This is a genomic window from Apibacter adventoris, assembly GCF_002964975.1.
GTDB classification, from domain to species: Bacteria; Bacteroidota; Bacteroidia; order Flavobacteriales; family Weeksellaceae; genus Apibacter; species Apibacter adventoris.
In genome coordinates this window covers 1-57,671 of the sequence record NZ_PSZM01000024.1, presented here as the reverse complement: position 1 = coordinate 57,671, position 57,671 = coordinate 1, and the positions used below count along the sequence as shown (strand labels likewise).

General features: G+C 29.7%; 48 protein-coding genes, 2 tRNA genes and 3 rRNA genes (1 of these 53 running past the window's edge). 23 read left to right on the top strand and 30 right to left on the bottom strand.

Annotated elements, in window-relative coordinates; translation table 11 throughout:
- Together proB and C4S77_RS03330 are read left to right on the top strand one after the other, a co-directional pair.
- Positions 1 to 991: the 3' portion of a glutamate 5-kinase gene (proB, locus tag C4S77_RS03335; RefSeq protein ID WP_105246046.1), read on the top strand. It extends 89 nt beyond the left edge of the window; 991 of the gene's 1,080 nt are visible here — the last part of the coding sequence; its start codon lies beyond the left edge, outside the window; it ends in the stop codon at positions 989 to 991.
- The gene (locus C4S77_RS03330; RefSeq protein WP_105246044.1) at positions 992 to 2,242 is read left to right on the top strand and encodes a glutamate-5-semialdehyde dehydrogenase; all 1,251 of its coding nucleotides are present in this window, start codon (positions 992 to 994) and stop codon (positions 2,240 to 2,242) included.
- 257 nt (positions 2,243 to 2,499) lie between these two features.
- Here C4S77_RS03330 and C4S77_RS03325 read toward each other — a convergent pair whose 3' ends face one another.
- Positions 2,500 to 3,150, bottom strand: coding sequence for an NAD(P)-dependent oxidoreductase (locus tag C4S77_RS03325; protein ID WP_105246042.1), 651 nt, complete (start codon positions 3,148 to 3,150; stop codon positions 2,500 to 2,502).
- 71 nt (positions 3,151 to 3,221) lie between these two features.
- Positions 3,222 to 3,629 (bottom strand): Rrf2 family transcriptional regulator, encoded by a 408-nt coding sequence (locus tag C4S77_RS03320; RefSeq protein WP_105246040.1) that lies wholly within the window; start codon positions 3,627 to 3,629, stop codon positions 3,222 to 3,224.
- A gap of 419 nt (positions 3,630 to 4,048) precedes the next feature.
- Here C4S77_RS03320 and C4S77_RS03315 point away from each other — a divergent pair, with 419 nt between their 5' ends.
- On the top strand, positions 4,049 to 4,864 hold the full coding sequence (locus C4S77_RS03315) for a DUF4349 domain-containing protein (protein ID WP_105246038.1): 816 nt from the start codon (positions 4,049 to 4,051) through the stop codon (positions 4,862 to 4,864).
- A gap of 46 nt (positions 4,865 to 4,910) precedes the next feature.
- Here the strand turns inward: C4S77_RS03315 and C4S77_RS03310 are convergent, their stop codons facing one another.
- Positions 4,911 to 5,834, bottom strand: coding sequence for a ribonuclease Z (locus C4S77_RS03310; protein ID WP_105246036.1), 924 nt, complete (start codon positions 5,832 to 5,834; stop codon positions 4,911 to 4,913).
- Positions 5,835 to 6,134: 300 nt separating this feature from the next.
- Between C4S77_RS03310 and dctA the strand changes: the two genes are divergently transcribed.
- The 3 genes from dctA (at position 6,135) to C4S77_RS03295 (ending at position 9,133) form a co-directional block, all read left to right on the top strand.
- Complete coding sequence (dctA, locus tag C4S77_RS03305) at positions 6,135 to 7,433, top strand: C4-dicarboxylate transporter DctA (protein ID WP_105246034.1); 1,299 nt, start codon at positions 6,135 to 6,137, stop codon at positions 7,431 to 7,433.
- A gap of 102 nt (positions 7,434 to 7,535) precedes the next feature.
- Positions 7,536 to 7,946: a protease complex subunit PrcB family protein gene (locus C4S77_RS03300; RefSeq protein ID WP_181042799.1), complete on the top strand. Its 411-nt coding sequence runs from the start codon at positions 7,536 to 7,538 to the stop codon at positions 7,944 to 7,946.
- Between the two features lie 8 nt (positions 7,947 to 7,954).
- Positions 7,955 to 9,133: a cysteine desulfurase family protein gene (locus tag C4S77_RS03295; protein ID WP_105246030.1), complete on the top strand. Its 1,179-nt coding sequence runs from the start codon at positions 7,955 to 7,957 to the stop codon at positions 9,131 to 9,133.
- Here C4S77_RS03295 and C4S77_RS03290 read toward each other — a convergent pair.
- From C4S77_RS03290 to gldJ, 3 genes are read right to left on the bottom strand one after another with little or no spacing between them, the layout of a single operon-like run.
- Positions 9,114 to 11,951, bottom strand: a complete 2,838-nt coding sequence (locus tag C4S77_RS03290) for a gluzincin family metallopeptidase (protein WP_105246028.1) — start codon at positions 11,949 to 11,951, stop codon at positions 9,114 to 9,116. The two genes, C4S77_RS03295 and C4S77_RS03290, sit on opposite strands and share 20 nt — an antisense overlap.
- Positions 11,952 to 11,972: 21 nt before the next feature.
- Positions 11,973 to 12,479 carry a Smr/MutS family protein gene (locus C4S77_RS03285; RefSeq protein WP_105246026.1) on the bottom strand — a complete coding sequence of 169 codons (507 nt, stop codon included), beginning with the start codon at positions 12,477 to 12,479 and terminating at the stop codon, positions 11,973 to 11,975.
- A 57-nt stretch (positions 12,480 to 12,536) separates the two neighbouring features.
- Positions 12,537 to 14,192 carry a gliding motility lipoprotein GldJ gene (gene gldJ / locus C4S77_RS03280; RefSeq protein WP_105192342.1) on the bottom strand — a complete coding sequence of 552 codons (1,656 nt, stop codon included), beginning with the start codon at positions 14,190 to 14,192 and terminating at the stop codon, positions 12,537 to 12,539.
- A 447-nt stretch (positions 14,193 to 14,639) separates the two neighbouring features.
- On the opposite strand from gldJ, the gene porV reads away from it, so the two are divergent.
- From porV to C4S77_RS03265, 3 genes are all read left to right on the top strand, one after another.
- Positions 14,640 to 15,800, top strand: coding sequence for a type IX secretion system outer membrane channel protein PorV (gene porV, locus C4S77_RS03275; RefSeq protein ID WP_105246024.1), 1,161 nt, complete (start codon positions 14,640 to 14,642; stop codon positions 15,798 to 15,800).
- 90 nt (positions 15,801 to 15,890) lie between these two features.
- Positions 15,891 to 16,895, top strand: coding sequence for a DHH family phosphoesterase (locus C4S77_RS03270; RefSeq protein WP_105246022.1), 1,005 nt, complete (start codon positions 15,891 to 15,893; stop codon positions 16,893 to 16,895).
- Positions 16,882 to 17,427 carry an FKBP-type peptidyl-prolyl cis-trans isomerase gene (locus tag C4S77_RS03265; protein ID WP_105246020.1) on the top strand — a complete coding sequence of 182 codons (546 nt, stop codon included), beginning with the start codon at positions 16,882 to 16,884 and terminating at the stop codon, positions 17,425 to 17,427. The genes C4S77_RS03270 and C4S77_RS03265 overlap by 14 nt, the downstream gene beginning before the upstream one ends.
- Here C4S77_RS03265 and C4S77_RS03260 read toward each other — a convergent pair whose 3' ends face one another.
- Entirely contained in the window at positions 17,428 to 18,351 is a 924-nt protein-coding gene (locus C4S77_RS03260; protein WP_260209376.1) for a bifunctional riboflavin kinase/FAD synthetase, read from the bottom strand.
- Between the two features lie 146 nt (positions 18,352 to 18,497).
- Here C4S77_RS03260 and atpD point away from each other — a divergent pair, with 146 nt between their 5' ends.
- On the top strand, positions 18,498 to 20,012 hold the full coding sequence (gene atpD, locus C4S77_RS03255) for a F0F1 ATP synthase subunit beta (protein ID WP_105246018.1): 1,515 nt from the start codon (positions 18,498 to 18,500) through the stop codon (positions 20,010 to 20,012).
- Between the two features lie 21 nt (positions 20,013 to 20,033).
- On the top strand, positions 20,034 to 20,303 hold the full coding sequence (locus tag C4S77_RS03250) for a FoF1 ATP synthase subunit delta/epsilon (protein WP_105192153.1): 270 nt from the start codon (positions 20,034 to 20,036) through the stop codon (positions 20,301 to 20,303).
- Between the two features lie 245 nt (positions 20,304 to 20,548).
- Here C4S77_RS03250 and trmB read toward each other — a convergent pair whose 3' ends face one another.
- On the bottom strand, positions 20,549 to 21,229 hold the full coding sequence (gene trmB / locus C4S77_RS03245; RefSeq protein WP_105192151.1) for a tRNA (guanosine(46)-N7)-methyltransferase TrmB: 681 nt from the start codon (positions 21,227 to 21,229) through the stop codon (positions 20,549 to 20,551).
- A gap of 141 nt (positions 21,230 to 21,370) precedes the next feature.
- Between trmB and C4S77_RS03240 the strand changes: the two genes are divergently transcribed.
- Positions 21,371 to 22,024 (top strand): TIGR02117 family protein, encoded by a 654-nt coding sequence (locus tag C4S77_RS03240; RefSeq protein WP_245915770.1) that lies wholly within the window; start codon positions 21,371 to 21,373, stop codon positions 22,022 to 22,024.
- Between the two features lie 461 nt (positions 22,025 to 22,485).
- Entirely contained in the window at positions 22,486 to 23,664 is a 1,179-nt protein-coding gene (locus tag C4S77_RS03235; protein ID WP_105192147.1) for an MFS transporter, read from the top strand.
- A 348-nt stretch (positions 23,665 to 24,012) separates the two neighbouring features.
- Here C4S77_RS03235 and guaB read toward each other — a convergent pair whose 3' ends face one another.
- The 7 genes from guaB to atpB all read right to left on the bottom strand — a co-directional run bounded on the left by guaB (position 24,013) and on the right by atpB (position 30,784).
- Positions 24,013 to 25,473 (bottom strand): IMP dehydrogenase, encoded by a 1,461-nt coding sequence (guaB, locus tag C4S77_RS03230; RefSeq protein WP_105246016.1) that lies wholly within the window; start codon positions 25,471 to 25,473, stop codon positions 24,013 to 24,015.
- A gap of 325 nt (positions 25,474 to 25,798) precedes the next feature.
- The gene (atpG, locus tag C4S77_RS03225) at positions 25,799 to 26,677 is read right to left on the bottom strand and encodes an ATP synthase F1 subunit gamma (RefSeq protein WP_105246014.1); all 879 of its coding nucleotides are present in this window, start codon (positions 26,675 to 26,677) and stop codon (positions 25,799 to 25,801) included.
- 39 nt (positions 26,678 to 26,716) lie between these two features.
- Positions 26,717 to 28,297 carry a F0F1 ATP synthase subunit alpha gene (gene atpA / locus C4S77_RS03220; protein WP_105246012.1) on the bottom strand — a complete coding sequence of 527 codons (1,581 nt, stop codon included), beginning with the start codon at positions 28,295 to 28,297 and terminating at the stop codon, positions 26,717 to 26,719.
- 41 nt (positions 28,298 to 28,338) lie between these two features.
- On the bottom strand, positions 28,339 to 28,884 hold the full coding sequence (gene atpH / locus C4S77_RS03215) for an ATP synthase F1 subunit delta (protein WP_105246010.1): 546 nt from the start codon (positions 28,882 to 28,884) through the stop codon (positions 28,339 to 28,341).
- Position 28,885: 1 nt separating this feature from the next.
- Positions 28,886 to 29,380: a F0F1 ATP synthase subunit B gene (locus tag C4S77_RS03210; protein WP_105192137.1), complete on the bottom strand. Its 495-nt coding sequence runs from the start codon at positions 29,378 to 29,380 to the stop codon at positions 28,886 to 28,888.
- Positions 29,381 to 29,492: 112 nt separating this feature from the next.
- Positions 29,493 to 29,687, bottom strand: a complete 195-nt coding sequence (gene atpE / locus C4S77_RS03205) for an ATP synthase F0 subunit C (RefSeq protein WP_105192135.1) — start codon at positions 29,685 to 29,687, stop codon at positions 29,493 to 29,495.
- 17 nt (positions 29,688 to 29,704) lie between these two features.
- Complete coding sequence (gene atpB, locus C4S77_RS03200) at positions 29,705 to 30,784, bottom strand: F0F1 ATP synthase subunit A (RefSeq protein ID WP_105246008.1); 1,080 nt, start codon at positions 30,782 to 30,784, stop codon at positions 29,705 to 29,707.
- A 708-nt stretch (positions 30,785 to 31,492) separates the two neighbouring features.
- Here atpB and C4S77_RS03190 point away from each other — a divergent pair.
- The 4 genes from C4S77_RS03190 (at position 31,493) to accC (ending at position 34,199) form a co-directional block, all read left to right on the top strand.
- A complete protein-coding gene (locus tag C4S77_RS03190; RefSeq protein ID WP_105192129.1) occupies positions 31,493 to 31,975 on the top strand; it encodes a YceD family protein in 483 nt (160 codons plus the stop codon).
- A gap of 40 nt (positions 31,976 to 32,015) precedes the next feature.
- A complete protein-coding gene (gene rpmF, locus C4S77_RS03185; RefSeq protein WP_105192127.1) occupies positions 32,016 to 32,216 on the top strand; it encodes a 50S ribosomal protein L32 in 201 nt (66 codons plus the stop codon).
- 107 nt (positions 32,217 to 32,323) lie between these two features.
- Positions 32,324 to 32,806: an acetyl-CoA carboxylase biotin carboxyl carrier protein gene (accB, locus tag C4S77_RS03180; protein WP_105192125.1), complete on the top strand. Its 483-nt coding sequence runs from the start codon at positions 32,324 to 32,326 to the stop codon at positions 32,804 to 32,806.
- A 28-nt stretch (positions 32,807 to 32,834) separates the two neighbouring features.
- Complete coding sequence (gene accC / locus C4S77_RS03175; protein ID WP_105192123.1) at positions 32,835 to 34,199, top strand: acetyl-CoA carboxylase biotin carboxylase subunit; 1,365 nt, start codon at positions 32,835 to 32,837, stop codon at positions 34,197 to 34,199.
- A gap of 74 nt (positions 34,200 to 34,273) precedes the next feature.
- On the opposite strand, the gene C4S77_RS03170 is transcribed toward accC, so the two are convergent.
- Genes C4S77_RS03170 through C4S77_RS03160 form a run of 3 tightly spaced genes read right to left on the bottom strand, consistent with a single transcriptional unit; the run spans position 34,274 to position 36,818 of the window.
- A complete protein-coding gene (locus C4S77_RS03170) occupies positions 34,274 to 34,834 on the bottom strand; it encodes an IS1096 element passenger TnpR family protein (protein ID WP_105246006.1) in 561 nt (186 codons plus the stop codon).
- A gap of 7 nt (positions 34,835 to 34,841) precedes the next feature.
- Positions 34,842 to 36,260, bottom strand: coding sequence for a CCA tRNA nucleotidyltransferase (locus C4S77_RS03165; RefSeq protein WP_105246004.1), 1,419 nt, complete (start codon positions 36,258 to 36,260; stop codon positions 34,842 to 34,844).
- Positions 36,261 to 36,269: 9 nt separating this feature from the next.
- The gene (locus C4S77_RS03160; protein WP_395856000.1) at positions 36,270 to 36,818 is read right to left on the bottom strand and encodes an L-threonylcarbamoyladenylate synthase; all 549 of its coding nucleotides are present in this window, start codon (positions 36,816 to 36,818) and stop codon (positions 36,270 to 36,272) included.
- Between the two features lie 221 nt (positions 36,819 to 37,039).
- Between C4S77_RS03160 and secD the strand changes: the two genes are divergently transcribed.
- From secD to C4S77_RS03145, 3 genes are all read left to right on the top strand, one after another.
- Complete coding sequence (gene secD / locus C4S77_RS03155; protein ID WP_105246000.1) at positions 37,040 to 39,907, top strand: protein translocase subunit SecD; 2,868 nt, start codon at positions 37,040 to 37,042, stop codon at positions 39,905 to 39,907.
- Positions 39,908 to 40,030: 123 nt separating this feature from the next.
- Positions 40,031 to 40,324 carry a Sec-independent protein translocase subunit TatA/TatB gene (locus C4S77_RS03150; protein WP_317614908.1) on the top strand — a complete coding sequence of 98 codons (294 nt, stop codon included), beginning with the start codon at positions 40,031 to 40,033 and terminating at the stop codon, positions 40,322 to 40,324.
- Positions 40,325 to 40,329: 5 nt separating this feature from the next.
- The gene (locus C4S77_RS03145) at positions 40,330 to 40,890 is read left to right on the top strand and encodes a phosphatase PAP2 family protein (protein ID WP_105192115.1); all 561 of its coding nucleotides are present in this window, start codon (positions 40,330 to 40,332) and stop codon (positions 40,888 to 40,890) included.
- Positions 40,891 to 40,948: 58 nt separating this feature from the next.
- On the opposite strand, the gene C4S77_RS03140 is transcribed toward C4S77_RS03145, so the two are convergent.
- The 3 genes from C4S77_RS03140 to C4S77_RS03130 all read right to left on the bottom strand — a co-directional run bounded on the left by C4S77_RS03140 (position 40,949) and on the right by C4S77_RS03130 (position 44,555).
- Positions 40,949 to 42,205, bottom strand: coding sequence for a nucleoside permease (locus C4S77_RS03140; protein WP_105245996.1), 1,257 nt, complete (start codon positions 42,203 to 42,205; stop codon positions 40,949 to 40,951).
- A 116-nt stretch (positions 42,206 to 42,321) separates the two neighbouring features.
- Positions 42,322 to 43,635 (bottom strand): ABC transporter permease, encoded by a 1,314-nt coding sequence (locus C4S77_RS03135; protein ID WP_105245994.1) that lies wholly within the window; start codon positions 43,633 to 43,635, stop codon positions 42,322 to 42,324.
- Positions 43,632 to 44,555, bottom strand: a complete 924-nt coding sequence (locus tag C4S77_RS03130) for an ABC transporter ATP-binding protein (RefSeq protein WP_105192112.1) — start codon at positions 44,553 to 44,555, stop codon at positions 43,632 to 43,634. The genes C4S77_RS03135 and C4S77_RS03130 overlap by 4 nt, the downstream gene beginning before the upstream one ends.
- Positions 44,556 to 44,773: 218 nt before the next feature.
- Between C4S77_RS03130 and C4S77_RS03125 the strand changes: the two genes are divergently transcribed.
- Together C4S77_RS03125 and C4S77_RS03120 are read left to right on the top strand one after the other, a co-directional pair.
- On the top strand, positions 44,774 to 46,807 hold the full coding sequence (locus C4S77_RS03125; RefSeq protein ID WP_105245993.1) for a hypothetical protein: 2,034 nt from the start codon (positions 44,774 to 44,776) through the stop codon (positions 46,805 to 46,807).
- A gap of 61 nt (positions 46,808 to 46,868) precedes the next feature.
- Positions 46,869 to 47,378: an SPOR domain-containing protein gene (locus C4S77_RS03120; protein ID WP_105245991.1), complete on the top strand. Its 510-nt coding sequence runs from the start codon at positions 46,869 to 46,871 to the stop codon at positions 47,376 to 47,378.
- 74 nt (positions 47,379 to 47,452) lie between these two features.
- On the opposite strand, the gene hflX is transcribed toward C4S77_RS03120, so the two are convergent.
- Genes hflX through C4S77_RS03100 form a run of 4 tightly spaced genes read right to left on the bottom strand, consistent with a single transcriptional unit; the run spans position 47,453 to position 51,430 of the window.
- A complete protein-coding gene (hflX, locus tag C4S77_RS03115) occupies positions 47,453 to 48,676 on the bottom strand; it encodes a GTPase HflX (RefSeq protein WP_105245989.1) in 1,224 nt (407 codons plus the stop codon).
- A gap of 51 nt (positions 48,677 to 48,727) precedes the next feature.
- Positions 48,728 to 49,300: a DNA-3-methyladenine glycosylase I gene (locus C4S77_RS03110; RefSeq protein WP_105192108.1), complete on the bottom strand. Its 573-nt coding sequence runs from the start codon at positions 49,298 to 49,300 to the stop codon at positions 48,728 to 48,730.
- A 48-nt stretch (positions 49,301 to 49,348) separates the two neighbouring features.
- The gene (locus C4S77_RS03105) at positions 49,349 to 50,977 is read right to left on the bottom strand and encodes an OstA-like protein (protein WP_105245987.1); all 1,629 of its coding nucleotides are present in this window, start codon (positions 50,975 to 50,977) and stop codon (positions 49,349 to 49,351) included.
- Between the two features lie 3 nt (positions 50,978 to 50,980).
- Complete coding sequence (locus tag C4S77_RS03100) at positions 50,981 to 51,430, bottom strand: Fur family transcriptional regulator (protein ID WP_105192106.1); 450 nt, start codon at positions 51,428 to 51,430, stop codon at positions 50,981 to 50,983.
- A 200-nt stretch (positions 51,431 to 51,630) separates the two neighbouring features.
- Here C4S77_RS03100 and msrA point away from each other — a divergent pair, with 200 nt between their 5' ends.
- Positions 51,631 to 52,278, top strand: coding sequence for a peptide-methionine (S)-S-oxide reductase MsrA (gene msrA, locus C4S77_RS03095; RefSeq protein WP_105245985.1), 648 nt, complete (start codon positions 51,631 to 51,633; stop codon positions 52,276 to 52,278).
- Between the two features lie 236 nt (positions 52,279 to 52,514).
- On the opposite strand, the gene rrf is transcribed toward msrA, so the two are convergent.
- The 5 genes from rrf to C4S77_RS03070 form a co-directional block, all read right to left on the bottom strand.
- Positions 52,515 to 52,624, bottom strand: a 5S ribosomal RNA gene (gene rrf, locus C4S77_RS03090).
- A 100-nt stretch (positions 52,625 to 52,724) separates the two neighbouring features.
- Positions 52,725 to 55,551 (bottom strand): 23S ribosomal RNA (locus C4S77_RS03085).
- Between the two features lie 146 nt (positions 55,552 to 55,697).
- Positions 55,698 to 55,771: transfer RNA gene (locus tag C4S77_RS03080), tRNA-Ala, on the bottom strand.
- Positions 55,772 to 55,787: 16 nt separating this feature from the next.
- A tRNA-Ile gene (locus C4S77_RS03075) sits at positions 55,788 to 55,861 on the bottom strand.
- Between the two features lie 171 nt (positions 55,862 to 56,032).
- Positions 56,033 to 57,554: ribosomal RNA gene (locus C4S77_RS03070) — 16S ribosomal RNA — on the bottom strand.
- Together the 16S, 23S and 5S rRNA genes with 2 tRNA genes alongside form the textbook arrangement of a ribosomal RNA operon.
- Positions 57,555 to 57,671: the final 117 nt, after the last annotated feature.

Below are 57,671 nucleotides of genomic sequence, written 5' to 3'. Positions count from 1 at the left end.
AGATCAAATTTCCGAATTATATAAAAATAATATAGAAATCATATTAGTATCTTCTGGTGCGGTAGCTTCCGGAAAAACAGAAATTTCACCTTCCATTAAATTGGACAGCATTTCTGCACGACAAATCTACTCTGCAATAGGTCAGGTAAAATTAATGAATCGTTACAGCGATCTTTTTCACCAGCAAGGAATAACCTGTGGACAAATTCTAACCACCAAGGAAGATTTCGCTACCCGTCGCCATTACTTAAATCAAAGAAATTGTATGACTATTATGTTAGAGAGCGGAATTATTCCTATAGTGAATGAAAACGATACAATTTCTGTTAATGAACTTATGTTTACTGATAATGACGAACTTTCGGGGCTGGTTGCTAGCATGATGGATTGTAAAAAACTGATATTATTAAGTAATATAGATGGTATTTTTACCGGAGATCCTGAAAAACCGGAATCTCAATTAATCCGTGAAATAAAAACAGACAAACAATCTATTGAAAAATATATACAAACTTCCAAATCTTCTATGGGACGAGGAGGAATGAAAACCAAATATAACATTGCTCGTAAGGTAGCGGAAGAAGGAATAGAAGTAATTATTGCTAATGGGCGAACCGAAAATATACTTTTAAAAATAGTTAAGGAACAAGAGGTAAATGCAACCCGCTTTGTGCCCTCTACTAAAACTATTTCAAGCATAAAAAAGTGGATTGCCCATTCTGAGGATTTTACTAAAGGAATTATTTATATAAATAAAGGTGCCTGTGAAGCTTTACTAGGAGATATTGCCGTAAGCTTATTACCCATTGGGATAGTAAAGGTAACGGGAAATTTTGAAGCCGACGATATCGTACAAATTAAGGATGAAAATGGAAAACAAATCGGTATAGGACGTACTTCGTATAGCAGTACAATGGTTAAAGAGTTAATAGGCAAAAGCCATAAAAGACCTATTATACATTATGATTATTTATTTTTAGAATGTAATTAAATGAAAAGTTATATACAATTATTTCAACAAGCAAAAAATGCTGGAACGGAGCTAAACTTGCTTTCTGAAAAAAAAATCAATGAATTACTTGAGTTAATCGCTCAAAAAACTGAAAAAAATATAACAAAAATTCTCTCTGAAAATCAAAAAGATTTGGAGAAAATGGACCCTACCCTTCCTAAATATGATCGTTTACTTTTAAATGAACAAAGAATAACAGATATCATTTCAGACCTACATAAGGTTAAGTCTCTGCCCTGTCCGGTCGGTAAAATTTTAGCCAAAAGAAAACTGGAAAATGGATTGCAACTTTCTAAAATCTCGGTCCCTTTCGGTGTCATCGGTATTATATTTGAATCCCGCCCTAATGTATGCTTCGATGTTTTTTCCTTATGCCTAAAGTCCGGTAATGCTTGTATACTGAAAGGAGGATCAGAAGCAGCTTACTCCAATGCTATAATCTCCGAAATCATACGTAGTACATTAAAAGAAAAAAACATAAACCCTGATATATGTACTTTATTGCCTAACGACCGATCTGCTACAGAGCAGTTATTAACTGCACGAGAGTATGTTGATTTAATAATTCCTAGAGGAGGTAAGGAACTTATTCATTTTGTACGTGAAAATTCACTTATACCTGTTATTGAAACCGGGGCAGGAGTTTGCCATACCTATTTCCACCAAGAAGGGAATAAAAAAATAGGAAAAAATATTATTACCAATGCTAAAACTAGAAAAGTTAGTGTTTGTAATTCTTTGGATTGTTTAATTATTGACAAATATCGCTTACCTGATCTTGCCTATTTGTGTAAAGATTTGATGAAACAAAATGTACTGATTTATGCTGATGATCTTGCTTATGAAAATTTATTGAATCAATATCCTAATGAATTATTAAAAAAAGTAAATTCTAAAAGTTATGGTACAGAGTTTTTAGATTATAAAATGTCCATTAAAACAGTTGAATCTATAAATGAAGCTATTACTCACATTAATCTATACGGTTCACGCCATAGTGAAGCTATTATTAGTGAAAATAAGGAGGCCTTTAAATTATTTGAAAGGCGGGTAGATGCAGCTTGTGTTTATATTAATGCCTCTACAGCTTTTACAGATGGATCCCAATTAGGTTGGGGAGCTGAAATTGGCATAAGTACACAAAAAATGCATGCACGCGGACCTATGGCATTGGAGGAATTATGTACATATAAATGGATAATACAAGGTAATGGACAAATACGTAGGTAAAATATTTGTTTTAAAAAAACCTTCTATTAATTATACTTTTCAATTTTTAATTATTTACTTTATTTAAATTCCGTAAGGAATATACTCATAATTAAATCACAATCTTTTTTAATTATTTATATTGAATTTCATTTTTAAAAGTTTGAAAAAATTAAATCATCTTGAAACATAACTTAATTAAAAAAAACAGTATATAATTTTTTCTTGAAAAATCAAAAATTAATAATAAAAAAGGAGCAAAACAGCTCCTTTTTTATTTAATAGCCTATAGTAAATCTTTGTTGATGATGTTGAGGATTCTCTAATTCATCTACCATAGCTTTTGCATAGTCTTGTACAGAAATTTTACTATTTCCCTGCTCATCTGTAATTAAGTGGTCTAAACCTAAACGATAATGAGTAGTCCTTTTTCCTGGTTCTATAACCCCTGCGGGAGAAAAAAACACCCAGTCTAGTTCTTTCTCCGGCAGAAATTGCTCTTTTAAAACCAAAGCCAATGCTTTTACTCCGGGTAGAATTTCCTCAGGTATTGCACCACTATCTATCACTGTTTTATTTGGAGATGCCCATAGGCTTCCGGCTCCTCCTACAGCTTGTAATCTTTTAATTCCAGCCAATTTTACCGCTGCAATAATAGACTGATAGCCTTTAATGGTTTCTTCATATATTTCAGGATTTGTCCACCCTGGATTATATGCACTTATTACTGCATCATTACCTTTCAAAACCTTTGATAATTTTTCTTTATTAAAAATATCTACACTTATTTTGTTTAAATGTTTGTTTTCTATCTTTATCTTATCAGCAGATCGTGCAATAGCTGTAACTTCAAAACCTCTATTTAACAACTCTTTTACTATTTCTGAGCCAATAAATCCTGTGGCTCCGATTAATGCTACTTTCTTCATAATTATATATTTTTTTTAATTTAATTCAAAAAACTGTAACTAAAATCAAAACAGTTTTAGTCAAAAAAAAATTAGAATTTTTTGCTAAAATCAAATAAAGTTATGGTTTCTAATTTTTTTAATACAACTTTTTCAATAGTATTAGTTAATTCACTTATATTTTGATTTATTTTGTTACCTATGTTACATTTGGGATTGGGGTCTTTTAAAAGTTTTCCTAATAATTGTGAATTATACACACTGGAGTAGATTTCAGATAAAAGTATTTTTTGTGGTGATTTACTTAACTTGCTGCCTCCGTTTTTTCCTTCTTTGGTTTGTATAAATCCATGTTTATTTAAATTAGATAATTCTTTACGTACTAACACAGGATTTACATTTATACTCCCTGAAATAAATTCTGAAGAAAGCCAATCCTCTGAATTTTTAACCATAAGAGTAAGTATATGCATAGAAATTATAAAACGTTTATCATTCATTACTGTAATTATTGAAATTACAGTTCAAATATACTCATTATTTTTTATCTAACAAATTATTTATTTCATTTCAAATGGTAAAATATTTTATTAACATATATTTATAATTTATTTAATCCTAATTTCTACTATATAGAGTTAATTAAAAATCAACTCTGATTGTTTAATACATTAAAGTCTTAAAAGAGACATTAAAATCTCATGATTTATTTAATATATGTAATTAGAATTAGGAATATTAACTTGTAAAAACTTTTTTACTACTTAATACTCCTCATAATTTTATTTTACAATTAATTAAAAAACATCTGATAATCAGCATATAAATTTTGTAAAACCCTATTACAATTATTTTATAAGAGTTTAGTAATTATTTACAATAGTCAGCCTTATACTTTTGAGAAACAAAAATTTTAATCATGAAAACAAAAAACTTTCTATTTCTATCTTTACTTTTTTATTTTTTATTAATAAGTTGTGATAAAAAACAGCTTTCTGATCAAACAACAGAGACTAAAAATATAATTTTTGATAGTACATCTTCTGTTAATGGAATTAAAAATCCTAACAAAAAATTTATTCATAAGGCTGATATTAATATTGAAGTAAAAGATGCTTTGAAATCTACTTTGACTATAGAAAAAAATGTAATAAAATTAGGTGGATATGTAGGCAAAAGTGAATTAAACTCTCAAATAATTTCTGAAAAGATAACTCCCATATCTAAAGATAGTGCACGGGAAACTAAGGTATATAATATAACTAATTTTATGGAAGTACGTATTCCTAAAAACAATCTCAATGAATTCCTCCAATCTTTAAATCAAGAAATTGGTTTCGTAATTTCCCGAAATTTAGAAATTACAGATGTAACCATAGAAGCAAGAATTAATAATATAAAAACTAATACTAAAAAAATAGATAAAAATCTGAATAATTCTCAGGAAGAAAATTTAATTAATAAATACAAATTAAATGATCTAGTACAATATGCTACTGTGACTTTAGATTTAGTTGAAAAAGAAAACATTAAACAAACTATAATACCTAATACTAAAAATTTTACAACTTATGAAAATTCAAACTTTGGGTATCAAATTAAAACAGCTTTATATACCGGGGGAAATATTCTTCAAAAAATTATAATTGTTATATTATATATATGGCCTTTATGGGTAATCTTAATTCTTGGATATATTATTTTAAGAAAATATAAAAAAAGTAAAATCAAATAATCTCCTATTCATAATAAATAAAAACTCAGTTTTATTAACTGAGTTTTTATTTAATCAATTTTTCAAAATCCATAACTTTTAATTCTTCAGGAAGCAAGGAATTTTGAAATATTTTTTTTGCTTCATTTTTAAAAACAGAAACATCTGTATATCTATTAGAAAAATGTCCTAAAATTAAATATTTTACATTTGCTTTCTTAGCTATATCAGCAGCTTGTAAAGCTGTAGTATGCTGAGTTTTATATGCCAACGCTTTTAATTCCTCCAGAAAGGTAGACTCATGATATAATACATCTACATTTTTTATTTGAGAAACTATATCCGGTTTATATAAAGTATCTGAACAATATGCATAGCTATATGAATGAGGGGAAGATAAAGTTAGTTTACTATTACTAATTATAACACCTTCTTCTGTTTTAAAATCTTTTCCTAACTTTAAATTATAATAATCACAAATTTTTATTTCTTGAATCTTTCCAATTTCTTCCATGTTTAATTTGCGTAATTTTGGTTTTTCTTTGAATAAAAAACCATTAGTGTAAATGCGATGATTTAGGGGAATTGTATATACCCATATTTTATCATCTTCATATATCAATTCAGGATTTTTAGAGGTTAACTCAATAAAATTTATTTTAAAATTATTAAAACTTTCTGTTAATTTAAATTGAATTTCTACAAATTCTTTAATTCCTTTAGGACCATAAATATTCATGGGAGTAGTTCTTCCTAATAATTGAAAAGAGGAAAGTAAACCAATTAATCCAAAAACATGATCTCCATGTAAATGAGATATAAAAATATTATTAATTCTTGAAAATTTAGCTTTAGCCTTTCTTAATTGAACCTGTGTACCTTCACCACAATCTATTAAAAAATATCTATTATAAGTTTCTAATAGCTGAGCAGAAGGATTAAATCTCACTGTGGGAACTGCTGAGTTATAACCCAAGATTGTAAGTTTCATTTTTTATGCCAAGTTATTATCAAATGCAAATATCGAATAAATCTTCAAGACTGTTTTAATTAAATTTAATAAAGTAAGTATATTTTTTTTATTATTTTTTTTTTGAAAAAATAAATATTTAACAAGTTTCTTAATAAATAATATGTTATGAAAATAGATATATACTTACAAATACAACATATAACATGTTAATTATAAGTAAGTTATATATAATAATAATATTATTATATAGTAATAGCACATTATTTTTTTGTTTTGGATTAAATATTTATATATTACTCACCTAAAAAAATAAAAACCATGAAAATTTTAAAGAATTTATACGTACAAGTAATTATTGCTATTATTATTGGTATTTTAATCGGATATTTTTTCCCAAGTAATGATATAGTTAATGCTCAGGGAGTAAGTGAACATTTCCCCGGATTAGGTGAAAAACTAAAACCTTTAGGTGATGGTTTTATTAAACTGATTAAGATGATTGTAGGCCCTCTAATTTTTTGTACGATTGTATTGGGAATTGCAGGTATGGAAGACACTAAAAAAGTTGGGAAAGTAGGTGCTACTGCAATTATTTACTTTGAAATTATGACCACTATAGCATTAATTATCGGATTAATATTTGTAAATGTTTTAAAACCCGGAAATAATATGCATGTGGATCCTCATTCTTTAGATGCCTCGCATGTTGGAACCTATATAGAAAAAAGTAAAGAAGATCATGGAATTGTAAATTTTATTATTGATATGATTCCTGAAAACGTAATTGCTTCCATAGCTTCTAATAATTTACTACAAGTTTTAGTATTTGCTGTTTTATTTGGATTTGCTATGACAAAGATAGGAACTAAAGCTTCTCAACCCGTATTAAATGTTTTACAATCTTTTTTGGATGGGTTATTTGCTATTATTAAAATGATCATGTATTTAGCCCCTTTAGGTGCTTTAGGAGCAATGGGTTATACCATTGGAGTTTATGGCCTTAAAGTTTTAGCTAATTTAGGAATGCTTATTTTGTGTTTTTATTTAACCTGTGCTGTTTTTGTTTTCTTAGTTATAGGCTCTGTTCTTTATTATAATAAAATAAATGTATTTAAATTTTTATTATACATCAAAGAAGAGATTTTACTTGTATTAGGTACCTCTTCTTCAGAATCCGCTCTGCCTGGAATTATGAAAAAAATGGAAAAAATAGGTTGTTCTAAATCAGTAGTCGGTTTAGTCATTCCTACCGGATATTCTTTTAATCTTGATGGAACTTCTATTTATTTAACCATGGCTGCAGTATTTATTTCTCAAGCCTTAGATATGCATTTGAACTTGCAGCAAGAAATTGTTCTTTTATTAGTTTTATTGCTTACCTCTAAAGGAGCTGCAGGGGTTACGGGCAGTGGATTTATTACACTTGCCGCAACTCTTCCTGTTGTCGGTCATGTTCCTGTTGAATCTGTAGCTTTAATTTTCGGCATAGATAAATTTATGAGTGAAGCTAGAGCAATAACCAATATTATAGGAAATGCTACAGCCACAATTGTAGTAGCTCGTAGAGAAAAAGAATTCGATTCGGAAAAGGCTAAAAAAATTCTAATTTCTCAATAACTTTTTATAATTTCCATTCCCATCTATATTTATTATTTTTGTGTAATGAACTTATTTAAAGCAATTCATTCTATTTTATTATTCATATGTATTCTTTTCATTATGAATTGTCATACTGTAAAGCAAAATACATCTAATAATTCTTGTATAAATTTTCGTATAATTGAGTCAGGAGCATATGGAGGAATTTCTTATCCTTTCCATATGCTCGTTAAAAATAAAAAAGATTTTGATTCTCTTTTCACTGAGTTTCATAAAAATGTTTTTCCTATTGTTCATAGAAAATATTCACCTAAAAAAGATTATATTTTTATAACTTTTGGAGAAAAATCTAGTGGAGGTTTAGAATATTCCGTTCAAAAAGTAGAAAGAAAAAATCAATCAATTATTGTTAAATTGCAAACTATCCAAGAAAATGGAACTTTATTTTCTACTGATGCCATAGCTACTCCTTATATTATTGCTGAAATAGAGAAAACAAATTCAAACAATGTATATTTAAAAATAGAATAAAGATTACAATGAAGAAGATATATTTAGATAGTGCAGCCTCTACCATTATAGATAAACGTGTGATTGAAGTTATGATGGAATCTATGAATGAAGATTATGGAAACCCCTCTTCTACTCATAGTTTTGGGCAGGAAGGAAAGGCTAAAATTGAAGCTGCAAGAAAATGCATAGCTCAATGGCTTAATGTACCTCCTCATGAAATCATTTTTACTTCTTGTGGTACAGAATCCAATAATTTGATCCTTAGATCTTGCGTTGAAAATTTAGGAATAAGGCGGATAATATCTTCTCCTTTAGAACATAAAAGTGTTTTGGAGACCATTCGTGATTTAAGGGAAAAACACAATGAACTCGAAATTATTTTCCTTCCTCTTAAAGATAAAAAAGGAAATTTAGATTTTGAAACTCTTGAAGAATATTTAATGGAAAATAAGCCTACATTAGTTTCATTAATGCATGCAAATAACGAAATAGGAAATTTAATTGACTTAAACTATGTGGGCAACTTATGTAAGAAATATAATGCTCTTTTCCATTCGGATACTGTACAAACAATGGGACATTATTTAATAGATCTTGCAAATTTACCTGTTAATTTTGCTACTTGTAGTGCTCATAAATTACATGGTCCTAAAGGAGTGGGATTTGTATATATAAAAAAAACTTCCGGTTTAAAAAGCATAATTACCGGAGGATCCCAAGAAAGAAATATGCGTGCAGGCACAGAGAATGTATATGGTATTGTAGGGTTGGGAAAAGCTTTTGATTGTGCTATGAAAGAATTAGAGCAAAGAAAAATGCAAATAGAAAAATTAAAGCAATATACTATTAAACAGTTAACGAAACATATACCCAACATAACATTTAACGGTACTTGTCAAGAAAATTCACAAAGCATATACACCTTAATCAGTATATTACTGCCTTTTCCCAATACTTTGGTAGGCTTTCAACTCGATATTAAAGGTATAGCTGTATCTCAGGGAAGTGCTTGTTCATCAGGTGCTACCAAACCTTCCAATACCATGTTACAACTATTTAGTACTGAAGTACTCATGAATAGTACAACATTACGAATTTCTTTTAGTCATTACAATTCTAAAGAAGATATTGATGCTTTAGTAAGTGCTTTAACTGAAATATATCAAAAAGCGACAATTAATAAAACTAATACCATCCACGTCTAAGATGGTTAACCACCGCAGAAAGATTAAAATTAAATGTAAACCTTATATTTGAAAAATAATTTTTCATTGCTGGTTCAAATCCTAATGTAGATTGCATTGGGAAATAAAGTTCTAGGAAATCTGGAATTATTCTGAGTTTAACCCCTGAATCATAAATGAACCGTATAGATTTACCATTACTTTTATAAACTCCGGCATCTGCATATAAATCAAAAAGTTTCCATAAATGTATTTCTCCATTTAATGTATTAATCCATTTACTAGCAGATTTATCTACTAAAGATTTGAACCCTCCTTCTGCCATTATGTATTGCTGATACAATAATCCACTGGTTGCTGATCTTCCTAAATAATCTACATAACTAAAGCTATAATCTGTTATATGATCAATGCCGAAATCAAAGTAAGTTGAATTGGATCTATTATTAAAAAAATATCCACCAAAATAACGTAAAGTTATTTTCTTATTATAAGCATATTCATGTCTATAATATATTTCCGAACTAATTTTATCAAAAAGATTTGAATGTTGGAAATCAGTTCTACCATACCACTCATTAATTATTTTTTTATCTGAGTATATATAGGAAATATTTAAAAGGTTATAATGCGAATAATCATTTTTTTCCCTTAGTTTAAAAGGATCTTTTTCCCTTTCTACGCTATTAAAACCAACACTTATAGTTCTTGAAATCTCAGATCTAGGTCTTTTCTTAAAAATAAAGCTCAATCCTTCTGAATATTGTGTATAAGATAGGCCTTTATCATAATGAAAGTAATTGTAATTAGAGTTTAAAGAAATTCTTCTGAATATCCCCGTTTCCATATCAATATTATAGTTGAGTGATCCTGATCCTGTTAGACTATTAGTACCTGTAGAATATGTAGGAGCGAAAGAGTACTCAAAAGGTCTTGAAAAAGGAGAACGGTTATAAAACCGTATACCTAAAATAAATTTATCATAATTATTCCATTTTACCTTAGGTTCATAAAATATTTGTGTATAATTAGGATTATCTACATCTGCGTAAAATTTCAATTGAAATCTTTTTTTATTTTTATAAAAACCTTTGGTAATTAAACTATTATCATTATCGTTTATTTCCGGAAATAGATAATTTTGGTTTATTAATAATTCATCATAATTTCCTTTAGGAAAAGAATATAATGAGTCTTTTTTTGTAGAATATACCCATTTTTCATTGACTATTTTCTTATCTTTTTTGGCTGAAATTAAAATTGGAACCGGTAATTGGGTTTTATTATAAATATTAATTTGTATACTATCTTGATTTTCTTGAGAATAAAATTTCTTTATCTTAAAATTAATTCTTTCATTTGAATTTATATAATCATTAAAAAACCAATCTAAATTACGTTTAGAGCTTTTTTCTAATGAATTTTTTAATTCTTCTGAAGTTAGTTCTTTGTCATTATTTTGTTGAACTATAGTCTTTATAGATTCTTCAAAAATATTTTTCCCAATATAATTTGAAATAAAATTGAAACTTAAGCCGGTTTTAAATCCACTTATAATTATCTGATTTATATTACTTAAATTTAAATACTTTTCATTAATAGGCTGATCATAATTTTGTGTTGCAATATATCTGTAACCTAATTTATACCTGTCAGTAAGAGGTACTTTTGAAATAAAAAAATACTTCAAGGGTTTTATTTTGAATACACTTACTTCATTAGGCAAATTTCCTAATAATTTTGTATTAGGATAGAATTCTTTAATATAGTTATATTGATAATAAAATAATAATCCATTCAATATCCAATGATTCAAATTTTTATCCAACTCAATTTTTTGATTGATTACATTATAGGCAATTTGCTGGAATAATTTAAGATCTATTTGATCTTCTTCACTAAATAAATTCCATTCTTTTATCCCAAAAAAGTTGATATCGTCTACTCCTATAAAATTTTGATTTTTTTTAATTTTAGTACTAATAAATATTTTTGAAGGTAATGGTCCCAGCTTTTTATGCAAATATGACAGTTCTCGTTCTATTTTATTTTGATAAATATTTAAAAGACTATCTTTAATTCCATAGCCTATAGATACTTCTACAGAATCTTCCTTGATTTTATAATTAAATTTAATATTATTTTTTTTTGATATTAAAATACTGATGGCATCCTTACTAGTCCCCATTAAGTTATTTGAATCTATTACTTTTAAATCACTATCTATAAAATAATTATCAGGATATTGAAGGTTTATTTCATAATCTGTATTTCTGTATGGACTAAATTCAGTATCAGTAAAAGGTACTAGTAATGGTTTATTTTCTTTATATGATAAAGGCTGCAAAAAAAAATATTTTAACAAATAACTTCCATCTTTTGAATAACCATAACCTGAAATCTTATCGACGGGTAATTTTATTTTATAATTTAACTCTATCGTAATAGTTTTGTCTGGCAATAAAGGTTCATATAAATAAATTTCATAAAATTCAAAATCTCTTAATAAAAATAATGCCGGTTTATTTTGAGTAAAAATAGTTAGATTTTCTATTTTTCCTCTTTCTTTAAGTTTTGAAAAATATAATACCTTATTTCGGTCCTCTAATTTTCTCTTCCCTAGCTCTGTATGATTATTGGAATATGAATTAGTGGCAGAATGAAAATAAATCGAATTTAAAGACGTCTTTGTATCATTATAAAAAAATATTTTTTGATTTACAGCTAAGGTTTTAGATAAGGTATCTAAAGTAGCCGTAATTATTATTTTATCTTTTTGCGCTAAAGAAAACAGGGTAGAATTTAAGAAAAGTATAACATATATAATTTTAAAATTCATCAAACAAAGGTATTAAAATACTTATTTAAATCTAATTTCAACTGCACCAAATCGATATTTCATAATATCTGCCTCAAAATATTCTATATCGTCTATAGATTGTAAAAGTTGATATATATTTTTTTTTAAAACTCCTTTACCTTTGCCATGAATTAAAATGAGCTTTTTAATTCCATCTTTTTTTGCTTTTTTTATTTCTGAATATGCTACATTAATTTGTTTCTGTAACATTTGATGGGGTTTTATATCTCTCAAAGAATCGACCAAATGCCCTATATGTAAATCAATTATTCTTATAGTTTCTTTTTTTATAATTATACTTTTATTATCCTTATGTTCATCTTTTTTCATCTCTTCTAAACAATCAAAATTTAGATTTCTTAAAGAGCTATAAGGTATAATACTTTTAGCTAAATAAATATTTTCAAAACCATATTCATCTAAAAGAATTACTTGATGACCTTTTATTTCTTTTATAATAAAAGTTCCTTTCTCATCAATTACATTTACCTTATCACCTATTTCCATATTAAATAAAAAGGGCTACCTAAAAGATAGCCCTATATTATAATATTAAGCTTATATTTATCTAGGCATCCTATTATTAGTTCCTCTCTTGGTCTTTACAGAAGAGCTTTCTTTTCCTTTATGATCCTGAGCTACTCTGAATCCTACCCAAACTGCAGATTCTGCTTCATTCATATATCTTCTCTGACCCGGATCCAGCCAATATGCTGTATCATTCCAAGAGCCACCTTTAATAACCCTCAAATCATTACTTATTTGAGAGGTTCTCTGTTTAGCATCTTTTTGTAAAATAACTCTTCCTTTTTTATCAACCACCCAATTTCTAATTGGCGAATTATAAAAATTATATGTTCCTGCTGAGTCTGTTTTTCCATTTCCTGCTTCTAAAGATGATTGTAAATCTCCATCTCTAAAATTTCTAGAATCTTCAACTACCTCAGTTTCAAATTTACCTGATAAACTTTTATAGATTCTTCTTCCGTCTGTTAATGTATCATATTGAATATTATCATCCTCCACTTTTTTAAACTGCCCCGGACTTCCTTCTTCATTAATAAAACGTTGATAAACATTACCACGATAATAGTTAAAATCATTAAAATCGGTATCTATTAAAGGTCGGTATACATCTTGAGTCCATTCAGCCACATTACCATACATTCCATAAATACCATACGGGTTTGAACGATAGGCTCTTACATCAGAGGTTATGGCATTTCCATCGTTACCCCAGCCACCTATACCGGAATAATCTCCTTGTCCATATTTAAAATTATCTAAAAACTGTCCTCGGTTTCTCCCTTTTTTCTCACGCATTCTATTGATCATCACATCTTTCCCTTCTACTAAATTATATTGCCTATTATCGGCCTCAGCAAGAGCTGCATACTCCCATTCTGCTTCTGTAGGCAATCTAAATTTTTGTACTAAATTACCTTGAGCACTTTTATTTACAGCAACTACTCTTTCATTTTTATTTCCTATTCCACTTTGTTTTGCTACTTTGTCTTGATTAACAATGTTTTCTAATGAAGGATCATTATATTTATATTTTTCAACATTAAATGAATTAGATCCCACATTATTGGCTGGGTCATTATAAAAATTTCTCGAAATAATTCCTCTATTCATTAACTCCCTTTCGTTTGCTCTATCTGTAAGCCAATCACAATATCTTTGTGCCTGTAACCATGAAACTCCTACTACGGGATAATTATCAAATTGTGGTGCCCTGAAATAATCTTCGGAATACACATCATTTCTTGATAATTTATTTTTCCAAACTAATGTATCCGGAAGTGCTCCGTAATAAATATCTTTATAATTTTCATCACTAGGAGAATATACATATTTCAACCATGTAACATATTCTCTATATTCATAATTGGTTACTTCTGTTTCTCCTATAAAAAAAGAACGCACCTGCATACGCGTAGGAGTATTATTCCAATCGTGCATAACATCATCTTTTACCAATCCCATAGTGAAAGTCCCTCCTTCAACAAATACCATTCCTACCCAAGATTTTTCATTTTTCCTTTTACTGCTAAAAAACCATCCATTCTTATCATTTGCTTTCCATCCTGATAAACTTTGAGTATTTTTTGTTCCTCCACCAAGTTTTGATTTTCCTCCACCTCCACCGCAACTTGTTAGAAGGAAAGAAAATGAAGAAACCACAGTGAACAATAAAATGAATTTTCCTATTTTCATTATATCTATTTTCATTATTTTAAACATGCAAAAATAATATATTATTATGAATTTAAAAATTTTTCTATTTCTAATTAATAGTGGAGTAACGATAAATAAACTTGAAATATTGTTTAGTTGAAAATAAATATTGCATAAAAAGAAAATTATTATACCCAAATAAATTGTATTTAAGTTTAACAAAGAAAAAATAATCTCTAAATAACAATATCCCTATTAATTTTATCGTTAAAATGAATAAGAATGGTTTGCGTAGGGATGATCTAGTTTATAAAATTCTACTTATGAATAATACAAAATCAAAAAATTAACATTCCTACCAAAAAATTAGACAAAAACATTAAAAATAGCAATAAAGATTTTTAAGTTTATTCCTTATAGATAATTTAAAAATAAAAATCTATCTTTGCTAATATAATTTGTAAAAAACAAAACTTAATTAAATACATGAAAAAAAGTATTTTATTACTAACCATCCTATGCTTTGCTCTTTTAAAAGCTCAAGATAATCGTTATGCTATAATAACTGGGGCTCCATTTTTAAGAATTTCCCCAGATGCCCGTTCTGGAGGATTAGGTGATCAAGGAGTCGCCACGTCGCCAGATGAATATTCCCAATATTGGAATCCTTCCAAATATGTATTTGGAAGCAGCTACTCTGGAATAGGTGTATCTTATACTCCTTATATGAATAAATTAACTAATGATGTATTTTTATTAAATGGTACTTTTTATACTTTCTTAGGAGAGGAAGAAAGAAGTACGGTGGCTGCTAGTATTTATTACTTTAACATGGGAGAAATTCAACTAAATGAATTAATAGGGAATGATATTGTTGAAAAAGGCACTTCTAAACCCAATGAATTTGCTATTGACTTATCCTATGGTTTAAAACTTGCTGATGTATATTCTATGGCTGTTACTGCTAGGTATATACGTTCTGATCTTTTTAACAATGTAGATAATTCATATGCACAAACTAAAGCGGCCAATACATTTGCTGTAGATGTTACCGGATATTTCCAATCAAACAAAACAGACGTTTTTAAAAACTATCAAGGTCGATGGAGAGCAGGATGGGGAATTTTCAATATGGGACCTAAATTAGATTATTCAGATAGTCAGGAAAATAAAAGTTACCTTCCTACGAATCTAAGATTAGGTGTAGGATATGATTTATTTTTTGATAGTGAAAATAAATTAGGGTTAACATTTGAAGCTACTAAGTTATTAGTACCTGCACCTAAAGATGTTACAGATTCTAATGGTACAACCCATACGGAAGTTCCTGACAAAAGTTTTATCTCTGGAATGTTTAGTTCTTTCGGAAATAAAGATGCAGGTAAAGAAATTACTTATAGTATTGCTGGTGAATATACTTTTAAAAATGCTTTTGCATTCAGAACCGGGTATTTTTATGAAAACCCGGATAAAGGAGGCAGACAATACATTACATTAGGTGCAGGACTTAAATATCAATCTTTTGGTATAGATTTTTCTTATTTAATAACCACAGCCAGTGTAAATAATGCTTTGGATAATACTTTAAGATTTGGTTTAACCTGGAATTTTGGAGGAGATACTTCTTCATCGTACGATAATTTATAGAATTAAATAAAATCTAATTTTTCATATTCTCTATAAAAATCACTCTTCATAAGGAGTGATTTTTATATTTTTACTAAAAATATGCATTATATGTTTTCAGAAAAAGAACTATCCGAAATAAAACATCTTTTAAAAATTAAGAAAAATATACTTATCCTTACACATCAAAACCCTGATGGAGATGCAATTGGATCTTCTCTTGCATTACAACTTTTTTTAAAAAAATTAAATATTGATTCAGCTATTATTGTTCCCAACGAATTTCCTAAATTTTTAAAGTGGTTGCCTAAAGCAAAAAATATTATTATTGCTGAATATAGAACTAAATACACTGAAATTGCATTTAAAAAAGCAGATCTAATCTTTTGTCTAGATTTTAACACAGCTGCAAGAATAAATCAACTTGAAGATAAATTAAATAAAAGTAAAGCTATTAAAATTTTAATAGATCATCACCAGCAACCCGATTCTTTTAATTTTATATATTCAGATATTACACAACCGGCAACTTGCCAGATGATTTATAAATTTATTGATTCAATAGGCGAAGTCTCAAAAATTGATGAAGATATTGCTTATTGTTTATATACAGGAATTCTAACAGATACAGGTAGTTTTAGATATAGAAACACTACTGCTGAAACTCATAGAATAATAGCCCATTTAATTGATAAAGGTGTTTTACCAGATTTAGCAGCTTCCAATATCTTAGATAACAATACAACTGAAAAAATTAAATTATTAGGCACAGTATTAGACTCGGTGCAGCTGATAAAAGAAAAAAACACGGCAATATTATCACTTACCCGAGAACAACTAAAAAGTATGGGATACCAAAAAGGAGATACAGAAGGTTTTGTGAATTATGGTTTATCTATCATAGGCATTAAATTTGTAGCTTTTTTTATGGAAGATTTGCAAAATGATTTTATCAAAATTTCATTTCGTTCTAAAGGTAATTTTGATGTTAATGTATTTGCTAGAAAATATTTTAACGGAGGAGGACATATAAATGCTGCCGGAGGTAGAAGTGATCTTTCTCTTGAAAATACAATTCAAAAATTTAAAAATATTATAGAAAATGAAAATATTTAATAATATTGTTTATTTATTTTTATTTCTACTTTTTGCCGCTTGTCAAAAGAAAGAAATTTTTCAACCTGAACAGTCGAAACATACAGATTATTTACAAAATTCTCAAAAATATTCCAAAATTAGAGAAACAAATGAAAGAAAATATCTTCAAAAATGGGTAAATAAGCAAAAAGATTCATTACAACATATTTTTGAAACTACATCTTCAGGTATATGGATTCGATACGTTATAAAAAATAATTCTCCACTGGCAAAATTAAATGATCAGGTAATTTATACCGCAGAAGTAAAAGATTTAAACAATCGAATAATTTATTCTACAAAAGAATTTGGAAATAAACAAGGCATTTTAGGTAAATTTAATGAAATTAGGGGGATTGAAAGTGCTTTATATAAAATGAGAAAAGGTGAAACGGTTGAAATTTTATTACCTTCTTTTACCGCTTATGGCTTATATGGAGATGAAAATAAAATTGGAGCAAATGCTCCTTTACTTATAAAATTGAATCTTATAGATGTAAAATCCCCTTAATTATTTTGAAAAATATTTAATAGTATTCTCTTTATCTTTAGTTAATTGTTTTTTTAAACCTTCTATTGATATAAATTTTTTTTCATCTCTTTCTCTTTCGTAAAAATGAATTTCTAATATTTCCCCATAAATATCTTCATTAAAATTAAGTATATGAACTTCAATTTGTTTTTTCACCCCTTTTATTGTAGGACGTACCCCTATGTTCATCATTCCTTTATAATTCTTATCTCTAACTTTTACATTAACAAAATAAACTCCGTTTTTAGGGCATATTTTTTGAGGGTCAATTTCAATGTTAGCAGTAGGAAATCCTATTGTTCTTCCTATCTTATCACCTTGGATCACTTTTCCTATCATAATAAAGGGATATCCTAGCCATTGATTAGCCAAAGCTATATTACCTTCATTTATTTGATTTCTAATTTTAGTAGAACTTATCACTGTATTATGTTCTGTAATGGGAGGCAACCGATATAATTTAAAATTAAACATTTCTGAGAAAAGTTTAAGTTGTTCAAAATTACCATCTCTATTTTTTCCGAATTGATGATCATATCCCACGATTAGGGAATGGATTTTCAACTGATTTACTAAAATATTTTTTACAAATTCTAAAGCTGTTAAACGGCTAAATTCATGTGTAAATTCTTGAATATATAAATGCTGAACCGAAAAGCTTTCCAAAATTTTAATCTTTTCATCTAAAGTCGTAAGTAATCTAAAATCTGTTTGGGGCTGCAAAACAAATCTGGGATGAGGATTAAAAGTCATTATTGCAGTTTCTCCGCCTTCTTTACTTGCAATTTCTCTTAAATATTTTATAACAAACTGATGCCCCAAATGAACCCCATCGAACATTCCTATGGTTAAAATAATTTTCTTTTCTCTAGGTTGTTCTATATTCCCTATATGAATTTCCACTTATATTTAGTAAACAAATTTAATGTGCAAATATGATAAATATTATATTTTTTTCAAAAGAGAATGAGAATAAAATATTATATTTGCAGTAATGCAAAATTAGCAGAAATACATAAAATTCTTAAAGTTATCGAATACTAAATAATATGGCAACTGAACAAAAAGGAAAGATATCGCAAATAATCGGTCCTGTTATAGACGTTATTTTTGAAGAAGTATCAGAACTTCCAAATATTTATGACTCTTTAGAAGTTGTAAAAGAAAATGGAGAACCTTCTCTAATTATGGAAGTAGAGCAACATATCGGACAAGATACTGTACGTTGTATTGCCATGGATGCTACAGACGGTTTACACAGAGGACAATTGGTTCTCTCAGCAAATAAACCCATTACAATGCCTACAGGAGACCAAATTAATGGCCGTTTATTTAATGTAGTAGGGAAAGCTATTGACGGTATTGGAGAGGTTCCTAAAACCCATGAATTACCTATACATAGACCAGCACCTAAATTTGAAGATCTATCTACATCGGCAGAAGTTCTCTATACCGGTATCAAAGTAATAGATCTTATAGAACCTTATTCCAAAGGAGGTAAGATTGGATTATTTGGAGGTGCGGGAGTAGGAAAAACCGTATTGATTCAAGAATTAATTAATAATATAGCCAAAGGCCATGGAGGTCTATCGGTTTTTGCAGGAGTGGGTGAAAGAACCAGAGAAGGAAATGATCTTCTACGTGAAATGCTAGAATCTAAAATCATTTCATATGGAGATGAGTTTATGAAGTCTTTAGAAAATGGTGGATGGGATTTATCCAAGGTAGACCATGAAGCACTAAAAACTTCTAAAGTTGCTTTTGTTTTCGGGCAAATGAATGAACCACCAGGAGCACGTGCCAGAGTAGCACTTTCTGGATTGACATTAGCAGAATACTACAGAGATGGAGAAGGAATTGGTAAAGGGCGTGATGTTTTATTCTTTATAGATAACATTTTCCGTTTCACACAGGCAGGTTCTGAAGTTTCCGCTTTATTAGGACGTATGCCTTCAGCTGTGGGTTACCAACCAACTTTAGCCAGCGAAATGGGGGCTTTACAAGAAAGAATAACCTCTACAAAGAATGGTTCTATTACTTCCGTTCAGGCAGTATATGTACCTGCAGACGACTTAACAGACCCTGCTCCGGCAACTACTTTTGCTTATTTGGATGCAACTACAGTATTAGATAGAAAGATAGCCTCATTAGGTATTTATCCTGCCGTAGATCCTCTGCAATCAACCTCAAGAATATTAACTCCAGAGATTTTAGGAGATGAACATTACAATTGTGCAGAAAGAGTAAAAGAAATCTTACAGAGATATAAAGCCCTTCAAGATATTATTGCTATTTTGGGTATGGAAGAATTAAGTGAAGAAGATAAATTAGTAGTACACAGAGCCAGAAGAGTACAAAGATTTTTATCTCAGCCATTCCATGTTGCAGAACAATTTACCGGAACTCCTGGTGCTTTAGTAGACATTAAAGATACTATTAAAGGATTTAATATGATCATGGATGGTAAGCTAGATCAATATCCAGAAGCTGCATTTAATCTTAAAGGAACTATTGAAGAAGTTATTGAGCATGGTGAAAAAATGTTAGCTGAATTGAAAAATTAATTTAAATCTTCAAGTTTATTAATGAAAATACAAATATTAACCCCTGAAGATACTATTTTTGATGGTGAAGTTTCATCTGTAATTATTCCTGGATTACATGGTGAATTTCAAATGCTAGAAAATCACGCAGCTATTGTTTCTGCACTTACTTCAGGAAAAATAAAGATTGAATCTATAATTTCTTCTTCAGTTAATAAAAATTTAACTAAAGAAGGAAAATTTGATACTTATCTTATTAAAGGAGGTATATTAGAATTTAATAATAATAAAGGAATTATCCTTTGTGATTAATAAAATTTACAAATACAAAAAAATAAACCCTCTAATAGAGGGTTTATTTTTTGCATATTATTAATTTACTTTTTTAGTATGTATTTAGAAATAAATTTCAATTTTAAATGTAATTGAATCGCTTAAATAAATGTTTTAAAATCAACTTTAAATTCATATAATATTAAAATTATTTATAAACAGAATATTAATATTATTCATTCTGAAATCATAATAAAACAATATTTTAAATAAAATTTCTCTATTTATACTTTAAATTTTAGATAAGTTATAGGCTTTCCTTCTTTTAAAAATATATTTTCATAAAACGTTTTTATTTCTCTAACATAAGAAGGTAAATCATATTCTGGAGCACCATAAATATCATGATGAGAAGCCAATATTTTACAACCTAAACCTTGTAAAAGACCATTAGCATAACCATGTAAAAATTCACTGTCAGTTTTCAAATGAATAACTCCATTCTTAGAGTTTAATATTTTTTTATATTTATCTAAAAATAAAGGATTTATCAATCTATGTTTAGTTCTCTTAAATTTAATTTGAGGATCCGGAAAAGTAATCCATATCTCATCTACCTCACCATTTTCAAAAATGAAATTAATTAATTCTATCTGGGTTCTTAAAAAACCGATATTTTTTATGTTTTGTTCTATAGCCGTTTTTGCTCCTCTCCAAAACCGAGCTCCTTTTATATCTATACCTAAAAAATTTTTATTTGGAAAACTTTGTGCCAATCCTACTGAGTACTCACCTTTCCCACAACCTAACTCTAAAACTATAGGGTTATCATTTTTAAAAAATTCTTTTCGCCATTTTCCTTTTAAATAAAATCCATTATCATTCACAACCTCCTCCCTTGAGGGCTGCAAAACATTATAAAAAGTTTTATTTTCAGCAAATTTTCTTAATTTATCTTTTCCCATTATTCATTAATACAAGTGCAAAAATACAGATATATTCAAAAAATTAATTATAAATAATATTTAATTATTTTTTATATTTAAATTAGGGCTTTAAATTTTAACTCTATGAAATTACTTTTTATAAAAAAGTTCTTAAAATGCATGGGATTCTTATTATTATTTATTACCTCTGTATTATTTTTATATTTAGCAGGCGCATATATTTTTTCCCATATTACTGTTAACAAAGAAGATAATCAACCTGAAGAAATGCCCATATATATTTCCACTAATGGCATGCATACTGACCTAATATTTCCTATAAAAACAGAAGAAATAAACTGGAGTAAGGAAATAAAATACAGCCAAACTTCAAGTAAAGATAGTATACAAAATTATATTTCTATAGGTTGGGGTGATCGGGGATTTTTTCTTGATGTCCCTGATTGGGATCATGTAAAAGTTTCGGTAGCTTTTAAAGCTGCTTTCGGCCTTAGTACCACGGCAATTCATACTACATATCTTAAAAGTATTGAGGATGAAAAAGATTATAAAAAAATAATGATTTCCAAAGATCAATATAAACGACTTATAAAATATATACAACAATATTTTAAAAGAGACGAAAAAGGGAATCTTATTAATATTATAACTTCTAATACTTATGGGGAAAATGATTCTTTTTACGAGGCTAAAGGAACCTATCAACTATTTTTTACTTGTAATACCTGGGTGAACTCAGCTTTAAAAAATGCTGGATTAAAAGCTTGTCTATGGACTCCTTTCCAACAAGGTATTTTCAATCAATATAAATAAATTATTTTTTTTAATAATACAAACCTATTTTCTCACAAATTTATTATAATTTTATTAAATATGTCCTGTTAATTTATATATTAATATTTTATAAAATTATTTATAGCAAATCTCATTTTAAGTGAATAAGTCATTATTTTTCATACTTTATTTATTTATTATAAATTCATCTATAAACATAATAAATTAAATAATTATTCATTTACTATTATATAGAATTTTTGATTGTATATATGAAATTTATTTTGATGGATTACTAATATGATAAGCCTTTGTTGTTCGTTAAGAGTTTTTGTAATTTTAGTTTATCAAATTACATAACTTTGTTTTCATTTAATCATCCGTAAACACTAATTTTTATTGATTTCATTAAACGAAGCTGAACAATATAATTTTCACACTGGAAAATTTATTTCATACCTTTGACCCCTTGATTTTTTAATTTAATTTGAAAATAAGAAATGAATATTTCTCAACCTAAACTTACTACCGGAATTTTATGGTTAATGGCAATCAGTTCTGGATTGGTTGTAGCTAATAATTACTATAATCAACCTTTATTAGGTCTGATGGCTAAAGATTTTAATGTAAGTGAATCAAAGATCAGTGGCATAACCATGTTTACGCAAATAGGATATGCTTTCGGACTTTTCTTTTTTATTCCTTTAGGTGATATGTTCAGAAGGAAAAGAATGATACTTATTGATTTTATTTTTATTATTATTTCTTTGTTATCTATGGCTATGAGCCCTTCTGTGGAATTATTATTTCCTATAAGTTTTATTATCGGATTTACTTCGGTAATCCCTCAATTATTTATACCTATGGCTGCAACTTTGGCTACACCTGATAAAAAAGCTAAAGCTGTAGGTTTTGTAATGAGTGGCTTATTGGTAGGAATTCTAGGCTCAAGAGTTTTAAGTGGATATATCGGAGATATTTGGGGATGGAAAGAAATGTATTATATAGCTACTTTCGTAATGATAATTTTATGGATACTGATTTATTTACAATTGCCTGAAGTTTATCCAAACTTTAAGGGGGGATATAAAGAATTAATGTTTTCTCTTTCTCACCTATTTAAATCTGATCCTTCACTACGATTATCTGCTCTAAGAGGAGGGCTTAGTTTTGCTTCGCTTAGTGCTTTCTGGACTCCATTAGTATTTCATCTTGAAAAGGATTTTCATTTAACTAGTGGAAACGCTAGTAATTTGGCAGGAAAATTTGGATTGGCAGGAATTGCCGGAGCTATTACTGCTGCTTTTTTAGGAGGAATTATTAATAAATATAATAAATCTACTTTAATGATTATTTTTATTGTTACAATTATTATTTCCTGGTTTATATTTTACAGCTTTGGTAATTCTTATATTGGATTAATTATTGGTGTTATTCTAATTGATATTGGCGTTCAAGCCTCTCATATAACCAATCAATCTATTATTTTTTCAGGACATCCTGACGCTACAAACCGTGTAAATACTATTTATATGACCAGTTATTTTATTGGAGGCGCTTTAGGAACTTTAATGACTGGATATGCTTTTGAAGTTTTCGGATGGAACGGAGTTACATTCGTAGGAGGAAGTATTGCTATTATTATGCTTATTTGTCATCTTATTTTTAGTAAAAAATAAGTACTAATATAACCCAATTGTTTATTAAATAACCAAGTATACTTCCCTATTATCCTAAAAACCTTTAGCCCTTATTCATAAATAAATATATTATATGTATACTCCTTTCTTTTTAAATTGTCTCAACAAATTAATTTTTTTTGTCATTTGGCTATAATTTTTCAAAAAAAACCTGTAATATTGAAATTAGAAATTGGAAAATTGACTCAATAAAAAAATAATTAAAAAAGTCTTAATACTAAGACTTTTTTAATTATTTTAGTTTTTATAAAATATTTTTTAAGTTTTTTTTAATATTCGAAATTATTAATAATTCTAATAATTTATACCTTTATTAAAAAAACAAAACTAATTCGAATAGTTAGGGGCCTCTTGAGTAATGATCACATCATGTGGGTGACTTTCTTTTAATCCTGCTGAAGATATTTTAACCATTTTACTATCTTTTTGTAATTTTTTAATATTTTCAGTACCACAATATCCCATTCCTGCTCGAATTCCTCCACACAATTGGTAAATTACATCTGAAAGCTTTCCTTTATAAGGAACCCTCCCTTCTATTCCTTCTGGAACTAATTTTTTGGCTTCTGATTGAAAGTACCTATCTTTACTTCCTCTTTTCATAGCAGAAAGCGATCCCATTCCTTGATAGCTTTTAAATTTCCTGCCTTGAAAAATAATTTCATCACCAGGAGCTTCTTCTGTGCCCGCAAATAAAGAGCCTAACATAGCACAAGAAGCTCCACTTGCAATTGCTTTAACTATATCTCCGGATAATTTTATTCCTCCATCAGCAATTACCGGAATACTTTTTTGTGAAGCATATTCGAAAACATTATATATAGCAGAAAGTTGAGGTACTCCTACTCCTGCAACTACTCTGGTTGTACATATTGAACCAGGCCCTACTCCTACTTTTAAAGCATTTGCTCCTGCTTCTATTAAATCTTTGGCCGCTTCCGAAGTAACTATATTTCCTCCTACAATCTCTAACTCTGGAAAAGAAGATCTTATTTCCTTTATTTTATTTAATACATTAATAGAATGACCATGTGCAGAATCTACTGCTATAATATCAACCCCAACTTTCACTAAAGCATCTACTCTTTCCAAAGTATCATTTCCTACCCCAACTCCAGCTCCCACTCTCAATCTTCCATTTCCATCTTTACAGGCTCTGGGATATTCTAATAAATTATCTATATCCTTAATAGTAATAAGACCGATTAATTTATTATGATCATCTATAATTGGCAATTTTTCAATTCTATTATCTAAGAGTATTTCTTTTGCTTGTTCCAAAGAAGTATTTCGTGAAGAGGTTATGATTTTCTCTTTTGTCATAATATCTTCAACTTTTTGAGATAAATTTGATTGATATTTTATATCTCTATTCGTAATAATACCTACTAAAGTATAATCTTCTTCGATTACAGGCAACCCTGAAATTTTATATTCCTGCATCAAGGCTAATGCATCTTGTAAGGTATGATTTCTACTTAGTGTAATAGGATTAGTTATCATCCCATTTTCAGTTCTCTTAACACGATTAACTTCAATGGCTTGTTGTTCAATAGTCATGTTTTTATGAATAAATCCTAAGCCTCCCTCTCGTGCTAAAGCTATGGCTAAATCTGACTCGGTTACTGTATCCATAGCTGCGGATACAATAGGTATATTTAAATTTATTTTCTGAGTCAATTGAGTTTCTAGGGAAACTTGCGAAGGAAGTACTTCTGAGTAAGATGGTATAAGAAGTACATCATCAAAAGTGATTGCTTCTTCAATAATTTTTGAACTAAGTGACATATGTGCTTTTGCCAAGCAAAATTATGATTTTTTTCATAAAATTAAAAATATAATTCAAAGTTAAAATAAAGACTATATCTATAGAATTACTTTTCAATAAAATCTTTAAAAATTTAATATCCTATTTCCTCCTATGGATTTCTTTTTTGTAGATAGTTTTATTACAATTATCCTAGAAATAGGAAACTAAGATCTAATAATAACTCTAATTCTTTTTTTATTTACATTGAAAACTTCTTAAATGTAAATAAATAAAGGAATTTCCTATAAATATTTTATAAAAAAAGGTCACTTAAAAAAGTGACCTTCATAAAAAATTATATTTTTAATTATCCAAAGCTTGAGCTCCGCTTACTATTTCTATCAATTCATTTGTAATGGAAGCCTGTCTTGCCTTGTTATAAGAAATAACTAGATCTTGTTTTAAGGATTCGGCATTATCTGTAGCGGATTGCATAGCTGTCATTCTAGCTCCATGCTCTGCCGCATGTGAGTCTAAAATTGCTTTAAATAACTGTATTTTTAATGTTTTAGGTATTAAATGAGTTAAAATTTCTTCTTTAGAAGGTTCAAATAAATAATCAATATTTATATTTTTGTTTATATCTGAATTAGATTTATCTTCTTTAATTTGTAAAGGTAAAAATTGTTCTACTTGTAATACTTGTATTACTGCATTTTTAAATTGATTATAAACAAATTCAATTTTATCATATTTATTTGTAATAAATAAATTGATTAATTCTTCTGCGATTTCAACAACTCCTTCATAAGTTAGAGAATCCCATAAATTACTGTAATCTTTATAAATAACACTAGACCTATTCAGTATATCATATCCTTTTTTACCGATAGTTAAAATTTCAACTTGTTTATTTTTATACTTTATTTCTATTAAATTTTTTACTTCTTTAACAACTGAAGAATTAAAAGCTCCTGCTAAACCTCTGTTTGATGTAATTACTATCAATAAAACTTTATTAACCTCATTCTTTCGAACATATTCTCCACCAACTTCAGAATCTAAATTTGAGCTTACATTAGATAATAATTCCTGCATCTTTTTAGAATATGGACGTAACTTACAAATTGCATCTTGGGCTTTTTTCAATTTTGATGAAGAAACCATTTTCATTGCACTAGTAATTTGCGTGGTTGAATTTACAGAAGCAATTCTATTTCGTATTTCTTTTAATGAAGCCATATCTAGTATAATAAATTTTTTAAAATAGTCTTATTATTTTCAATTAATGAAATTTTGCGCTACTTCTTCTATTATTTTTTCTAATAAATTTGTAACGGAATCGTCTATTTTCCCGGATTTTATTTCTTTTAATAAGTCAGAATATTTTGATTTTAAAACTTCAAATAAATTTTGTTTAAAATTTTTGACTTTATTTACCGGAATAGATTTTAATAAGTTATGAGTTCCTGCATAAATTATAGCTACTTGTTGTTCTACTGGAACTGGAGAATTTACAGATTGTTTCAGAATTTCAACATTTCTCTCTCCTTTTGCTATTACAGCCGCTGTAGCTGCATCAAGGTCTGAACCGAATTTTGAAAAAGCTTCTAATTCTCTATATTGAGCTTGGTCTATTTTTAAAGTTCCAGAAACTTTTTTCATAGGCTTAATCTGTGCTGCTCCTCCTACTCTGGAAACTGATATACCTACGTTGATAGCAGGACGAACTCCTGAATTGAACAGATCTGTTTCAAGGAAAATTTGCCCATCAGTAATGGAAATTACATTTGTCGGAATATAAGCAGAAACGTCTCCAGCTTGAGTTTCAATAATAGGAAGTGCTGTTAAAGATCCTCCCCCTTTTACTTTTCCTTTCAAAGACTCCGGCAAATCATTCATATTAGCTGCAACTTCATCATTATTTATAATTTTGGCTGCTCTCTCAAGTAATCTTGAATGTAAATAGAACACATCTCCTGGATAAGCTTCTCTTCCTGGTGGTCTTTTTAATAACAAAGATACTTCTCTATAAGATACAGCTTGCTTAGATAAATCATCATATATGATTAAAGCTGATCTTCCGGTATCTCTAAAGAATTCACCAATTGCAGCTCCTGCAAAAGGTGCATATACTTGCATAGGAGTAGGATCTGATGCATTTGCTGCAACAATTATAGTATAATCCATAGCTCCCCTATTTTCTAATGTTTTTACAATCTGTGCTACTGTTGAACCTTTTTGAGATATTGCTACATATATACAATATACAGGTTCTCCTCTATCATAAAACTCTTTTTGATTAATTATTGTATCAATTGCAACGGTAGACTTACCTGTTTGTCTATCTCCAATTATTAATTCTCTTTGACCTCTTCCAATAGGAATCATTGAATCTATGGCCACAATACCTGTCTGTAAAGGATCACTTACAGGTTGACGATAAATTACTCCAGGAGCCTTTCTTTCTAGTGGCATTTCTAATAATTCTCCTTGTAAAGGACCTTTGCCATCTATAGGTAATCCTAAAGTATCAACTACACGTCCTATCATTCCTTCCCCTACTTTAATAGAAGCAATACTTCTTGTTCTTGAAACAGTATCTCCTTCTTTAATACTACTCGATGGCCCAAATAAAATAACTCCTACATTATCTTCTTCAAGATTTTGTACCATTCCTTCCAATCCATTAGAAAATCTGACTAATTCTCCTTGTTCTGCATTACTTAATCCATAAACTCGGGCAATACCATCCCCTACTTGTAATACTGTTCCTACTTCATCTAAAGAAATACTATCATCAAAATTTGATAATTGTTGTTTTAAAATAGCAGAAACTTCTGCCGGTTTTATATCTGCCATAATGGTTTTTTAATTTTTATTGTAAAAACTTTATTATCTATCTAATATACTTTTTGTTCAAACCGTTTTTTGATGTTTTCTAATTTTGTTTTTACACTTGCATCTAATTGCTGATCTCCTAAGCGTAAAATATATCCCCCAATTATACTTTCATCTATTTTATTATCTACTCTTACTTTTTTTGGATCATCTAGTTTTCCATATTTTATTAAGATATCTGAAATAGTTTTATCTTCTAATGGTATTGCTGAGGTAATAGTCACTTGCAGAATTCCTTTAAATTCATTATAGATATGAATAACTTCTTCCGCTATGTCTATTAAATCGGATTCTCTATTTTGTTTGATAACTAAAGTAATAAAATGTTGAGTCGTTTTAGAGAAAGATTTGAAAATTTGAGCTGCAATTTGTATTTTTCTTTCAGTTTCTAAAATAGGAGTTTTAAGAAATAACTGAAAGTCTTTACTTCCGTTAATGATATTTATTAAAGATTGCATTTCCTCAACAATAATCTCTTCTTCTTTCACAGATAAAGCGTAATCCCACAAACCATCTGCATATCTTCTTGCAATTCTTATTTTGGACATTTTAATTTAATTTGGATTGGTCTAGCAAAGTTTCAACTAATTTCTTTTGTTCTTCTGCAGAGTTAAGCTCTTTCTGTAAAACTTTTTTTGCTATATCTATGGATAAATCTGCTACTTCTTTTTTAATTTGATTAACGGCTGCCATCTTTTCATTATTGATGGTTTCTTTAGCTGCAGAAATTATTTTATTACTTTCAAGTACTGCAGATTCTTTTGCCTCATTAATCATTTTATCTTTTATTTCTCTAGCTTCTTTAAGAATCGATTCTCTTTCAATCCTTGCTTCTTTCAAAATCTGCTCATTTTGAGAAGTTAATTCCATCATTTTTTCTCTTGCATCTTTAGCTTCATCTAAAGATTTTTGAATAGAATTTTCTCTATTTTCTAAAGCTTTAAGAATAGGTTTCCATGCGAATTTCCCTAATAAAAATAATAATACAATAAATGAAATAGTAGTCCAAAAAACTAATCCAATTTCAGGGGTTAATAAATCCATAATATATCTTTGAGTTTATCTTGTATTTTTGAATAATTATTTAATATTTAAAGAAAACCCGAACAAACCAACCGTTAAAATCAGGTTTTCTTAAAATTTCTACTCTTCTTATTTAATTTTTAATTAAAGATACTACAATAGCAAATAATGCTACCGCTTCAACTAATGCTGCTAAAATTAAAGCAGAAGATTGAATTTTTCCTTGGGCTTCTGGTTGTCTGGCTATGGCTTCCATCGTTTTTCCACCAATTAAACCAATTCCTAAACCTGCTCCTATTGCAGCTAAACCTGCTCCAACTACTTCCATATTTATATATATTAAAATTAATGTTCTTCGTGTGAATCTTCTACAGCCATACCAAAGTATAGAGCCGAAAGTATTGTAAAAATATATGCTTGTAAAGCAGTTACCAAAATTTCTATTAAAAATATAAAAACTACTGCTACAATTGAAGCGGGTGCTACTAAATATGATTTAAATATAAATATTAGAGAAATTAAACTAATAATAATTATATGCCCGGCTGTTATGTTAGCAAAAAGTCGAATCATTAATGAGAAAGGTTTAGTAAATATACCTATAAATTCTATCGGAGCTAAAAAAAGTTTCATCGGAACGGGTACTCCTGGAGCCCAAAAGATATGTTTCCAATAATTTTTTTTCCCGCTAAAAGTAGTAATGATAAATGTAAACAAAGCTAAAGTACATGTGAATGCTATATTCCCGCTTAAGTTCGCACTAAATGGAAAGAATGGTATCAATCCAAAAATATTATTCAACCATATAAAGAAAAATATAGTTAATAAAAAAGGCAAATACTTTTTATATTTCTTTTCACCAATATTAGGAATAGCTATTTCATCTCTGATGAATACGATTATTGGCTCTACTACTGACGCAACCCCTTTAGGAACTCCGTTATATTTTCTACTAGAATAATATCTTGCTGCTCCTACAAATATCACTAATAATAGAACCATAGAAAGAAACATAGAAAACACATTTTCTGTAATTGAAAAATCCCATGGAGTTTTATTTACAGGATGTTCATGTTCTATATCTAAATAATTTCCTTCAAAATTTGGTGTAGCATTAGCATAATAAATTTTTTCATGATACTTTGCTAAAGCTAATCCATTTTTCTCAACTTTAACTTTACCCGTATCGTCACCATTAAATTCTTTCGAAGAAAAGCAAACCAATCCGCTATCTGTCCATAAGATTACAGGTAAATTTAGCACTATCCTTTCACCTAAAATAGAAAACTGATGCGAATCTTTCACATGATGTAAAGCTGTTTCGGTTGGATTGAACTCCTTATTTGAATTTTGATTTTTATCTTCTGCTAGCACTATATTTGAAACAAAAAGTAAAACCAAAAAACTAAATATAAATTTCTTCATTTTTCCATAAAATAGATTTGCAAATATAACTATTTTTAATATATATATAACATATACATGAGCTTTATCATGTTATTGTTTTTTTAGATTCACTGAAATAGAAAAGTTTTAAAATATATATAATTTCAATGCTTATCGTTATAATGTAAACTATAAATAGATAAAAAATCAATCTCTCCGTAACCTGCTTATACTTAAAGCAATAAAATAATAAAAATATATTTTTGAAGAATGTAAAAAAAAGATAAGCTGTAAAAATCCTTTTAAAGATTTTTTTAAAAGAAAAGTATACCCCCAAAAAAACAAATATGGAAGCTATATCAATAATTAAAAAAGAGATAAAAGCATAGGTTTTATAAAATAAGTTCCATGAAAAAAAATAAAATATAAAAAAAACAATAAGTGTAATTAAAATATTTAAACTAATATATTTTATAAGGATTTTATTCATCTAAATAAATATTTAAATATTCTCTCAATAACATTTAGCAAATATAATTGAAAATTGTTTTTTTTTAATCAAATCTGAACTGAATAATAAAAGCAAGTTTAAAAATTATTTAATAAAAAAATAACAATAATAAAAATACATACTTTACTATATTACCTTTACTTGAAATAATCTCAAAATCTATGTTTTACATTTATTATTTTTTTAAATAAAGTTTGTAGTTTTGAAACAAATCTTTAAATTTGCAATCCATTTTTATGGAAAAGTTACACAATTATGATATCTCATTTTCATCTTTAAAGCTTGGAAACCATAGCTTTAATATGAGCATTGAGCAATCGTTTTTTGATTTATTTGATTTTGATCAGGAGTTTTATAATCCTGCAATAGAAGTAAATGTTTTACTTATTAAACATTCTTCATTTTTAGAATTGGAAATAAATATCAGTGGTACTGTAATTTTACGTTGTGATATCTCTGACAAAGATTATGAACAAACTATTAATAACAAGATCAAAACCCTTGTTAAGTTTGGGGAAGAATATGATGATAGTAATGAAGAAATATTAATTATTCCTGTAGGTTCACATAGTGTTAATATTTCGCAGCTAATATTTGAATGTGTAATTTTATCTATACCAATGAAACATGTTCATCCAAGGTATTTACAAGGATACGAGGATGAATATACGGATTTATTAAAAAAATATGGTCTTCCTAATACAGATGAAGACTTATAAAGTTAAAATAGTAATTAAATAATATAATATTTAAGGAATTATGGCACATCCTAAAAGACGTCAGTCTTCTACCAGAAGAGATAAAAGAAGAACACATTATAAAGCATCTGTTCCTCAACTCGCTAAATGCTCAGCAACGGGAGAATTACATCTTTACCATAGAGCTTATTGGCACGAAGATAAATTGTATTACAGAGGAAAAGTAGTTATGGAAAAAGCTGCTGAAACTGCAGAAGATTAATCCAATTTACTGATCTTTAAAATATTAAAACCATTTAATTAATTAAATGGTTTTTTGTGTATTAATAAAAATAAATTTAAATTTGAAATTTAAAAAAGCTTTAGTTCATGGACATTAAAGACATTCAAAACTTGATTAGATTTGTTTCAAAATCTAATGTTGCAGAAGTGACTTATAAAACAGAAGAATTTGAGATATCTATTAAAACTCGTAATTCAGAAGTAATATATCCAGCTGTTAATCAGCCCGTACAACCAATTCCTGTACAACAATTACCAACTGTGCCTCAAATACAAACAACCAATACATCTTCAACTCTTTCAGAAGATAATTCAGAAGATAATTCACAATATATAACTATTAAATCTCCTATGATAGGTACGTTTTATAGGAAATCTTCTCCGGATAAAGAGGCTTTTGTAAATGTAGGAGATTCTGTAAATTCAGGTACCGTAGTATGTGTAATTGAAGCTATGAAATTATTTAATGAAATAGAATCAGAAGTTTCTGGTAAGATTGTAAAAATTTTAGTCGAAGATTCTTCTCCTGTTGAGTTTGATCAACCTTTATTTTTAGTAGATCCCTCTTAATTTTTAAATCAAAATAAAAACTAAATTTATGTTTAAAAAAATTTTGATTGCTAATCGAGGCGAAATTGCCATGCGTATTCTAAGAACAGCTAAAGAAATGGGTATAAAAACTGTTGCTGTTTATTCTACCGCTGATGCTAAAAGTATGCACCTGAGGTTTGCGGATGAAGCAGTTTGTATTGGTCCTCCTGCAAGTAAAAATTCTTATCTAAACCCTATTAATATATTAGCTGCCGCTGAAGTAACAAATGCAGATGCAATACATCCCGGTTATGGATTTCTATCTGAAAATGCAAATTTTTCAAGGTCATGCCAAAAAATGGGAATTAAGTTTATAGGAGCTACTCCTGAAAATATTGAACGTATGGGAGATAAAGCTTCTGCTAAAGCTACTATGAAAAAGGCTGGGGTACCTACTATTCCAGGCTCTGACGGACTTATAAATAGTTTTGAAGAGGCTGAAAAAATTGCTGAAAAAATTGGTTACCCGGTTATGATTAAAGCCACTGCTGGTGGTGGGGGAAAAGGAATGAGGGACATTTGGAAACCTGAGGACTTAAGAAAAGCTTGGGAATCAGCCATACAGGAAGCAGAAGCTGCTTTTGGAAATGGAGGAATGTATATGGAAAAACTAATTGAGGAACCAAGGCATATTGAAATTCAAATAGCGGGTGATAAATTTGGCAAAGCTATTCATCTTTCGGAAAGAGATTGTTCCATACAAAGAAGACATCAAAAATTAGTTGAAGAAACGCCTTCTCCTTTTATGACAGACGAACTTCGTGAAAAGATGGGAAATGCTGCTATTAAAGCAGCAGAATGTATTGGCTATGAAGGTGTTGGTACTATTGAATTTTTGGTAGATAAAAATAGAAACTTTTATTTTATGGAGATGAATACCAGAATTCAAGTAGAACATCCTATAACAGAGCAAATTACTGATTTGGATTTAATTAAATTCCAAATAGAACTAGCCAATGGTTACAAAGTTCCTAGTAAAAGTTACTATCCTAAAATGCATTCTATTGAATGTAGAATTAATGCAGAAGATCCTTATAATGATTTCAGACCCTGTCCGGGAACTATCAATGATTTAAATATACCCGGAGGAAACGGAGTAAGAGTAGATACTCATGTGTATCAAAGATATCAAATTCCAACTTTCTATGATTCCATGATTGCTAAACTTATTGTTACTGCACATAATCGTGAAGAGGCAATTTCTAAAATGAAAAGAGCTTTAGATGAATTTCATATTCAGGGGGTTAAAACAACAATTCCTTTTCATAAACAGTTAATGAATGAACCTCTTTTTGTTAAAGGAGATTATACTACTAAATTTATGGATGATTTTGTTTTAGATGAAAAATATGAAAATGATGATTTACAATAATATAAAGTAACTTATAAAAAAAAGCCTCTGTATAGAGGCTTTTTTTTATAAATTTAAATGTTTATTCTATTTTATTATATATCATCTTCTATTAAATCATCTTCCTCATCATAAATATCTTCTTCTTCTTCATTACTGAAAGAATCATCATCATCTTCAAATTTAATATTCAAATCTACATCTCCTACTTCTCCGAAATCATCTATCTCTGTTGGAGATATAAATTTCTTATTTGGAGCTTTTAATGGCATTTTCCCAAATCTATAAACTGTTAAAGGATAATTGCCTATCGCTTTTTTATCTACAATTTCTAAGAGTTCTACATAAAATGACCACATTTTCATAAAATCGTAAACAAACAACATTCTATCTCCAACTTTACTAAAAGCTTCTTTAATATAAACATCTGACATAGTTTCTCCATCACCTTCATCAGACATATCTTCTAGAGGAATCTCCTCTCCTTGATTCCAGTTCACATCAGATTTATAAAAAGATGCTAGTTCATCGCCCAAAAGGGTAAATGCACTTTTAATACCTTCATATAAATTCCATAATGTCTGTGTATCTTTGATTTCAATATCTCGGAATACATCATCATCTGTTTCAAGGATTACTCTAATTTTATAAATCATTTTTAATTTAGTTTTTTCGTTTCAAATTTAATTTATTCCCTAATTCTAACATATAATTATATGAATTATTATAATCATTTTTTATTATTCCCTCTAAAATTGCTTCTTTTATAGCTTCTTTAATTATCCCAATTTGTCTTCCTTCAAGTATTTCAAAAGTTTGCATTATATGATTACCGGTGATCGGGGGCTGAAAATTCCTTATTTGATCTTTTTCTTCTACATGTTTGATTTTATTTTCAACATAATCAAAATTTCTTTTAAACTGTTGTTGCTTTTTTTCATTCTTAGTTGTAATATCTGATTTACAAAGTAAAAATAAATCTTCTAAATCATCCCCTGCATCAAATAATAATCTTCTTAGAGCGCTATCAGTAGCTTCATCTGTAATTAATGAAATAGGACGGGAACTATATTGTATCAATTTTTGGACATATTTAAGTGAATCCCCTAAAGGCAAACGTAACCTCTTAAAAATAGTTACTGCCATTTTACTACCTACAAATTCATGTGAATGAAAAGTCCATCCAATATTTTTATCAAATCTTTTTGTTTTTGCTTTACCAATATCATGCAATAATGCAGCCCACCTCAACCATAATTTATTTGTTTTTTTACTTATGTTATCAACTACTTCAATAGTATGATAAAAATTATCTTTATGGGTCTGTCCCTCTACTTCCTCTATACCTTGTAAAGCTGTAAGTTCTGGTAAAAATCTTTCTAAAAGTTTGGTTTCATACAATAATTTCAATCCTACACTCGGGGTAGAACACATTAAAATTTTATTGAATTCATCAGTTATTCTTTCTTTGGAAAGAATATCAAAACGTTCTGCATTTCTTTTAATAGCTTCAAAGGATTCTTTTTCTATAGAAAACCCTAATTGGGTTGCAAATCTTATAGCGCGAATCATCCTCAACGGGTCATCTGAATAGGTAATATCCGGATTTAAAGGAGTACGTATAATTTTAGATTTCAAATCTTCTTTGCCATTGAATGGATCTATTAACTCTCCATAATTCGTTTCATTAAGACTTATCGCCATAGCATTGACCGTAAAATCTCTTCGTTTCTGATCATCTTCTAAACTTCCATTTTCTACAAAGGGTTTACGAGAATCTGGAGAATAACTCTCTTTTCTGGCACCAACAAATTCTAAATCATATTTATCATTTTTAATCATTGCCGTACCAAATCGTTTAAAAACACTGACTTTGAGTTTGGGCTGAAACATTTTAGCTATTTCTTCAGCTAATTCTATTCCGCTTCCTTCTGTTACAATATCAATATCTTTTGGTTCGGACTGATTTATTAAATAATCACGTACAAAACCTCCTATAACAAAAACCCGTTGGTTTCTATTTTTAGATACTTTTGATATTTGCTTAAAAATAGGTAATTGTAGTGCTTTATCTAAATTCATGAATATTCATTATTCTCTGATTATTTTGATTTTACCATCTATTGATAATTTTATTATAGATGAAGCCTTATATTCTTTTTCTTCTTCGTGACGCAAATTTATTATATAATCTACACCCTCCAAAATTAAAGGAGAAATTGAACTAAAATTTTTAGGAGAAGCTTCTCCGCTTATATTTGCTGAAGTAGAAACTAAAGGTTTATTTAATTTAGAAATAAGTTGTTTACAAAATTCATCTTTAGTTAATCTTATTCCTATTGTATGATCTTCGGATATTAAATTGTATGGTAAATTTTTAGGGTTTTCATATATTATAGTCATAGGCTTTTGTGAAATATCTATTAATTCCCAAGCCAAAGCAGATACTTCTACTAAATCTTGCAAACGCTTCTCTGATTCAACCAAAAGAATCAAATTTTTTTCTTTGCTTCTTTGTTTTAATTTAAATACTTTTTCTATAGCTTCCTCATTAGTTGCATCGCAACCTATTCCCCAAATAGTATCTGTAGGATAAAGAATTAGCCCTCCTTCTTTTAGTACTTTAACCGCATTTAAAATTTCCTGTTGCATTACAAAAATTGAAAGTGCAAATATAAAAATGGATTGTATTTATAAGTACAAAATGCTATTTTTTTTTATATATTTTTCAATAAAATTTCATTTGATTGTTATAGAATACCATTTAAATCAAAAAAAATGTATAAATAATTGGCGGACATGAAATAGACTATTATATTTGCAGACTAATAGAAAAAATTTATACATTATAAATAGTCACAATGAAAGGAAAAGGATTTGTTAAATTTTTTGCAATAGTTCTTACACTAATCTGTATTGCAGAATTATTCCCGACATTTTATGTTAATCGTATAGAATCTAAGGCTAACAGTTTATCTAACGGAACTGAAGGAAGCAAAAGAGAGCAACTTGAAAAATTAGCCAAAGATACTCTAAATTTGGGAATTGTTAAATTAAATTATCATGATGCTAAAAAGAATGAAATGAAATTGGGGTTAGACCTTAAGGGAGGTCTTAATCTTTTATTAGAAATTTCTGAAAAAGACTTACTTTTAGATTTAGCAGATAATTCAGAAAATCCTGTATTCAAAAAAGCTTTGGATATGGCTACATCTGAACAAACAAAATCCAGTGCTACCTATACTTCAATATTTTTTAAATCTTTTGAAAAAGCTAAAACAGAACTTGGACAACCTAATCTAAAATTATCTTCCCCTGATATTTTTGGTACTAAAGCTCTTTCTAAACAAATACAATATAATACAACTGATGCCGAAGTTGAAAAATATATAACTGGTGTTGTTGAGTCTAGAGTAAACACAGCCATTGATGTTATTAGAGCTCGTATTAAAAAACTAAATATAGATGAACCTAATATAGCAAGAGTACCTGGTACAGGCAGAATTTTAGTAGAATTACCAGGGGTTTCTGATGCCGATCGGGTTAAAAAATTACTTCAAACCTCTGCCAGACTAGAATTTTGGGAAGTTTACGATCAATCTTCTGCATGGAGTTACCTCGCTGATGTAAATCAAAAAATTGCTAATAATAAGTTATTAGGACTTTTATCTCCTTCTAACCAACCTAACGCTGTAGCTACAGCTAAAATAAAAGATACTGCTGCAATTAATAAAATAATATACTCTGATAAGGCTAAAAATCTCCTACCTATGGGTATGCGCTATACAAAGTTATTGTGGGCAGCAAAACCTGATTCTAAATTTCCAAACGATTTAGAACTTTATGCTATTAGAGGAACTAAAAATAATAAAGCTCCATTAGTTGGAGCGGTTACTGAGGCGGGAATTACTTTTGACCAGTTCAACAGAATCCAAATAAGTATGCAGATGGATAATGAAAGTTCTTCTATATGGAAAGAATTAACAGAAAAAAATATAGGTAAACCTATTGCCGTTGTACTTGATGATGTTGTTTATACAGCTCCTAATGTTAATACAGTTATTCCTAACGGACAATCTGTAATCACAGGTTCATTTAATGAACAAGAAGCTAATGATTTGGTTGATGTATTAAAATCCGGAAAACTTCCGGCAAAAGCTAAAATTATTCAATCTGAAATTGTTGGTCCTACTTTAGGACAACAATCTATTAACAATGGGTTACTTTCTATTATAGTCTCTTATGTTTTTATTCTGATATGGATGTTTTTCTATTATGGAAAAGCAGGACTCTATGCTAACATAGCTTTGATACTAAATCTATTTTTCTTGGTAGGAATTATGGCTTCAACAGGTTCTGTTCTTACTCTTCCGGGTATTGCAGGAATCGTTTTATCTATGGCTATGGCAGTTGATGCTAATATTATTATTTTTGAAAGAGTAAAAGAAGAAATACGAATGGGAAAGCCTTTAAAACAAGCTTTTTCTGAAGGTCAAAAACATGCTTTAGCTGCTATCATAGATGGAAATTTAACTACTTTAATTGTAGGGATCGTTTTATTATTTAGTACAGGACCTATTAAGGGATTTGCGGTTACTTTAGTTATTGGTATTTTCTGTACTTTATTTACCGCTATATTTATTACAAGTTTATTTATATATGGAGCTATGGAGAAAGGAGTAAATTTTGCTCTTTCTACTAAAATTACTAAAAATTGGTTTACCAATGTTCATTTTAAATGGATGGAGAAAAGAAAATTTGCTTATATCTTTTCTTTAATTTTAATGCTCATAGCTATAGTTTCTATATTTACCAAAGGTTTTGATAAAGGGGTTGATTATACTGGAGGAAGAACCTATGTAATTAAACTTAATAAGTCTATTCAACCAGAAGAAATATCTCATAATCTTGAAAAATTATTTGTAATAAATGGAGAAACCACAAATGTGGATGCAAAAAAATATGGTGAAGGAAATCAGGTAAGAATTACAACTAAATATGGAGTTGATAGTAATGATCCAAATATCGATGTAACAATTAGAGAAAAGTTATATTCCGGATTAAAAAATTATTTACCTTCAAAATATACAAAAGATCAATTTGTGAAAGGTACTCCTTATGGTATTCAGTCTGCATCTGAAGTTGGACCAACTGTTGCCAGCGGAATTGTTAGAAATGGTGTAATTGCTGTATCTATAGCTTTAGCCGGCATTTTTATATATATTTTAGTACGTTTCAACAACTGGCAAATGTCTACCGGTGCAGTTATTTCTTTACTTCACGATTCAATAATTGTCATGGGTATATTTTCTGTATTAGGATGGTTAAAAATTGTTCCTTTTTCAGTTGAGCTAGATCAATCTTTTATTGCAGCTATTCTTACAATCATAGGATATTCTATTAATGACACTGTGATAGTATTTGACCGTATACGTGAAAATAAAAAACATAATATTCATCATACAATGACTTTGGAAGAATTATATAATGATGCTATCAATCATACATTGGGAAGAACCATAAACACTGGTGTTTCTACTATTATGGTTACAGTAATTATATTTTTCTTTGGTGGAGAAAGCCTTCAAGGATTTATGTTTGCTTTATTCTTAGGATTTACTTTTGGTATGTATTCTTCTATTTATATTGCATCCGCTCTATCTTATGACTTAACTAAATATAGTTATGATAGAGCTACTGATAGTCCTAAACTAGCTAACGTAAAATAAAAATAAATAATTGAAATAGAAAAAAACAGGTTTTTATGAAACCTGTTTTTTTGTTATTAATTCAAATCTTCTCTATAAATAAAATAGTAACTTTGTATTTGTAAAAACATAAAATATATAGTCGTGAGTTTTGGAGAAATAATTGTCATTATATTTATAGCTGTACTGTTATTTGGTCCTGATAAAATACCGGAAATAGCCCGCGGTTTAGGGCAAGGAGTAAGAGCTATGAAAGATGCTACAGATAATATAAAAAGAGAAGTAATGTCGCAGATAGAGGAAAATGATTCTCTAAAAGAAATAGAAGATGAAATACAGGAAGCTAAAAAAAACATCAAGGATTCAGTTAATGAGGATAGTAACAATATAACATCTGCATTTGATGATACTTTCGAGGGTCCTGTTAAAAGAAGTTAGATTGTATGAATGATCTAATTCAATGGGATATAAATTTATTTCTATTTTTAAATAATTTAGGAAGTAAATCTTTTGATAGCTTCTGGTTATTTATAACCAATGAATATTGTTGGATTCCTGTTTATATTCTCATTCTTATTATTCTTATAGAAAAATATGGATGGAAAAAAACTATTCTGATATTAATTAGTATAGCAATAATGATTGCTATAACTGATAATTTTGCTTCTCTTATCAAACATTGGGTCAAACGCCCAAGACCTTGCAGAAACTCTGAATTAAACGGACTTTTCCGATTAGTCATAGAAAATTGTCGAGGTTCATTCTGTTTTTTTTCTGCTCATGCTGCAAATTCATTTGGATTAGTTACCTACTTATCTACCTTGTTTTATAAAAAACATAAATATGCACCTTTTCTTTTATTTATTTGGGCATTTTTGGTTTCATATAGTCGGATTTATGTTGGGGTACATTTTCCATTAGATATAATTACCGGTATTTTCGTTGGAATACTCATTGGATTTTTATTCAGTAAAACCCAAAAATGGTTTATTCCTCAGCATTAAAGAAGATAATTATATTCCTCAATAATATATTACTTATTAAAAAATTATTCTTTCTATTTTATTGGTGAATGGTTCCTTTGCTATCCGGATGATGATTAGGTCTAAATGCAAAAGGAAAAATAATCAATATAAATAAAGAATAGCCAGCAAAGATAAACCATACTGTGGGCCAATCAGTAATATTATTTTTTGTAAAGTGCTGTACTACCCATCCGCTTCCGTAACTTCCTAAAATTGCACCTAAGCCATTTGTCATAATCATAAATAAACCTTGGCCACTAGCCCTCATACTTTTATCTGTTTCATTTTCAACAAATAAAGATCCGGAAATATTGAAAAAATCAAAGGCCATACCATATACTATCATTGATAAAACTAATAAATATAATCTATCTGCAGGATTTCCTAATCCAAATAATCCAAATCTCAAGACCCAAGCCAACATACTTAACATAATAACTTTTTTAATACCAAACTTTTGAAGGAAAAATGGTATCAATAATATGCAAAGAGTTTCTGAAATTTGTGAAATGGAGAGTAATAGATTAGGGTGCTTTACACCAAATGAGTTGGGATATACAGATTTAAAACTATCTAAAAAAGGTCCTCCAAAAGCATTAGTTATTTGTAATGAGCATCCTAATAACATTGAAAAAAAGAAAAATATTGCCATCTTCTTTTTTTTGAAAAGAATTAGGGCATCTAAGCCAAGAGCTGAGGACAATTTACGTGAATTATTACTTTTAGTTGGAGGCGTTTCGGGCATGGTAAAAGAATATATAGCCATTATAATTCCTGCTCCTGAGCTCACATATAATTGAATAGGGCTTCTTGCAAAACCTAGTAAATCAACGATCCACATGGCTACTATAAAACCTACAGTCCCCCATACTCGAATTGGAGGGAAAGCCGTCACAGAGTTTAATCCATTTTTTTCAAGTGCATTATATGAAACAGTATTAGTTAAAGCCAAAGTAGGCATATAAAAAAAAGTATGCAATAATAAGAAAGTATAAAACCATGCATAATCTTTCATTTGTGAGGCTATAATTAAAAATAAAGCAGCTATTAAATGACTTGCTCCTAATACTCTTTCTGCATTCATCCATCTATCTGCAATAATTCCTAATAACCCCGGCATAAAAAGTGAGGCTATTCCCATTGTGGCAAATAAGCTGCCAATTTGTATTCCGGAAAATCCTAAGCCTCCTTCCATTGTAGAAAGTCCGGCATATCCTCCTAAAGAGATTAACCAAGCTCCCCATACAAAATATTGTAAAAACACTAGAATTATTAAGCGTAATTTTATAGTCATCTCTTTTATCCTTTTTATAAATTGATTGTTTTGTTTTTTGTTATGCTAAAGTAATACATTTATTTTTACAAATAAAGTGATATACTACATATAATACTTGTAATATTTTTAAATTTTTAAGATTGTTTTATCCATTTCCATATTTCTTTAAAATTAACTTTTTTTCCATACATTAAAATTCCTACTCTATAAATTTTACCGGATATATAAACCATTAATAAAACAGAAGCTAGCATGATAAATATAGATAATATTAACTGCCATAAAGGTATTCCATAAAAAGATCGTGTCACTATAGCCATAGGAGATGTAAAAGGAATTATACTCAACCAAAAAGCAACCGGTCCCTCAGGATTATTAATTATGGTAATGCACCCATAAGCACCTAATAGTAAAGGTATTACAATAATAGGCATAAATTGTTGGGTTTCAGTATCATTATCAACCGCTGCTCCAATAGCTGCAAAAAATGAGCTATAGAATAAATAACCTGAAAAGAAAAAAAATATAAAAAGAAAGATTATAAGTGGATAATTAAGCTCAAATAATGAGTCTATTATGGTTTTAATTTGTAATTCTGTATCATGATTCATCAATGTTTGAAATTCTTCATGTTGTATAGAATTTACTATCAATTCATGACCTAAAAAAACTTGCCCTATAAATAAAAGGAAAAGAGTCATTATTGTCCAAATACAAAACTGTAATATAGCTACCAGAGTTGTTCCTAAAATTTTACCCATCATTAAATCAAAGGGTCTTATAGAAGAAATAATAATTTCTACAACTCTATTATTTTTTTCTTCCATTATGCTCCTCATTACTCGTGTCCCATAAATAATAATGAACATAAGTATTACATACATCAAAGAAAGTGATAATACATCTTTAATCGTTGAGTTACTATCTGATTTATTTCCCTCTTTTATATTTGTAATTTTAAGGTTTACATGGGAATTAATTTTTTCTAAATCTGATTTTTTTAATCCTAATTGAATTCTTCTTTTATTTTCTATTTTTTTATTTATTGTATTTTCTATTGAATATATTAGTTTTTTATTAAGATTCTTATTAGTATATAATTGAATATGGTTTTGTAGATTATCCATTAAAGAATCTTGCATTTTAGGAATGTATAAAACGGCATCAAGATTTTTGCTATGTATTAATGAATCTTTTAAAGAATTAATATCTTTTACTTGGTAAAAATTATATATATTTTTTCTATCACTTTTAAAATCTGAATAAAATTGGTTATTAGCATCTACAATTGCTATATTGGCATTAGTTTCATTCATTTTTATCATATAGGCTATTACCATTACTGCTAATATAATTAGCAAAGGAGCCAAAATAGTAATAATAATAAATGATTTTTTTCTTATTTGAGTGAGAAATTCTCTCCTCATTACTAAAAATATATTTCTCATATATCTTTGTTTTTTACTGCATCAATAAACACTTGATTCATACTTGGAATTTCTTCATAAAAAGAAAGAATATCTCCTTTTTCAGACAGGTCTGTAATTAAAGCTTTTGAATTTTCATTATTGGTTATTTTTATAGAAAATGTGTATGTATTCTCTTCCTTTATTAAATTTTCCAGTTGTTTAATTTGTTTAAAATACTCAATTTCTTTAAAATCTATATTAGTTATAGATACTTTAAATCTTCCTTCTTTAAATTTGTGTCTGATTTCTTTTACTGAACCATCTAATATTTTTTTAGAATTATTTATTAAGGCAACATAATCACATAATTCTTCAACAGATTCCATCCGATGAGATGAAAATAAAATTGTAGTCCCTTTTTCTTTTAATTCTAAAATTTCATCTCTAATTAAATTTGCATTTACAGGGTCAAAACCACTAAATGGTTCGTCAAAAATTAATAATTCCGGATTATGGAGTACGGTTACCACAAACTGAATTTTTTGAGCCATTCCTTTTGATAACTCGCTCAATTTCTTATTCCACCACTTTTCTATTTTTAATTTATCAAACCAATATTCCAGCTTTTGTTTAGCTTCTAATTTTTTCATCCCTTTTAATTGCGCTAAATAAATGGCTTGTTCTCCAATTTTCATATTTTTATATAATCCTCTTTCTTCAGGCATATATCCGATATGTGCTATATGTTTGGATTGCAAAGGCTCACCATTAAAAAGAATCTGTCCGCTATCTGGTTTGGTTATTTGATTAATTATTCTAATAAAAGTAGTTTTTCCTGCTCCATTAGGTCCTAAAATACCATAAATACTCCCTTTAGGGATATTAATACTAAATTTATCTAAAGCTATTTTATCTTCATAGGCTCTGGTAACATTTTCAGCTTGAATAAAGTATTCCATTAAACTTTTATATATTAGATTCCAAAAGTACTAAAAAGTTCTGTATCTTTTAAAATATCAATTTTTAAGCAAATATTTTACCTTTGCAAAGATTATTATATAAAAAATAGTCCTTGATTTACATAACTTTTTTAATGAGAAAGTATTTTAATCTGTTTAGTTTATTATATTCAATATTTTTTTTTGCACAGCAAAATAAACTCTTCCCTTCTCATAAAATGGAAAATAATTCCGAGTTATATACTTATCAAATTCTATCAAATGCCAAAAAAAATTACTCTGTTCCTCTTTCATCTTACCAATATTATGTTTATAATAAATTTTATATAGATTTAAATAATAAAAATTATATTGATATAGATTCTATATCTCCATCTTCTCCTAATCAAGAATTGGTATTCTTAGGCGAAAGAGTTACTAAATTTCAGCATAATAAAAAATATGGAAATAAAAATATAATTATAGCCGATCAAGTATCAGGATTAAAAGAACCTTTTTATGAGTTATTTGGCGAACAAATGTTGTATGATAAAATACCTGATATTTTAACTGATAATTTTTTTTCCTATAATTTTAAATTAGTTGATAGTATTACTTATAACAATAATAAAATCTTTATAATATCATTTGGTTCAAAAAGAAATTTATTAATTAATGGGAGTAATGGTTTATTATATATAGATAGTAAAAATTATAATATAGTTAAATATTCAGGAACTGTATATAATCAAAATTTCACACGTTATTTTGAATTAAATTGGGCTAAATTTAAAGATTTTTGGTACTTAAAAAGCTGCATTAATAAAATTAAATTTAACAATATTGATTTTTCAAAATTTTTAGATAAAAAATTTAAAAGTCCTAAACTAATAATTACGCCTTGGATTATTATAGAATCGTCAACGCTAAATTTTACAGATACCGAAACCGATAACCGAAATGATTTTAAGGGTTATACCTATGAGTTAGAGCAAAATTTTAATAAAGATACAGAAGTTAAAATCTCACCATTCAGATCAAAACCATTAAATTTTGCTGAAAAACAAACTTACTCTTCTACTACTTCAATATTTGATTTTTATCCGATAGAAAGAAAAGTTCGAACTTACCTTGCATTAAAAGAAGGTAAACTCTCCTTAGGAGAATTTGATTTAAGTTTACTTAATTTTTTGAGTTATAATGATTACGAAGGATTTAGGTTTCAAATAGGTGGAAAAACCAATTATAAGTTTAGCCAAAATTATTCTCTTCACGGATATACGGGATTGGGAAGTAAAGATTCCTCTTTTAAAGGTAATATTGGAATTGATTTGTATGTAAATAAAAAAAATGATGGTAAACTTAGTATAGATACCTATTCAGATGTAAATCCTTTTTCTACTGATTTTTATAGAAATTCAGAAACTATTTTAGAAAGTAAGAAAAATTTAAATTTTATTCAAAATAATATCTTTTATAATTATAGAAAAGGCGAAATTTCCTATAAACAAGATTTTTTTGAAAAATTCTCTACAACTTTTATTCTAAATTATTCTAATCAAAAAACAAACTATTCTTATATTTATAAAAACTTTAGTACCAAGCATTGGTATCATAATTTTACTACGTCCTTTCAAATAAATTACTCTCCTTTTTGTGAATACTTAATGACTCCTATAGGCAAGTTAACTATAAAAGACAAACCTATACATTTCAATTTTAATTATACCAAAGGTTGGAAAGGAATTGGAGGAGATTTTAATTATAATAAATTTGATTTTTCATCTGATATTTCTATTAAAAACCAATGGGGAATTAGCCATTTATATTTAAATTCCGGATACATTTCAGGAAAAACTGTGTTATGGAATCTATATGGTAGTTTCGGAAATGCTAAAAATGCTAATACTATTTTAAAAAGATTTTCAGTAAAAGGTTATGATTCTTTTGAAACATTATTACCGGGTGAATTTTTTGCTGATAAATTTATTGCATTTTTCTTTATTCATAAATTTAAAGATATTCCATTATGGGGAAATGAAAATATATCTATTTCCCTTCTATACAATGGACTTTTAGGAAATATTCAAAACAAAAACCTACATTCTTTAATAGATTTTAAAACACCCTCAAATTACTACCAAGAATTAGGAATTGAATTTAATCATATAATTTATTACTTTGGTTTAGGTTTTTACTACAGAATTGGAGCTTATAATTATGATAAACCTGATCGTAATATGTTTATAAAATTAACTTTTAATTTATTTTAATATAGTGAGGTATTATATTGATAGAAAACATTATTTTTGTATCATATTAATTTATAAACTAATGAAAAATTATCTTTTAACTTTATTACTACTGTTTACTTGTTCTTCTTTCTTCATGGCACAAGAAGTTATTATTAAAGTAGATTCAGCCACAGGAAGTAGATTAATTATCAAAGGAGAACCTTTAATAATCAAAATGTTAAATGATAAAGAAATTTGCAATAAATCGACCAAAACTTCATCTACTTCTTCCTCTACCCCTATAGTTAAAACGAAACCTAAAAATAATTCTCCTAAGAGTGTTTGTGGGAGAAGAAATGATATTCCCGGATTTATGATAAAAGTTGCGGAAGCTAAAAGTGAACAAGATATTAATTCATTGTTGAATAATTTTAGATCTGAATTTCCTGAACTCAGAGTAGAAAAACATTATCTAAGACCTGATTGGAGACTGCTTGCAGGCGATTACTTTAAAAAAGAATCAGCCCAGATAGATTTAAGGAGAATTAGAAGAAATTTTCCATCTGCAGTAGTAATTAATTGGAGAATTTATTGCAACAGAGCTAAATAATTAATTTATAACAAAGAAACCTGAAAAAAATTCAGGTTTTATTTTAATTTGATATTCGTTATATTTTTTATTATTTACATATTTATTTCTTTACCTTCATCATCATAGTACTCAAAAAGGAAATCATTATAAGGAAATCTTTTTACATGAATTTCTTTAACTTTCTCATAAATTAATTTTTTCATAACCTTATAATTTTCTTTAGTTTTTGCCGATATAAAAACCGTAGGATACTTTGATTTTCCCATCCAAGTTTTTTCCCAGTCTTCTAATGAATAATTACCTTTTTTTATAGGAGTAAGATCATCTTCATCTTTCTTTTCATATGTAAAATTATCTATCTTATTAAAAACTAAAATTGTAGGTTTATCTGTACATCCAATATCTGATAAAATAGTATTTACAGATTGAATATGATCTTCAAAACTTGCATGAGAAATATCCACTACATGTATCAATAAATCTGCCTCTCTAACTTCATCTAAAGTTGATTTAAAAGATTCTACCAATTGAGTAGGTAACTTTCTTATAAATCCTACAGTATCTGTCAACAAAAATGGTAAATTACCTATAACCACCTTTCTTACAGTAGTATCCAATGTTGCAAAAAGCTTATTTTCAGCAAACACATCAGATTTACTTAATACATTCATCAAAGTAGATTTCCCTACATTTGTATATCCGACTAAAGCTACTCTTACTAATTTTCCTCGGTTATTCCTTTGAGTGGCCATTTGTTTATCTATAGATTTAAGCTTTTCTTTTAATAAAGAAATTCTATCCCTGATAATACGACGGTCTGTTTCTATTTCTGTTTCACCTGGACCTCTTAAACCTATACCTCCTTTTTGTCTTTCTAAGTGAGTCCACATCCTTGTTAAACGAGGCAATAAATATTCATATTGAGCCAACTCAACTTGTGTTCTTGCATAAGAAGTTTGGGCTCGCTGAGCAAAAATATCTAATATAAGATTAGTTCGATCTATAATTTTTCTATCTATTTCTTTTTCTAAATTTTTTAATTGTGAGGGAGTTAACTCATCATCAAAAATAATTGTATCTATTTCATTTTCCTGAGCAAAATTGATAATCTCTTCTAATTTCCCTGTACCTACAAATGTTCTGGGATTTGGTTGATCTAATTTCTGTGTAAATCTTTTAATTGCTTTAGCTCCTGCTGTTTCAGTTAAAAATTCTAGCTCATCCATATATTCCATGAGCTTTTCTTCATCTTGATTTTGTGTTATCAGGCCAACTAAAATTGCATTTTCATAAATTATTTCTTTTTTTTCTAACATATAATTTCTCCTGCTTTATTTTTATGATTTTTTATAGTCATAGATCTATCTCTAACTAATGGAACAGAAACAATCGGTAATATGATCATTTACTATACCAACTGCTTGTAGAAAAGCATAAATTATTGTTGTTCCAACAAATTTAAATCCTCGTTTTTTTAAATCTTTTGAAATTTTATCTGACAATTCTGTAGAAGCTGGAACTTCTTTTATATTACTCCATTTATTAATAATCGGATTCCCATTTACAAAACTCCAAATATAGTTGCAGAAAGAACCAAATTCCATTTGAATTTCAATATATTTTTGTGCATTTACCACAACTGATTGAATTTTTAATTTATTCCTTACAATCCCTTCATCCAATAATAAATCATTTAATTTTTGTTGAGAGTAACTAGCTATTTTTTTATAATCAAAATTATCAAATGACTTTCTGAAATTCTCTCTTTTTTTTAAAATAGTAATCCAACTTAAACCTGCCTGAAAACCTTCTAAAATTAGAAATTCAAACAATATATTATCATCATAAACAGGTTTTCCCCATTCTTCATCATGATATTTTTTATAAATTTCATCTTTACCTACCCAACCACATCTTTTAATAATATTATTAGTTACCATTTTTGTTAATTTATTTTAGTTTATTATTATTTTTATTTAAAAAATAATTTATAACTTATCATGTTCTTTTAAAATATCATCTAAAGACTTTCGAGGTTTATCTCTATCAAAAGGTAAAATATCAGGAAATATATCTTGCCACTTACGTAAACGCTCATCCTCCCTCCAATCAAAGTCAGGCAAAAAGCGTTGTCGCTCTGGAAGTTTACTCTCTGGATATATTTTAGATTCTGCATTTATTTTGCATGAAACAATTTCCATTTTCTTTTCTATAAACTCTCCCTGCAATATGCCACATATAGATTTTGCTATTCCTGTTCGCTCCTTTTCATGTGTTTTTGAATTATCTTCCTCTATATAGGTAATAGATTCCGCATTCCCAACTAAATCAACAATATGAATTTCCTGATTTTCAAAGTATGCATGTAAATCCCTTCCTTTAGATTGATTAAACTCAAACTTAGGTGATAAAGAATCCACTTTACTAATTATAAATGCATGTTTTCTTCCATACATTGAATCAATAGCTTGGCTCGTAGGATTTAAATAAGCTGTAAGAGTATCTGCTATAAGTTGCCTCATACTTGATGACCAAAATATTGGTTTTTTATAAAAATCTATTTTTCCAATAGACTCATTATAAACTAAAGAATCACTTTTTCCGGACATATTAGATTTGAACAATCTACCGTTATGATATCCTCTAATTATAGATTTTTTATCTTTGTTTTGTATAGCAATTAATGTATCAGAATGTAGATATAATGAATCCTTAGTAAATATTTTCACCATATAAGGCCTACCGGTAACAATTGCTGAATCTTTAAATTGATACACCTCTCCATATTCTCCTATTAAGTATCTTTTTTCTTTAGGATCATCTAATTTTACATTTTTAATTCCTTTCCCGAACCCTTTTATCTCATTAAAATATAAATCATCTCCCGATAAAATTTTTCCTTGATAATACACTTTCCCATCTTTTTTTAAAACAGATTCTTTAGTTTTAGTATTATAAGTTCCTTTTGTACCCGTAACGTAAACAGAATAATCTTTTTTACTATTTATTCTGGTAAATTCATCAAATACAGCTATACCTGTTTGAGTATTATATTTTATATTAGACCCATCTATCTTGTATTCAGGAGATTCTAAGGTTGAGCTTTCGCCTAATTCTATACGATTTTCTTTAATATAATATTTACCTATCTTTGTTCTGGTAATATTTGTTCCCCTATATACAGTTCCCCAATTATCAAAATAAGCTAGATCTATATTAGCATCATAAAATAATTTTTCTGTTTCTACTGTTTGATCCGGACTTACTAATTTTACATTATCGTAAGCAATAACCATACGTTTATTCGCATCATAAGTGAGCCTTTTACATGTTAACAAAGTTTCTTTATCTGTAAAATGTATATTCCCCCTTGCTTCAACAAAGTCCTTATCTTGAAAATAAATAACAGAATCTGCTTGTAATTTAGAAGTCTCATGCTGTGCTATAACATTCCCTGAATAAACCAAATTCCCATTAAAAACATTCTCATTTACTTCTTCCAGATCTGCATTAATTAAATTTATTTTTTGAGGTTTGGTATTTTTTTGAGGTTGTGAGAAAACTTCTTGTGAAAAAATTAATCCTATAAAAAAGAATAATAAAAAATTTAATTTCATTTACTAAGCTTTCTTTTTTGCGTAAAAATATAAGGAATGACTCTCTATTTCTATACCAAATACTTCTTCTAATGAATCTTTAATAGTTTGAATTCTAGGATCACAAAATTCAATAACTTCTCCACTATCCATCATAAGTATATGATCATGTTGTTTTGCAAAATATGATTTTTCATATAAAGCTTGTAATCCATCTCCAAATTGATGTTTTCTAACTAATTTTGCATCTAGTAAAATCTCAATAGTATTATATATAGTAGCCCTACTTACTCTATAATTCTTTTCCTTCATTCTCATATATAACCAATCTATATTAAAATGCTCATCAGTAGAATAAATCTCTTCTACAATTGCAAATCTTTCTGGTGTTTTTCGATGTCCTTTATCTTCTAAATATTTACGAAAAACTTCTTTTACAATTTCTATATCTTTATTTACTGTCTTTGAATTCATATTACTTTGGGATACTATTGCAAATATAATAAATATTTTAGCTATTTATTTTAGAAAACAAATGAATATTTACTTAATATAAGTTTATTGTAAAAAAATAAATACATAAATATTTTTTAGTACAGTTTTTGTTGTTCATTATCTTAACTATTTTTTTTATTAAAAAAATAATTATTATTATATAAATTTTAATTAAATAAATGAAAAGCTATATATTAATATTGAATATATTTTTATTTATTAATTGCCAAACTAATCAACACAAAGAAAAATATTCAGAGTATACAGAAAAAAAATTAGAAAAAGTGACATTTGGCGGAGGTTGTTTTTGGTGTTTAAGTCCATGTTTTGAAATGATAAAGGGAGTTAATAAAGTAACTTCCGGATATTCAGGTGGATATAATGATTATCCAACGTTCCAGCAAGTTTCTTCCGGCTTAACAGATCATGCAGAAGTAATACAAATAGAGTATGACCCAGAGTATATTTCATTTTCTGAAATATTAGACATATTTTGGTTTTTACACGATCCTACTCAACTCAATCGGCAAGGAATTGATATTGGTTCACAATACAGATCTATAATTCTATATAGAAATGAAGAACAAAAAATTTTATCACAAGAATCTTTAAAAAAGTCACAATCTACAGATTTATGGAAAGGAAAATATGTAACACAAATTGTTCCTTTTGTTAATTTTTTTCCGGCAGAAGATTTCCATCAAGAATATTATCAGAAAAATCCTAGTCATCCGTATTGTATCTCCGTTATAGCTCCTAAAATTGAGAAATTTAGGACTAAATTTAATTACAAGTTAAAACCTGAATTTAAAAAAAATAGTAATTAGTATATCTTCTTATTCATAAAAAATAACAAACTTCCCCCTTTCATCAATTAAATAATAAAATATAACTCCAATAATAAGCCCGGAATTACCCTTCTTTATAGACTTTTTATAATCAGACTTACTGTAAAACTAATTAAACCTATAATCCCTCTTATATTCCTATTCCTTTCTTATTTTTTTACCCTATAAAAACAAAAAAGTCTCACTTATTATATAAGTGAGACTTTGTTTTAAAAAACTGGCGGCTACCTACTCTCCCGCAATTAGCAGTACCATCAGCGCTAGGCAGGCTTAACTTCTGTGTTCGGAATGGGAACAGGTGAGCCCTGCAGCTATAACCACCCTAAATATTGTTAATGGAATTTTATATAATATTTTTTAAACTTCTCACCTTTTATACTAGGCTTATTTGATTTGTGTTTTTATTACTTCACCTGTACTTTTTTTGGACGAAATCTACGGGTAATTAGTACTACTCGGCTATGACATCACTGCCTTTACACCTGTAGCCTATCAACGTGGTGATCTCCCACGACCCTTAAAAGAATTCTTATCTTGTGGCGAGTTTCGCACTTATATGCTTTCAGTGCTTATCTCTTCCAAACTTAGCTACTCAGCAGTGCACCTGGCGGCACAACTGATACACCAGAGGTTTGTTCAACTCGGTCCTCTCGTACTAGAGTCAACTCCACGCAAAATTCTAACGCCCGCAATAGATAGAGACCGAACTGTCTCACGACGTTCTGAACCCAGCTCGCGTGCCACTTTAATGGGCGAACAGCCCAACCCTTGGGACCTTCTCCAGCCCCAGGATGTGACGAGCCGACATCGAGGTGCCGAACCTCCCCGTCGATGTGAGCTCTTGGGGGAGACTAGCCTGTTATCCCCGGAGTACCTTTTATCCTATGAGCGATGGCCCTTCCATACGGAACCACCGGATCACTATGTCCTGCTTTCGCACCTGCTCGACTTGTTGGTCTTGCAGTCAAGCACCCTTATGCCATTACACTCTACGCACGGTTGCCAAGCGTGCTGAGGGTACCTTTGAAAGCCTCCGTTACTCTTTTGGAGGCGACCACCCCAGTCAAACTACCCACCACGCAATGTCCTTCCTTAGGAAGTTAGGCTCCAGATAAATAAAGGGTGGTATTTCAACGTTAACTCCACGACTCCTGGCGAAGCCGCTTCTTAGTTTCCCACCTATCCTACACATCATTTACCCGAAGTCAATACGAAGCTATAGTAAAGGTTCACAGGGTCTTTTCGTCCCATTGCGGGTAATCGGCATCTTCACCGATACTACAATTTCACCGAGCTCATGGTTGAGACAGTGCCCAGATCGTTACACCATTCGTGCAGGTCGGAACTTACCCGACAAGGAATTTCGCTACCTTAGGACCGTTATAGTTACGGCCGCCGTTTACTGGGGCTTCAGTCAAATGCTTTGAGTTGCCTCGAACATCCTTCCTTAACCTTCCAGCACCGGGCAGGTGTCAGACCCTATACTTCATCTTTCGATTTTGCAGAGTCCTGTGTTTTTGATAAACAGTCGCCTGGGCCTTTTCACTGCGGCTCCCTTTTTACGGGGAGCGACCTTTCTCCCGAAGTTACAGGTCTATTTTGCCTAGTTCCTTAACCATGATTCACTCGAGCGCCTTAGGATACTCTCCTCATCCACCTGTGTCGGTTTTGGTACGGGCCGTTATAAACTAACCTTAGAAGTTTTTCTTGAAAGCGCTTACCTGCTCTATCCATTCCGCCGAAGCTTCCTGGTACTATTACTTTCGGCATCTAAAACGCATTTTACTATCTTAGATTTACCTACATGCTTTAACGTACTATTCCGTCAGTACGCGGCAGTTTCATTACTTTGTCCCTCCATCGAATTTATAACGGGTATCGGAATATTAACCGATTTTCCATCGATTCCTCCTTTCGGATCCACCTTAGGTCCCGACTAACCCTCAGCTGATTAGCATAGCTGAGGAAACCTTGGATTTACGGCGTGAAGGTTTCTCACCTTCATTATCGTTACTTATGCCTACATTTTCTTTTCTATATGCTCCAGCCTAAGTCACCTTAAACCTTCTGTGCTTATAGAATGCTCCCCTACCGAAATTTTCATTTCGCATAGCTTCGGTAGTATACTTATGCCCGAGTATTATCCATGCCTGATCGCTCGACTAGTGAGCTGTTACGCACTCTTTAAATGAATGGCTGCTTCCAAGCCAACATCCTAGCTGTCTGGGCAATCTGACCTCGTTTTTTCAACTTAGTATACATTTCGGGACCTTAGCTGTTGCTCTGGGTTCTTTCCCTCTCGGACATGGACCTTAGCACCCATGCCCTCACTGCTAAGAAGCATATAATAGCATTCGGAGTTTGTCAGGATTTGGTAGGCGGTGAAACCCCCGCATCCAATCAGTAGCTCTACCTCTATTATACTCTTTCTTAACGCTGCACCTAAATGCATTTCGGGGAGTACGAGCTATCTCCCAGTTTGATTAGCCTTTCACCCCTAACCACAGGTCATCCGAAGACTTTTCAACGTCAACCGGTTCGGTCCTCCACTTTGTGTTACCAAAGCTTCAACCTGCCCATGGATAGATCACAAGGTTTCGCGTCTAATCCCACTAACTATACCGCCCTATTCAGACTCGCTTTCGCTTCGGCTCCATAGCTTAACTATTTAACCTCGCTAGTGAAATTAACTCGTAGGCTCATTATGCAAAAGGCACGCCGTCACACCTTTCGATGCTCCGACCGCTTGTAAGCGTACGGTTTCAGGATCTTTTTCATCTTTCTTTTCGAAATACTTTTCACCTTTCCCTCACGGTACTAGTTCGCTATCGGTCTTCGAGGAGTATTTTGCCTTGGAGGATGGTCCCCCCATATTCAATCAGGATTTCTCGTGTCCCGACCTACTCATTTTCATCTATTCAATATTTCGTATAAGGGACTTTCACCCGCTTTGGTTACTCTTTCCAAAGTATTCTACTATATTTTCATAAACTTTTGGGCTTAATCCGGTTTCGCTCGCCACTACTCCCGGAATCTCGTTTGATTTCTTTTCCTCTTCCTACTTAGATGTTTCAGTTCAGAAGGTTTGCCTCTCTTTGCAGAGATACTATACTCTTGTATAGTGGGTTGCCCCATTCAGAGATCTGCGGATCGTTTCGTGTGTGCCAATCCCCGCAGCTTTTCGCAGCTTACCACGTCTTTCTTCGCCTCTCGAAGCCTAGGCATCCGCCGTACGCTCTTAACGATTTCTTTCCTTTCACCTAGTATAAACTGGTGATCGTTTGTTTTTTTATTATATAAAATTCCAATAATGTCAATGATCGGTTATAACACGGTTATTTTTGATCCTTTCTTTTAATATTTTTCCTATTAATTCCAGTATCTTTTTATAACTTTTGTGGAGAATAAGGGAGTCGAACCCTTGACCTCCTGCGTGCAAGGCAGGCGCTCTAGCCAACTGAGCTAATTCCCCCTCTAGATCTTTCTTGTAGTCTCAGGCAGACTCGAACTGCCGACCTCTACATTATCAGTGTAGCGCTCTAACCGGCTGAGCTATGAGACTCTCTTTTTTCTGTCAGATTTTTTACCTTCAGATTCTTGTCCTTTATCTTGCCTTTCGTTCCAAGATATTCCTATTTAGGGGTGTGTTATATGATTTAATTTTAATATTTTTAGTAGCGAATCTTGGAAAAACTCTGTATTTGGGATACAGTCCTTTTGTTTTTTACTCTAAAAAAGAGATGTTCCAGCCGCACCTTCCGGTACGGCTACCTTGTTACGACTTAGCCCCAGTCACTAGTTTTACCCTAGGCAGCTCCTTTTACGGTCACCGACTTCAGGTACCCCCAGCTTCCATGGCTTGACGGGCGGTGTGTACAAGGCCCGGGAACGTATTCACCGCATCATGGCTGATATGCGATTACTAGCGATTCCAGCTTCATAGAGTCGAGTTGCAGACTCCAATCCGAACTGAGACCGGCTTTCGAGATTCGCATCACATCACTGTGTAGCTGCCCTCTGTACCGGCCATTGTAGCACGTGTGTGGCCCAGGGCGTAAGGGCCGTGATGATTTGACGTCATCCCCACCTTCCTCACAGTTTGCACTGGCAGTCTCATTAGAGTTCCCGGCTTTACCCGTTGGCAACTAATGATAAGGGTTGCGCTCGTTATAGGACTTAACCTGACACCTCACGGCACGAGCTGACGACAACCATGCAGCACCTTGAAAATTGTCCGAAGAAATACTTATTTCTAAGTACGTCAATTCCCATTTAAGCCCTGGTAAGGTTCCTCGCGTATCATCGAATTAAACCACATGCTCCACCGCTTGTGCGGGCCCCCGTCAATTCCTTTGAGTTTCAACCTTGCGGTCGTACTCCCCAGGTGGGATACTTATTACTTTCGCTTAGTCACTGAGAATTTACTCCCCAACAACGAGTATCCATCGTTTACAGCGTGGACTACCAGGGTATCTAATCCTGTTCGCTCCCCACGCTTTCGTCCCTTAGCGTCAATCGGTATTTAGTAACCTGCCTTCGCAATCGGTGTTCTGTGTAATATCTATGCATTTCACCGCTACACTACACATTCCAGCTACTTCAATACTATTCAAGACTCGCAGTATCTATGGCAGTTCTACAGTTAAGCTGTAGGATTTCACCACTGACTTACAAATCCGCCTACGGACCCTTTAAACCCAATAAATCCGGATAACGCTCGCATCCTCCGTATTACCGCGGCTGCTGGCACGGAGTTAGCCGATGCTTATTCGTATGGTACCTTCAGCACATTACGCGTAATGTGGTTTATTCCCATACAAAAGAAGTTTAAAACCCATAGGGCTGTCGTCCTTCACGCGGGATGGCTGGATCAGGCTCTCACCCATTGTCCAATATTCCTCACTGCTGCCTCCCGTAGGAGTCTGGTCCGTGTCTCAGTTCCAGTGTGGGGGTTCACCCTCTCAGGCCCCCTAAGGATCATTGCCTTGGTAAGCCGTTACCTTACCAACTAACTAATCCTACGCATGCCTATCTATATCCGATAAATCTTTTAATACAATGTAAGGCTACATCATATGTTATCCGGTATTAATCCGAGTTTCCCCGGGCTATCCCCGTGATATAGGTAAGTTACATACGCGTTACGCACCCGTACGCCGGTCTCTCTTGAAGCAAGCTCCAAAATACCCCTCGGCTTGCATGTGTTAGGCCTCCCGCTAGCGTTCATCCTGAGCCAGGATCAAACTCTCCATTGTAATTCTTTTAATCTTACAAAAGTTTTTTCCTGCACCCTAATTCTTAATAGAGCTTTCCCAAGTCGTTTTTGCTACTTTTTATCTTAAAATTTTTATGTCAATGATCTGTTCGTTTTC

Coding starts and splice junctions, on each gene's coding strand:
- C4S77_RS03330 (WP_105246044.1), top strand. CDS start 992: ATGAAAAGTTATATACAATTATTTCAACAAGCAAAAAATGCTGGAACG.
- C4S77_RS03325 (WP_105246042.1), bottom strand. CDS start 3,150: ATGAAGAAAGTAGCATTAATCGGAGCCACAGGATTTATTGGCTCAGAA.
- C4S77_RS03320 (WP_105246040.1), bottom strand. CDS start 3,629: ATGAATGATAAACGTTTTATAATTTCTATGCATATACTTACTCTTATG.
- C4S77_RS03315 (WP_105246038.1), top strand. CDS start 4,049: ATGAAAACAAAAAACTTTCTATTTCTATCTTTACTTTTTTATTTTTTA.
- C4S77_RS03310 (WP_105246036.1), bottom strand. CDS start 5,834: ATGAAACTTACAATCTTGGGTTATAACTCAGCAGTTCCCACAGTGAGA.
- dctA (WP_105246034.1), top strand. CDS start 6,135: ATGAAAATTTTAAAGAATTTATACGTACAAGTAATTATTGCTATTATT.
- C4S77_RS03300 (WP_181042799.1), top strand. CDS start 7,536: ATGAATTGTCATACTGTAAAGCAAAATACATCTAATAATTCTTGTATA.
- C4S77_RS03295 (WP_105246030.1), top strand. CDS start 7,955: ATGAAGAAGATATATTTAGATAGTGCAGCCTCTACCATTATAGATAAA.
- C4S77_RS03290 (WP_105246028.1), bottom strand. CDS start 11,951: ATGAATTTTAAAATTATATATGTTATACTTTTCTTAAATTCTACCCTG.
- C4S77_RS03285 (WP_105246026.1), bottom strand. CDS start 12,479: ATGGAAATAGGTGATAAGGTAAATGTAATTGATGAGAAAGGAACTTTT.
- gldJ (WP_105192342.1), bottom strand. CDS start 14,192: ATGAAAATAGGAAAATTCATTTTATTGTTCACTGTGGTTTCTTCATTT.
- porV (WP_105246024.1), top strand. CDS start 14,640: ATGAAAAAAAGTATTTTATTACTAACCATCCTATGCTTTGCTCTTTTA.
- C4S77_RS03270 (WP_105246022.1), top strand. CDS start 15,891: ATGTTTTCAGAAAAAGAACTATCCGAAATAAAACATCTTTTAAAAATT.
- C4S77_RS03265 (WP_105246020.1), top strand. CDS start 16,882: ATGAAAATATTTAATAATATTGTTTATTTATTTTTATTTCTACTTTTT.
- atpD (WP_105246018.1), top strand. CDS start 18,498: ATGGCAACTGAACAAAAAGGAAAGATATCGCAAATAATCGGTCCTGTT.
- C4S77_RS03250 (WP_105192153.1), top strand. CDS start 20,034: ATGAAAATACAAATATTAACCCCTGAAGATACTATTTTTGATGGTGAA.
- trmB (WP_105192151.1), bottom strand. CDS start 21,229: ATGGGAAAAGATAAATTAAGAAAATTTGCTGAAAATAAAACTTTTTAT.
- C4S77_RS03240 (WP_245915770.1), top strand. CDS start 21,371: ATGGGATTCTTATTATTATTTATTACCTCTGTATTATTTTTATATTTA.
- C4S77_RS03235 (WP_105192147.1), top strand. CDS start 22,486: ATGAATATTTCTCAACCTAAACTTACTACCGGAATTTTATGGTTAATG.
- guaB (WP_105246016.1), bottom strand. CDS start 25,473: ATGTCACTTAGTTCAAAAATTATTGAAGAAGCAATCACTTTTGATGAT.
- atpG (WP_105246014.1), bottom strand. CDS start 26,677: ATGGCTTCATTAAAAGAAATACGAAATAGAATTGCTTCTGTAAATTCA.
- atpA (WP_105246012.1), bottom strand. CDS start 28,297: ATGGCAGATATAAAACCGGCAGAAGTTTCTGCTATTTTAAAACAACAA.
- atpH (WP_105246010.1), bottom strand. CDS start 28,884: ATGTCCAAAATAAGAATTGCAAGAAGATATGCAGATGGTTTGTGGGAT.
- C4S77_RS03210 (WP_105192137.1), bottom strand. CDS start 29,380: ATGGATTTATTAACCCCTGAAATTGGATTAGTTTTTTGGACTACTATT.
- atpE (WP_105192135.1), bottom strand. CDS start 29,687: ATGGAAGTAGTTGGAGCAGGTTTAGCTGCAATAGGAGCAGGTTTAGGA.
- atpB (WP_105246008.1), bottom strand. CDS start 30,784: ATGAAGAAATTTATATTTAGTTTTTTGGTTTTACTTTTTGTTTCAAAT.
- C4S77_RS03190 (WP_105192129.1), top strand. CDS start 31,493: ATGGAAAAGTTACACAATTATGATATCTCATTTTCATCTTTAAAGCTT.
- rpmF (WP_105192127.1), top strand. CDS start 32,016: ATGGCACATCCTAAAAGACGTCAGTCTTCTACCAGAAGAGATAAAAGA.
- accB (WP_105192125.1), top strand. CDS start 32,324: ATGGACATTAAAGACATTCAAAACTTGATTAGATTTGTTTCAAAATCT.
- accC (WP_105192123.1), top strand. CDS start 32,835: ATGTTTAAAAAAATTTTGATTGCTAATCGAGGCGAAATTGCCATGCGT.
- C4S77_RS03170 (WP_105246006.1), bottom strand. CDS start 34,834: ATGATTTATAAAATTAGAGTAATCCTTGAAACAGATGATGATGTATTC.
- C4S77_RS03165 (WP_105246004.1), bottom strand. CDS start 36,260: ATGAATTTAGATAAAGCACTACAATTACCTATTTTTAAGCAAATATCA.
- secD (WP_105246000.1), top strand. CDS start 37,040: ATGAAAGGAAAAGGATTTGTTAAATTTTTTGCAATAGTTCTTACACTA.
- C4S77_RS03145 (WP_105192115.1), top strand. CDS start 40,330: ATGAATGATCTAATTCAATGGGATATAAATTTATTTCTATTTTTAAAT.
- C4S77_RS03140 (WP_105245996.1), bottom strand. CDS start 42,205: ATGACTATAAAATTACGCTTAATAATTCTAGTGTTTTTACAATATTTT.
- C4S77_RS03135 (WP_105245994.1), bottom strand. CDS start 43,635: ATGAGAAATATATTTTTAGTAATGAGGAGAGAATTTCTCACTCAAATA.
- C4S77_RS03130 (WP_105192112.1), bottom strand. CDS start 44,555: ATGGAATACTTTATTCAAGCTGAAAATGTTACCAGAGCCTATGAAGAT.
- C4S77_RS03125 (WP_105245993.1), top strand. CDS start 44,774: ATGGAAAATAATTCCGAGTTATATACTTATCAAATTCTATCAAATGCC.
- C4S77_RS03120 (WP_105245991.1), top strand. CDS start 46,869: ATGAAAAATTATCTTTTAACTTTATTACTACTGTTTACTTGTTCTTCT.
- hflX (WP_105245989.1), bottom strand. CDS start 48,676: ATGTTAGAAAAAAAAGAAATAATTTATGAAAATGCAATTTTAGTTGGC.
- C4S77_RS03110 (WP_105192108.1), bottom strand. CDS start 49,300: ATGGTAACTAATAATATTATTAAAAGATGTGGTTGGGTAGGTAAAGAT.
- C4S77_RS03105 (WP_105245987.1), bottom strand. CDS start 50,977: ATGAAATTAAATTTTTTATTATTCTTTTTTATAGGATTAATTTTTTCA.
- C4S77_RS03100 (WP_105192106.1), bottom strand. CDS start 51,430: ATGAATTCAAAGACAGTAAATAAAGATATAGAAATTGTAAAAGAAGTT.
- msrA (WP_105245985.1), top strand. CDS start 51,631: ATGAAAAGCTATATATTAATATTGAATATATTTTTATTTATTAATTGC.